This window comes from Amycolatopsis sp. FBCC-B4732, assembly GCF_023008405.1.
GTDB lineage: Bacteria > Actinomycetota > Actinomycetes > Mycobacteriales > Pseudonocardiaceae > Amycolatopsis > Amycolatopsis pretoriensis_A.
The window spans coordinates 2,229,110-2,285,867 of record NZ_CP095376.1; the positions used below are offsets into that span (position 1 = coordinate 2,229,110).

The window sequence follows — 56,758 nt, forward strand, 5'->3', positions numbered from 1 at the left end:
CCGAGCACAGCGCGGCGACGGCTTGCCCCCGGGAGCGGCCCGCGGCCTCGGCGGGCATGGCCGCGAGCGCCCGGTCCGTCCACTCCCGGACCTCCCACACGGCACCGCGGGCCAGCCAGTATTCGAGCATGCTCGTCGCCATCCGCAACGCGATCACGGCTTCCCCGCCGGTACGCAGTGACCACGACAGCGCCGCGCGGATGTCGGCGTGGCCGGCGGACAGCCGCGCGAACCAGTCGTCGCGCCGGGGACCCAGCCACTCGGCGCCCGCTTGCTCCAGGAGCCGGGCGTGGTAGTCGCGGTGCCGCCGGGCCGCGACGTCCGCCACGCCGGTCTCGGCCAGCCGTTCCTGACCGAACTCACGCAGGGCGTTCAGCATCTTGTAGCGGACGCCGGCCGCGCCCTCGACGCGCAGCAGCACCGACTTGTCGACCAGGCCGTCCACCGCGTCCAGGACGTCGGCGGGCCCGTCGACGGCCGGCAGCTCGAACGGACCGGCGAACACCGAACAACGCTCCCAGACCTCCCGCTCGAGGTCGGTGCACAGGGCGTAGCTGCCTTCGACGGTCGCCCGCAGGGTGCGGTGCCGCTCGGGCAGCGACCTCGCCCCGGTGGTCAGCAACGTCAAGCTCGCGCTCACCCGGTCGGCGATCTGGCGCGGCGACAAGGCCCGGATGCGGGCGGCGGCCAGCTCGACGGCGAGCGGCAGCCCGTCCAGCTGCCGGCACACCTCCGTCACCGGGCGACGTTGTCCCCGGTGAGCCGGAACGACGGCAGCACCGCCGCCGCCCGGTCGGCGAAGAGCCGGACGCTGTCGTAGGCCATCGCCAGCTCCGGGGTCCCGGCGGTCTCCGGCGGCACCGCCAGCGGCGCGACCGGCAGGACGTGCTCCCCGGCGACGCCGAGCGAACTGCGGCTGGTCGCCAGGACGCGGACGCCGGGGCAGCGCCGGAGCAGGGACAGGACGAGGCCGGCGCAGTTGTCGACGAGGTGCTCGCAGTTGTCCAGCAGCAGCAGGACGTGCCGGTCCCGCAGGTGCGCGACCACGGCGTCGCGGACCGGCCGGCCGGCGGTGTCGTGCAGGCCGAGGCAGTCGGCCAGCGTGCGGGTGAGCAGGCTCGCTTCGCTCAGTTCGGCGAGGCTGACCACGACCACGCCGTCCGGGAAGGCGTGGGTCATCGAGCTGGCGACACGGCCGGCGAGCCGGGTCTTGCCCACTCCGCCGGGGCCGGTGAGGGTGACCAGGCGGGCCGTTTCGAGCAGGCCGCGCACGTCGTTCTCGTCGCCGGTGCGGCCGACGTAGCTCGTCAGCTGCCCCAGCTCCACCGCGCCGTGGTCGTCCACCGCACACATCGTGATCGAATCCGGTGCGGGTGTCCACTTGGGTTGACGAATACGTAGTTCTCCCGACGCGTCGGGCGGGGTCCGCCGAGCAGACTCGGCGCGCCCGGCGATGCCCGCTCCGCTCCGGAGGTCGACGATGACCACGTCCCACCCGATTCCCGGCCCCGCCGCGGCGGCGATCGCCCGGGCGATCGTGGCCGGCGTCCGGCACGCGGTGCCCGAGCACGCGCCGCTGTTCGACGCGGACGCCACGGCGTTCGCCGGCACCCTGGTGGCGAATCCCCGCGCGGGCACCTCGTCCGGGGCGGGCGCCTTCCGCCGGGCCGGCGTCGCCGAGCACGCGGCGGGCGGCGAACTCGACCGGCTCGTCCGCGCCTACCAGGCCGGCGGCCTGAGCGCCCTGCCGGTCGTGGCCGCGTTGAGCCACCGCGCCGGTGCCGGCGTCGTCGGGTCGGGTGTGGAGGCGGTGCTGCGCTGCGTCGACGTCCTGATCGGACTCTCGACCGAGGCCTACCGCGCGGCGCAGCGCGCGGCGGTCACCGACGTGCGCGCGGACCTGCTGCACGCGCTCCTCGCCGGTCAGGGGTGGGCCGACCTGGCCGGGCGCGCGAACTGGCCGGTGCCGGAGCGCGTCGTTGCCGTCGTCGTGGCGCCCGGTGCGTGCGTCGGCCCGTTCGGCGCCGAGGTGCTGGCCGACCTGAGCGCCGCGAGCCCGTACCTGGTGCTGCCCGCGGACACCGACCCCGGCCGGGTCGTGGGCGGCACGCCCGCGGCGACCGGCCCGGCCGTGCCACCGGCCCAGGCGGCGACGTCGCTGCACTGGGCCCGGCGGACGTGGAACCTGCGCCGCCGCGGCCTGGCGGCCCGCGACCCGGTCGTCCACTGGACGGACCACGTGGTGACCCATTGCCTGCTCGCCGACGAATCGCTCACCGGCGCCCTCGCCGCGCGCAGCCTCGCGCCACTGTCCGGCCTGCCACCGAAAACGCGCGACAAGCTCGTCGTGACGCTCCACGCCATGCTCGACGCCCGGGGCGGCGCACCGGAGATCGCCGCACGGCTGGGGGTGCACCCGCAGACGGCCCGCAACCGCACGCGCCGGCTGCAGGCCCTGTTCGGCAGTCGCCTGGAGGACCCCGAGGAGCGGTTGAGCCTGCGCATTGCGGTGCGCGCGGACCGCGTCGGCATATAGCACTGCCTTTGCGGAAAGCACAAGGACATCCCCGGACGTGAATCGTGTCCGGGCACGAAATCGCCTCTTGATCTTCGTGCCCGGAGACCGGAACGAGTATTTCCCCGCGAAGCGAAACCGGCCCGTGATCTTCCCCGGCGTACGGAGTACTGTTCGGGCACCAATCGGACTCGGGGAAGTGGAGCGATGTCGGAACGATCGCCTGCACAGCATCGGGAAGAACGTGAGTCGGTCGGCCGGGCCGTGATGGGAGTGCTGGTCACCGCCGTTGTCGCCGGGGCGATCTGGACCACCGTGTCCTTGCTGGTTTCGGGCGGGCAGGCGATCTTCGTCGCCGTGGCGGGTGCGGTCACCGGGATCGCCACCTGCGTCGCCGTGTTCTTCGCCCTGCGCCGGGGTGACCAGGTCGCGCGGGCGGCAGCGCAGGCCGAGGCCGCGCGCGACGAAGCCGGGCAGGTGCGCGAATCCGCGCAGTCGGGCAGCCGTGAACTGGCCTGGCTGCTCGATCGGACGGTGCCCGAGGCGGTCCGGCGGCTGCGCAGCGGCTCGGCCGCGGACAGCGTGCTCGCCGAAATCCCGCGTCCCGCCGACGAATTGCACGAGCGCACCCTCCGGTTGCTGATCGACGAGATCGCCACCGGTGAACGCCGCCGCGCCGCCGCGACCGCCGCCTGCGCGAACGCCGCGGGCCGGCTGCAGGCGCTGGCGACCAGCACCCTCGCGGACCTGCGCGAAATGGAGAACCGGTCCTCCGACGCGATGCTCGGGGATCTGCTGAAGGTGGACCACACCACCGCGCAGGCCGGCCGGCTCGCCGACAGCATCGCCGTGCTCACCGGCGCGCGCTCGGGCCGCCGCTGGACGAAACCGATCCGGATGGAGAGCATCCTGCGCGGTGCGCTCGGCCGCATCGGCGCATATCAGCGGGTTCGCGTGCATTCCGCGAGCGGGGTCGCCGTCGTCGGTTACGCCGCGGAAGACGTCATGCACGCGCTCGCCGAACTGATGGACAATGCCACGAAGTTCTCGGCGCCGTCCGAAGAAGTGCACGTTTATGTCGAAGATCTGCACAACGGGGCAGTCATCACCATCGAAGACGGTGGCCTCGGGATGAAGGCGCAGGCCCTCGTCCGCGCCGAGCGCGCGGTGTCCCTCGACGAGCCGCTCGACCTGACCGCGATGTCGGGGACGCGGCTCGGGCTCGCCGTCGTCGGCTGCCTGGCGCGCAAGCACCAGCTGCACGTCTTCTTCCGCCCGTCCTCGCGCGGCGGGATCGGGGTCGTCATGCGGATCCCGACCCAGCTGATCACGCAGCCGCGCCCGGATGTCCTGCCGGAGAAGGAAGAGCAGCCCGCCGCCGTCGCGTGGCCGGGGCCCGACACGAGCCACGAAATCACCGGCGACCTCATCGAGCCGTCGGAACTGCCGAAGCGCTCGCGCGGGCAGACGCTGACCGCCGCGTCGCGCCGGCCGCCGTCGCCCACGCCGAGCACGGCCCGGGCCGAGCGGGACACCGGTTCCCGGTTCGGTGCCTTCCAGCAGCGGCGCAGCGGCGGTCCCACGCCGTCGCACCGCGCCGCCACCCCGGCGGAGACCGGCGAAGACGCGTGACCTCCCACACCCGACCCCGCCAGATTGGAGCGAGGGGACCCGCCTGCCCGGTCCCCGGATTCGATGACTGATTCGGACAAGAGCCTCGAATGGCTCCTCGAGAACCTCGTCGGCAACACCGCCGGCGCGTGTCACGCCCTCGTGCTGTCGCGTGACGGCCTGAAGCTCTGCCACACGCAGGGACTCACCGTCGACCGCGCCGACCAGCTGGCCGCGATCGCGGCCGGGGTCCAGGCGCTGGCGCACGGCGCGTCGGTCGAGTTCGGCGACGGCACCGGCGGCGTGCGCAACTCGATGACCGAGTTCCACGGCGGGATCCTCTTCATCGTCGAGGCCGGGGTCGGCTCGCACCTGGCCGTGATCGCCACCGAGGACGCCGACGTCGGCCTGATCGGGCACAACATGGACGAGCTGGTGGAGCAGATCGGCTCGGTGTTCACCGCTCCGCCGCGGTTCGCGGCGGCCGACCAACCGGCTTCGTGACGCGTTCGGCGCTCGACGGAGAAGACCCGGACCGGCTCTACACGGTCACGGGGGGACGCAGCAGCGCGGACGACATCGACCTCGACCTCGTCACGTTGATCGTCAGCGAATCGGAGCCGTCCGCGGGGATGCAGTCCGAGCACGTGCGGATCCTGCGGATCGCCGAGAAGCCGACGTCCGTCGTCGAGCTGTCGTCCTACCTCGCGCTGCCGGTGAGTGTGCTCAAGATTCTGCTCGCGGACCTGCTGGCCACGGGCAAGGTGTCCGCCCGACATCCGTCGTCGGCCCAGGCCGCGGGACGGACCTCCGACTCGGAATTCCTCAAGAAGGTGCTCGTTGGACTCCGCAATCTCTGAAGTAGAAGAACGGCAGCCACTGGCCGACAGCGCGAGTGACGGCCTGAAGATCGTCGTCGTCGGCGGCTTCGGCGTCGGGAAGACGACGATGGTCCGGTCGGTCAGCGAGATCCGGCCGCTGAGCACCGAAGAGACGATGACGCAGGCCGGCATCGGCGTCGACCACACCCGCGGGGTGCAGGGCAAGACGACGACCACGGTCGCGTTCGACTTCGGCCGGATCAGCCTCGACGAGCAGATGGTGCTCTACCTGTTCGGGGCGCCCGGCCAGGAACGGTTCTGGTTCCTCTGGGACAGCCTCTTCGCCGGCACCCTCGGCGCGGTCGTCCTGGTCGACGCCCGCCGGCTGGCCGACTCGTGGTACGCGATCGACCGGCTCGAGCACCACGGGACGCCGTTCATCGTGGCCCGCAACAACTTCGGCCCGCCGAAGCACAGCCTCGACGACGTCCGCGCGGCGCTCGACCTGGCCGAGGAGGTCCCGCTCGTCGACTGCGACGCCCGCGACCGGGACTCGTCCAAGCAGGTGCTGATCTCGCTCGTCGACCACCTCTACACCCTGTCCAAAGTCCGGGAGGGCGCATCGTGACCGGTTTCCAGACCAGCACCCCGCCGGAGACGGTCCCCGCCGCGGACCGGGTCCGGTTGTACGGACCGGAGTTCCAGAAGGATCCCGCGGCGTTGTACGCCCGGATCCGGCGGGAGTACGGCGGCGTCGTCCCGGTCCTGCTCGACGGCGACATCCCCGCCTGGCTGCTCACCGGCTACCGCGAGATCCACCAGGTGTGCCAGGACTCGCAGCTGTTCGCCCGCGACAGCCGCCGGTGGAACCAGTGGGACAACGTCCCCGACGACTGGCCGCTGCTGCCCTACGTCATGCACAACCCGTCGGTGATGTTCACCGAAGCCGCGGAGCACCGCCGGCGGGCGGGCGCGATCGGCGACGCGTTGTCCGCGGTCGACCAGTTCGACCTCGGCTCGCACTGCGAACGGATCGCGGACAGCCTGATCGACGAATTCGCGGGTAGCGGCGAAGCCGACCTGATCGCCCAGTTCGCGCAGCGCGCGCCGCTGCTGGCGATCGCGAAGATGTACGGCATGCCCGACTCGGAGGCCCCGGCCCTGGTGCGGGACGTCGCCCTGTCCCTCGACGTCGGCCCCGAGGCGCTGCCCGCGTACGTCCGGGTGCAGGAGGCGATGGCGCGGCTGGTCGGCGTGAAGCACGAGCGGCCGGGCGCCGACGTCCCCACGACCATGATGCGGCACCCGGCGGACCTGACCGACGACGAGGTCGTGCAGGACCTGCTGGTGGTGACCGCCGCGGCCCAGCAGCCGACGGCGAACTGGATCGGCAACACGATCCGGCTCATGCTGACCGACAGCCGCTTCGCGATGACGCTGTCGGGCGGCCGGGGCAGCGTCGGGCAGGCCCTCAACGAGGTGCTGTGGCACGACACGCCCACGCAGAACTTCATCGGTCGGTTCGCGTCCCGCGACACCGTGCTCAGCGGCGTCCGCGTGCGCCAGGGCGACCTGCTCGTGCTGGGCCTGGCGGCCGGCAACGCGGACCCGCACGCGCGCCCGGACGCGGCGTACGGCGCCCTCGGCAACCACGCCCACATGTCGTTCGGCCACGGCGAGCACGGATGTCCCTACCCGGCACCGGAAGTGGCCGAGGTGATCGCCCGGACCACGGTCGAGGTCCTGCTGGACCGCCTGCCCGACCTGGAACTCGCTGTTCCGGCGGGCGAGCTGGTGTGGCGGCCGTCGGTGTGGATGCGCGGGCTGGAGAGCTTGCCGGTGACCTTCACCCCGGTCCACGTCGGTGGACCGGGGGCGTGGTGACCTGTCTCGGTGGCTAGGCGGGGGTGAACGTCACCGGCAGTTCACCGGCCGGCCCCAAGCGCCCCAATGTGGCGTTCGGTGCGTTGGACGCAACCAACGCCACTTTGGGGGCGCTTCCCCAGGCCGTGGCCGACGAAGCTCGGGCGCGTGTTCCTACGCCGGGGTGAACGTCACCGGCAGGGAAGCCGGGCCGCGGGTGAACACCCCTCGCTCGGCCGGCGCCGCGCCGTCGGCCAGGCGCAGGTCCGGCATCGCGTCGAGCAGCTGGTTGACGCCCACCTCGATCTCCGTCTTCGCCAGCAGCGCTCCCACGCAGAAGTGGCGGCCCAGTGCGAAGGACAAGTGGCTGGCCGCCGCGGAAAAGGCCGTGTCGGTCGGGAGGTCCGTGCGGAAGATGTCGAACGCGCCGGGGTTGGCGAAGCGGCGCGGGTCGCGGTTCGCGGCGCCGATCAGGCAGGTCACCGTGCTGCCCGCCGGGATCGTCTCGCCGGCGATCTCGACGTCTTCCGCGGGCTGGCGCATGATCATGTGCACCGGCGGCGTGTAGCGTAGGGTTTCGGCGAAGGCCTTCGCGATCAGCTCGCGGTCGGCGCGCACCGCGGCCAGTTGCTCGGGGTGCTCCAGCAGGTTGCGGAACAGCGAGGCGATCGCCTTGTCGGTGGTCTCGCCGCCCGCGGCCAGCAGCAGGCTGCAGAACGCCTTGATGTCCTCGTCGCTCATGGTGGTGCCGTCCACCTCGGTGGCGCACAACGTCGAGAGCAGGTCGTCGCCGAGGTTCGCCCGGCGGTCGCGGATGATCGGCAGCATGTACGCGGCCAGCTCGTCGTGGGTTTCGAGCCCGGCGGCGGTCACCGCCTCGTCCTGGCTGAGGTTGCCGAGGAACGCGATGATCGCGGTGTACCACCGCTGGAACCGCTCGTGGTCGCTCGGGTCGAGGCCCAGCATGTCCACGATGACGTTGATCGGGAAGTGCCGGGCGTAGTCCCCGACGAGGTCGGCCGAACCGCGGCCGCGGAAGGTGTCGATGAGCTGCGCGGAATTGCGTTCGATCACCGGGCGGAACTTCTGCTCCAGTTCGTTGCCGCGGAACGCCGGCGCCACCAGCGCGCGGCGGATCGAGTGTTCGCGGCCGCTCATCTGCAGGATGGTCCGACCGTGCACCGGTTCCAGTTGCCACCCGTAGTTTTCGGTGGTGAACGTGCCTTCCTTGAAGGCGCGTGACACGTCGTCGAAGCGCGAAACGATGTAGCTCTGCATTCCCTCGTGCCAGATCACCGGTGAGTGCTCGAGCATCAGGTCGTAGGCGGTGTACGGATCGGCGGCGAACTCCGGAGAGAGGATGTCCGGTGCGTGCCCTGCTGAAGTCACGTGACTCCTTCGCTCAGTGGTCAAGCCGCCAGGTTAACGGGAATAGTTGCTACTGCGAAAGACTTGGTCACTGTGCGTAAAATCGGCCGGTGCCCCACGGAGCAACTCGGGAAGCCGCGTAGTTCTGCAGGAACAGCGCTTCGGTCAGTGCCATCGCCGAGATTTCCGATGGTGCGACGCTTTCGTTGGGCGCGTGGATCAGAGCCTGCGGCTCCTCCACCCCGATGAGCAGCAGCTCGGCGCCGGGACAGGTTTCGGCGAACACGGTGCACAGCGGAATCGAGCCGCCCTGGCCGAGCAGGCTCATCGGGCGGCCGTAGGCGGCCTGCATCGCGTCGGCCATCGCCCGGTGGGCCGGGCCGTCGATGGCGGGGCGGAACGGGGGGCCCACCGCCTCGATCTCCACCGACAGGCGCACGCTCCGCGGTGCGGCCGCGCGCAGGTGCTCGGTCAGCGCGTGCGCGGCTTCGTCCGGCTCGACGCCCGGCGGGATGCGCAGGTTCAGCCTCGCCCGTGCGCGGGGGGTGATGGCCGCGGCGGAGCCGACGACCGGCGGGCAGTCGATGCCGAGGATCGTCACCGCCGGCCGCGCCCAGAGCAGGTCCGCGATCTCGCCGTCGCCGGGCAGGACGGCGTCGGGGGCCAGTCCGATGTCCGCGCGGAACCGCGCCGCCGGGTAGGGCGCGCCGGGCCAGGTGCCGTCGTGGGCGAGCCCGTCCACCGTGGTGTTGCCCTCGCTGTCGCGGAGGGACGCGAGCACGGTCACCAGCGCGGCCAGCGCGTCCGGGGCGGGGCCGCCGAACATGCCGGAGTGCAGCGCGGACGGCAGCGCTTCGACCGAGACGACCGCGTTCACCATGCCGCGCAGGCTCACCGTGACCGCCGGTTGCCCCACCGCCGCGTTCCCGGTGTCGCACACCAGGATCGCGTCGGCCCGCAGGAGCTCGGCGTGCTCGGGAACGAACGCCTCCAGCCCGCCGGTGCCCTGCTCCTCGGAGCCTTCGACCACCAGCTTGAGGTGGACGGGCAGGTCGTCGCCGAGCGCGCGCAACGCCGTGAGGTGCATGAGGATGTTGCCCTTGCAGTCGGCGGCACCGCGCCCGTACCAGCGTCCGTCCACTTCGGTCAGCCGGAAGGGCGGCGTCCGCCAGGCGTCGTCGTCCAGCGGCGGCTGGACGTCGTAGTGGGCGTAGAGCAGCACGGTCGGCGCGTTTTCCGCGGCGCAGCGGCGGGAACCGAGCACGGCCTGGCTGCCGTCCGGCGTGTCCACCAGCCGGGCGTCGGCGAACCCGGTCTCGGCGAACGCGTCGGCGACCCAGGTCGCGGCGCGCCGGCACTCCTCGGGCGGGAACTGGCGCGGGTCCGCGACCGACCGCATCGCGACGAGGTGCGCGAGTTCCTCCCGCGCCCGCGGCATGAGCGCGTTCACCCGGTCGCGCAGATCCATCGCGTTCACCGGTTCACCGCCCCGGCGAAGGCCAGTCCGCGGACGTAGTCCTGAAACGCCCCGAGCTTGCCGGGGCAGTAGATCTCGACGACGAACGTCTCCCCGCGCACGACGGTGGCGGGGGAGCGGACGGGCCGGGCGCCGGGCCCGCCCGCTCCGTTGGAGATCCCGCTGTCACTGGTCGCCCGCGTCAGCGCGGACGCCGGGTCGACGCAGATGGCGCCGCCGTCGGTGCCGAGCAGCCGGACGACCTGGTCGTGCGCCGGTACCCGGGCGCCCGCCTGGCCGAGCCGGGCGATCAGCTGATCGGCCTTGGCGCCGGCTTCGGCGTCCGACCGGGCGGAGTGGTACAGCAGCGATCCGGCCACCAGCAGCGCACCCGTCACGACTCCCGCGACGAGGTAGCCGAGCACCCGGTGCCGCCGGGACGACCGTTCGTCCACTGTGGTCACGACTGACTCCCTTCGGGCTGGGCCGGCTGCCGCCAAGACGGCTTTCGCAGCCGGTAGAACAGGTACGGCACCAGCAGGCCCAGCCCGAGCGCGCCGCCCGCGACGATGCCGAGGTACACCCACGGGCTGCCGGAGCCGAACTGCGAAGGCGGGACGAAGCCGACCAGCAGCGCGGCCAGTGACGCGCAGAAGCCGATTCCGCACAGGCCGAGCAGCATCGGGGCGCGGTAGCCGCGGGGGTGGTCGGGGAACTTGCGCCGCAACCGCACCGCCGCGATGAACATCAGCAGGTACATGATCAGGTACACCTGGGTGGTGATCACCGAGAAGATCCAGTACGCGCTGGACACGTCCGGGATGAACGCGTAGAGCAGGGCGATGAGGGTCGTGATCGCGCCCTGGGTGACCAGGATGTTGCGCTGCACGCCCTGTTTGTTCAGCCGCTGCAGGAACGGCGGCAGGTAGCCCTCCTGCCGGGAGATCAGCAGCAACCCCTTCGACGGGCCCGCCAGCCACGTCAGCATCCCGCCGAGCGACGCCATGACGAGCAGGACGCCGATCACCGGGGTGAGCCACTGGATGCCGAAGTTGGCGAACACCGCGTCGAAGGCCTGCATCACCCCGGCGGTGAGGGAAAGCTGGTCGGCCGGGATGACCCAGCTGATCGCCAGCGCGGGCAGGACGAAGATCAGCAGGACGAGTCCCATCGAGAGGAACATCGAGCGCGGGAACTCCTTGGCGGGCTTGCGCAGCGACGACACGTGCACCGCGTTCATCTCCATGCCCGAGTAGGACAGGAAGTTGTTCACGATCAGCACGAGGCTCGCCAGCCCGGCCCACGCGGGCAGCAGGTTGCCCGCCGACATCGGCGCCGCGGACGGGTGCCCCTGCCCGAGGAAGACGAGGCCGAGCACCACCAGCAGCGCCCCGGGGACGAGCGTCCCGATGATCAGCCCGCCGCCGGCGAGCCCGGCCACGCCTTTCGTTCCCCGCGCGGAGATCCACACCCCCGACCAGTACGCGACGACGATCACCGCGGCGGTCCACAGGCCGCTGGAGGCCAGCTCCGGGTCGAAGACGTACGCGAGCGTGCTCGCGACGTACCCGAGCAGGCTCGGGTAGTAGAAGATCGTCATCGCGAACTGGCACCAGACCGCGAGGAAGCCCATCGGCTTCGAGATCCCGAGCGCCACCCAGTTGTAGACCCCGCCCGGCCAGCCCGAGGCGAGCTCGGCCGAGACGAGCGACGTCGGCAGCAGGAACACGATCGCCGGGACCACGTAGAGGAAAACGGCCGCGAGACCGTAGACCGCCATCGTCGGGGACGGGCGCAGGCTCGCGACGGAACTGGTCGTCATGAGCGCCAGCGCGATCCAGGAGATCCACGCGGCGGACCGCGGCCGGGCGCGGCCGGCGTTCGGGGCGGGCGGCGGCGGTGACGCGGTCCCGACCGGTACGTCCGGGCTGTTCACGACGCCGGTCCGGCCGGGTCGGGCAGGGCTCGGCTGGGTTTCGCGGTGGTCATGGCTGTCGGCCTCCCCAGGCTCGTCCGCGGTGTGTGGTGGTCAATCGTGTGGGGTGCCCGGCCCGGCCGGGTCACCCGTTGCGGGCGAGACCGGGGCGGCTCGGCGGGCGGTGGGTCCGCGCCGCGCACCGCCCTGTCTCACCCGGAGCGGAGGAGCCCGGCGGCGCCCGGACGTGCTTCCGTGACGCCGTCGAGCGGAAGATCACGGAGGGCACCATGACCGGAGAAGCCCGGCCCAGGATCGCGACGGGCCGCCTGTGGGCGGGCGGCGGCGCGACGGCGCTGGTCGCCGCACTGACCGCCGTCGTCGTTTTCGTCGTCGCGCACGGGATCTTCGGCGTGCCCGTGCTGGCGCCGGTCGAGCGGGGTGTCTGGGACTCGATCGGCGCGGCGGTCTACGCGGGGGGCGCCGCCGCGGCCGCGCTCGCCGCGACGGCGTTGCTGCACCTGCTGCTGATCTGCACGCCCCGCGCGATGTCCTTCTTCACCGGGATCACGCTGCTCCTCACCGCGATCGCCGTGGTGGTGCCCGTGAGCCTCGATGCGGACTCCGGCACCCGGCTGGTGACGGCCGCCGGGAACCTCTTCGTCGGTCTCGTGATCACCGGCACGCTGTCCGGCGTCGCCCGGGCGGCGGTCCGCGCGCCGGGCTGAGCCGGTGGCCGGTCAGCCGAGGGCGGCGTCGAGCGTGACCGCGGCGTCGATGAGCGCGAGGTGGGTGAAGGCCTGCGGGAAGTTGCCGAGCTGCTCGCCGGTCGGGGCGATTTCCTCGGCGTAGAGACCGACGTGGTTGGCGTAGGTCAGCATCTTCTCGAACGCCGAGCGGGCGTCCTCGAGCCGCCCCGCGCGGGCCAGCGCGTCGACGTAGGCGAAGCTGCACAACGAAAACGTGCCTTCGTCGCCCGCGAGCCCGTCCGGCGAAGCGGCGGGGTCGTAGCGGTAGACCAGGCTGTCGGTGACCAGGTCGGTCTCGATCGCGTCGAGCGTCGAAAGCCACAGCGGGTCCCGGGAAGGCAGGAAGCCGCTGCGGGGCATCCGCAGCAGGGCAGCGTCCAGTTCGTCGCCGGTGTAGTGCTGGACGAACGCGTGCCGCGTCCGGTGCCAGCCCCGGTTCAGGATCTGGTCGTAGATGCTGTCGCGCTGCCAGGTCCAGTCCTCGACCGGCGCCGGGCGCCCGCGGGTCCGGGCCAGCCGGATGCCGCGGTCGAACGCGACCCAGCTCATCATCCGCCCGTAGGTGAAGCACTGCCGGCCGCCCCGGGTCTCCCAGATGCCCTCCTCGGGCTGGTCCCAGTGCTCACCGAGCCAGTCGAGCACCGCGCGGACGGCGACCCAGCCGCGGTGGGGGAGCCCGAACCCGGCGCTTTCGACGGCGAAGACGCTGTCGAGCGCTTCGCCGTAGATGTCGAGCTGCACCTGCCCGGCCGCGTCGTTGCCGATCCGCACCGGACTCGACCCGCGGTAGCCGGACCAGTGCGCGAGGCTTTCCTCCCGCAGGTCCGTCGTCCCGTCCACGCGGTACAGCACGGAAAGGGGGCCGGAGGCGGCGCCGTCGCCTTCGCGGATCCGGTCGCCCAGCCAGCTCCCGAACCGGGCGGCCTCCTCGGTGAAGCCGATCCCGAGCAACGCCGAAACCGAGAAGGACGCGTCCCGGACCCAGGTGTAGCGGTAGTCCCAGTTCCGGCTGCCGCCGATCTGTTCGGGCAGGCCGAGGGTGGGCGCGGCGACCAGCCCGCCGGTCGGCGCGTAGGTGAGCAGCTTCAACGTGATCGCCGAGCGGGCCACCATTTCCCGCCACCGGCCGCGGTAGGTGGACTTCGCCAGCCACCCGCGCCACCAGTCCACAGTGGAGTCGAACAGTTCCGTGAACTCGGCGAGGCGGATGTCGCGCGGCGGCTTGGCGGCGTCCGTTTCGAGGACGAGGCCGCGGACCTGGCCGGCGGACAGGGAAAGCCGCACGTGCACGTCGCCGGCCTCGACGCGCGCCTCGGCGAGGTGCTCGTCGCCGGGCTCGCGGACCACGTGCAGCACCAGGGACATCTCCCGCGCGACGAAAACGGCCCCGTGGCCGGCGAGGATCGCCTGGTGCGGACGGCGCCCGTAGTCGAACCGGGGCGCGACCAGCACGTCGAAGGCGATCCGGCCGCGGACGCACCGGACCAGCCGGGCGATCCGGTGCGTGGTGGTGGCGGCCGTGTCCAGCGGCGGCATGAAGTCGACCACCTCGCCGATCCCGTCCGCCCCGCAGAACCGGGTGATCAGCACGGCGGTGTCCGGGTAGTAGACCTGGGTGCTGGTCCAGCCGCCGGCCGGGCGGATGCGGAACCGGCCGCCGCGCTCGTCGTCGAGCAGGGCGCCGAAGACCGACGGCGAGTCGAAGCGGGGGTGGCAGAACCAGTCGATGGAGCCATCGGTGGTGACCAGCGCGGCGGTCTGCAGGTCGCCGATCAGGCCGTGTTCGGCGATCGCGGTTTCGGTCATGGTCTCCTCCAGGGAAAGCGCCCGGTGCGGTCGTGATCACCGTCGCCGGAGCGGTCGTGAGCTGCCTCATCCGCGCGGGGTGAGGTGGCCGGGGCGCCATCGCGGCACCGTGTGCGGCACGCCGACCGGAAGGCCCGCCGATGACCGTGCTGCCCTGGCGCTCGCCCAGTTCGCCGCGACCACCATGACCGTTGCGGTCAGCGTGATCGCCGCGGACATCGGCACGACCGTGATCGGCGACGACCTGGGCCGCAAGCGGTGCTTCCCTGCAGATGCTCCTCGTCGGGGTGATCGTGGTGCTGGCGTGGCAGCTCACCGAGCCGCCGAAACCGCGTGACCGCAAGCCGTTCGACGTCGCCGGCGCGGTCGGCCTGTTCTTCGTAGTGTTCGGTGTGCTGCAGACGGGCACCTACGGCTGGTTCGTCTCCCGCGCGGCCTTCGCGGTCGGCGGGGTGGTGCGGCCGGCCGGCGGGGTGTCACCGCTGTGGCTGTTCGCGACGATCGGCATCCTGGCGTCGTCAGCGGTCGCGGGACGGCCGGCGCGGCGGCACTCCCGGCGCCGGCTCGGCCGCGCGGGCTTCGTCGTCACCCTCGCCGGCCTGGCCCTCGTGCTGCTCCTGGTGCGGGCCGGCTCCGGAGTGGGGGTCATGCTGACCGCGCCGGTGGACCTGGTGCAGCCGCGCCGGCCGGATGCGGCCCAGTGCGGCATCTCGGGGGTCTCGCGCAGTGTGTCCCACCTGGGCTCCTCGGTGGGTACCGCGCCGGCCCTCGCCGCCGTGGGGGTCGCGGCCGTGGCCGGGCTGATCGCCGCCGTGCTGCTGCCGGCGTCGGACTGAACTGTCCCTTGTGGACGAACGGCGGCGCTGCACCGCGGTCACGATCACGCGCAGTACGACGCTCAGCACCACCAGGTCGGCCACCATCTGCACCGTCACCAAGGCCCGCGCGGTGGCCGAAACCGGGGCGATGTCACCGAAACCGACCGTGGCGAACACCGTGACCGTGAAGTAGAGCGCGTCGGTGCGCGTCAGGCCCACGTCGAAGGAACCGGGGCGGTCGTGGCCGAGCACGTAGTACAGGTCGGCGAACAGCAGCAGGAACAGCGGGACGATCAGGGCCAGTGCCTGTGCTCCCTGCCACGCGGGGAACGGTGATCGCAGGATCATCCGCACCTCGCCGACGACCAGCAGGGCCACCACGGCGAGGCCGCCGGTGAACACGGCCATCGTCCACGGCCGCACCGCCTGGTCCACCGGGAGCAGGTAGTACAGGCAGACCAGCGCCGTGACGGTGAGCAGCGGCCGGAGCACCGCGAGGTGGACGAACCGCCATCGCCGCGGCGCGGTCAACGCGCGAGCGCTTTCCGCTTGAGTTCGTGGTATTCCGCGTCGTCGATGATCCCCTGCTCCAGCAACCGCCGGGCCTCGGAGATCTGCGCCGCGCTCGTGCGCTCCACAGAGGACACGGACCGGACGTACTGCTCGAACCTCTGCTGCGCGGCCAGTTCGCGGTCCTGGCGCCGCCGGTTCAGGTGCCGGCCCTGGGTGGCGAGGTAGAGCAGCACGCCGAGGACCGGCAGCACGATGACCAGCACCGTCCAGCCCGCCTTGGCCCAGCCGGACACCTCCGACCTGCGGTAGAGGTCGCCGAGTGCGACGAACAGCAGCCAGAACCAGGCGACCCAGCCGAAGAACACCAGCATCGTCCACATCAGATCGAGGAAGGGGTATTCCGCGCTCGCCAGTGTCATGGGGTCTCCTCACGGGATTCGGGGTGGCACGCGGCGGCGTGCCCGGCTCACTCGACCGGATCCCGGGCCCGCTCGCCTCACCCACGCCGGGTGAGGCGAGCGGGCGTCAGACCGTGAAGTCGGTGACGTCGGTGTCGAGCAGGCCGCGCTGGAGGGCGATCGCCACGGCGTCCCGCCTGCTGCGGACGTGGAGCTTCGCGTAGATCCCGCGCACGTGGGTCTTGACGGTGTTCGGGGAGACGGTGAGGTCTTCGGCGATTTCGTCGATCGACCGCTGCGTCGGCAAGAGGCGCAGCACGCTGCGTTCGCGTTCGGTCAGCGGTGCCGGGATCGCCGGGGTGCTCAGCCGGCGGCGCAGCGCGAGGACTTCGCCCGCGAACCGTTCGCTCGTCCCGAAACCGCCGAGCCTGCTGGTCAGGAACTCGAGCACGTCCGGCGGGGCGAAGACCAGGGGGAAGCGGACGCCGGCGGGTTCGGCGGCGCGCAACGCGGAGCCGAGCAACCGCGCGGCCCGCTCCGGCGCACCGGCCGCCAGCGCGGCCTGGATGCCGATCAGCGAGGCCTCGATCGCCACCCACGGCAGCAGCAGCGGTGTTTCGCCGTCCGCCAGTGAGCGCAGCACCGAACTCGCCGCGCTGTGCCTGCCGAGCCGCAGCTGGGTCCGGGCTCGCAGCAGGAGCAGCTCGCCGGAGCCGGTGAGCAGCGGCTGGGCCCAGCGAACGGTCTCCCTGGCCTGGCCGGCCGCGCCGAGCCGCAGGGCCGCGCGGTGTTCCAGCACCGCGCACAGCGCCGCGTGTTCGGGCGGGCAGGCCCGGCCGGCGCCGAGGTGCGCGCGGGCCCGGCGCATCCGCCGCAGCCCGGCGTGCCAGCCGCCGAGTTCGAATTCGGCGGCGCCGTGCAGGGTTTCGGCGAACAGGCGCAGGTTGCGGGCCGCCCGGGCGGGTGCGGCACCGAGCAGCCTGCCGATCCGCTTGGCCTGGTCGACGCAGTCCGCCGGTTCGCCGCGGAGCAAGGCACCGTAGGCCAGCATCGCGCCGACCTGGGCCGCCGGGAGCGACCGCTGCGGGTCGTGGATCGGCTGCCTGCTCTCCGCCCGGCGGGCGAGCGTCTCCATCACCTGGTAGTCGCCGTCGAAGCCGGCCAGGCCGCCCAGCACCGTGAGGCACTGCGTGATGGTGAAGTCCTGCCCTTGCTCCTCGGCGGCACCGAGGACCCGCACCACCGCTTCGCGGGCCGCCCCGTTGCCGTGGCGGGCGACGAGGGTGCCCGCCCGGTGGAGGGTGGCGAGACCGGCCAGCGGGGTCCCGGCGGCGAGGCTCTCGTCGATCTGCTCCGCCGCGCGGACGGCCTGCGCCGGGCTGCGGTCGAGCTGGGCGAGCCGCGAGTACGCCAGCTGCCGCAGGACGGTCAGCTCCGCTGACGGCCGGTCCGGCCACGCCGCCTCCGCCCGCGCCAGCTGCAGACCGGCGGTGGACGTCTCGCCGGTCTCCAGGCACAGCGCGGCCGAAACCAGGGCGGGCAACGGATCCGCCGGGACCCGCCGGTCGTCGAGCACGGCGAGCGCCAGCCTCAGCACCCGGTGGTCACCGCCGAGGAACAACGAAACGGCGTGCCGGTGCAGCAGGTCGCCGACGCGGGTGGTGTTCCCCGAGCGGATGCTGTGCAGCAGGGCGAGGGCGGGCCGGTCGCTGTCGGCGAACCAGCGGGCCGCCGCCGCGTGCAGGGTGCGGGTCCGGTCCGGGGCCCGCCGCAGCAGCTCGGCCCGCAGGTAGGTGCGCAGCAGGGACGGCAGCTGGTGCACCGGCGGGGTCCCGGCGGACCGGACCACCTGCAGGGCCGGTTCGCCGAGTTCGCGGAGCACCACCTCCGCGTCCGGCCGGCCGGTGAGCGCGGCCGCGAGCCCGGCCGGGACCTCGTCGCAGACGCTCATCGCCCGCACCAGGTCCTGCTGGGCGTCGGTCAGCGGGGCGAGCACCTCGTCGGTCAGGTAGTCCAGCACGGCCTGGTCGCGGCCGGCGAAGAAGTCGCGCAGGCTGCCGTGCTTGGCCGCGGAAGCCGTGGCCAGGCGCAGCCCGGCCGGCCAGCCCTCGGTCCGGGCGACGAGCAGGCTGATCTGGTCCGCCGGTATCCGGGGCCCGGTCGTCTCGACGAAGGCCGTGGCCTCCGCGGCGGAGAACCGCAGGCGATCGGCGCCGATGTCGACCAGCCGGTCCGCCAGCCGCGCCCGGACCAGCGGCAGCGGTGGTTCCCGCCGGCTCGACACCGCCAGGCGCAGGCCCGCCGGCTGGTGGCGGAGCAGGGTCTGCAGCCCGTGCCAGGTGCGCGGCGAGGTGATTTCTTGAGCGCTGTCGAGGACGAGCAGGACCGGCTGGGCCAGCGCGTCCAGCGCGTCGGCCACCTGGGCCAGGAACGCCAGGTCGGTGCCGGGTTCGGGCGGGACCGCCAGGTGCCGCAGCGGGCTGGCGGCCGGAACCGGGAGGCAGCCGCCGAGCGCCTCGAGGACCGCCGACCAGAACCGGCGGTCATCGTTGTCGTCGGCGTCGGCGGTCAGCCAGGCGACCGCACCTCGCCCGCGCTGGCGGGCCCAGCCGGCGAGGAGTGTCGTCTTGCCGAATCCGGCCGGCGCCCCGACGAACACCATCGCGGCGTCCCTCGCGTCGTCGAGCAGGGCGAACAATCGGGGTCGGGAAACGCGATCGCCGCGGGGAACGGGAATGCTCACTTTGGTCGCCGGTACCCGTCTTCGGGCCGAAACTTCCTGGCGGGGGTTCATGCGTCCTCCTTCTTCGTGGTCGGACGGCTCACCCTTTCCGGGCGAGGAAAACGTTCGCCGCGCGCAGAATGGTGTGGCGCGTGAACGATCCTGGATATTCCTGGAAAAACCGGCCGGTCAGCAAGCGGGCGAAGCGAGGATTCGCCGTCACGCGGTTCTTGTGGATCGGGCCGGGCGAACTCGTGGTGCTCGACCTGGTGCGGACCGGCCGGGTCGGGATCGAGGCCGTGTTGCTCTGTTCGGCGGTCGCGCTCGCGGCGTGCGTGCCGGTGACCTCGGCGCGGCTCGGCATCCGCGCCGGTCTCGACCTCGTCGCGCGGCTGGTCTTCCTGCCCTCGCACTCGTGGTCCGTCGCGGTGATCGCGCTCGACGCCGTGCTCATCGCCGGTGCGTGGTTTTCCGCGGGCCGGGCCGGGCGGGCGGGGGACGGCCGGTGAACGGGCCCGATTACGTCTTCCGCTGCGGCGGCCGCATTCCCGAACAGGTGACGGAGACCGTCGCGGAATTCCGGGACGTGCTCGTCGTGCCGGTTCCCCCGGACACCATCGTGTTCGGCACCGTGGCCGATCCAGGCTGCCTGCCGCGAATCCTGCGCAAGCTCGAAGCGCTCGGCATGCGAGTGGACTCCGTGCACCGGGTGCGGGAACTCCCGCGTCAGGAGCGCCGCCGGATTCCGTGAAGCCCGGGCCCGTCCCGCCACCCGGGTCACCGGCCGCCGGAGCGGCACCGCGCCACCGCCGTCCGGAGCGCCGTCACGGTTCCCCCGGCCGCGGTCCGCACGGCCGCCCGGTCGGGGGGCCGCAGCGCCGCGGCGGCCCGCAGCCGGGTGAGCGCGTGGTCCACATCGGTCAGTCCCGCGGGCGGGCGGGGTTCGGCGAGCCGGGCCGAGACGATCGCGGCGAGCGCCGTGGCCGCCACGCGGACCTGGTCCGCTCCCGCCGAACCGCGGTCGAACGACCGGGCCGTGTCGCTCACGGCGGTCTCGGTGGCGGACAGGTCCGCGCACGGGGCCAGGGCGGCACGCGAGACCGGCGGCACGGCCGACGCCGAGCCGGTCGGCGGAGTGCCCGCCGCACAGCCCGAAAGCAGTGCGGCGAGGGCCCCCTCGGCGACCCGGCGCCGGACGGGCACCCCCGCCCGGGCGGAACCGGCTCCGGCTCTTCCGGTCCGCCCCGGCGGAGCCCCGGCACCGCGGGCGCGCCCCGGCCACGGGAGCCGGCCCGTCACCGGCCGGACACCGCCGTGACGTGGCCGTTGCGGATGGCCGAGCACAGGGCGCTGTGGTCGCGTTCGTTCTGGTCGGCGCAGGCCACCGCGAACTCCCGGACGGCTTCGGCGAAGGCGGGGCCGGAACCGAGGTAGGCGGCGATGACGAGCGGATCGCCGGTGCGGGCGTGCGCCCTGGCCAGCGTCCACCCGCACAGCCGGGCGTAGGCCCGCAGCGTCTCCGGGGTCATCTTCGTGACGTCGGCGACGCCCCGGCCGTCGCGCACCCGGCGGACGTAGAAGTCCCGGGTGCGGCCCTCGAACCCGGTGGCGCGGACCCAGCCGAGGTAGCGGTCGCCGACCGCCTGCAGCAACCGCTGCCCGGTGACGACGCGCCGGCCGGACTCGCCGCGGACGGTGGTGCCGGTGCAGGACTGCAGCACCGACGGCACGGCTTCCTTCAGCTGCAGGAAGAGCGCGTCCCCGTCGTCCGGCCCGACCAGCAGCGCGAGCCAGCACCGGGTGCCGGCGCCGCTCACCCCGACCACGCTGCGGGCGACGTCGGCCAGCCGGTAGCGGTCCAGCGGCGCGCGCCGTTCGCTGCCGAGCAACTGCCGGTAGCGCGAGAACATCTCGCCGAGGCGCTGTTCGAGCGTCGCCGGGTCGCCGTCGCCGGTCAGCCTGCTGACCGGGACGAGCAGCGGCGGCCGGGTGGCCAGCCGCAGGCGCCCGTCGCGGATTTCGGTGTACCGGTGCAGCACGCCGGCGTCGTCACGGACCGGGGACCGGCCGGCGGAACGGTCGAGGCGGTGCCGCCCGGCCGGGGCCGGGGGATGGGCCGCGACCGCGCGCAGGGTCTCGGCGTCGGCGCCCGCGTGGTGGATTTCGAGCGACGTCCGGTGGGCGAAGTCCTGCATCGCCCGGCGGTACGCCTCGACGGCCGCGAGCACCGTCCGGCGGCGCTGGGCCGTCGGGTGCGCGTTCTCCCGGCCGGCGACCTCGAAGCTGGCGGCCAGCCGCTTGACGTCCCATTCCCACGGCGCGGGCAGGGTTTCGTCGAAGTCGGCGAAGTCGAACACCAAGCGGCGCCCGGCGGACGCGAACAGGCCGAAGTTGGCCAGGTGGGCGTCGCCGGACGCCTGGACCACCACCCCCGTCCGCGGGGTCGCGGCGAGATCGGCGGCCGCCGGCAGCGCGGCACCGCGGAAGTAGGCGAGCGGGGAGGCGGCCATCCGGCCGTACCGGATCGGCAGCAGCTCCGGCACCCGGTCGGCGTCCTGCCGGGCCAGGAGCGCCAGCGGGTCGGTCCGCCGGTCGGCGCCGGGGAATTCGGCGTGCTCGGACCTCGGTACGGCGATGCGGGCGGTGCGTGCCCTGGCGATCCGCGCGTCCCGGGTCCCGGTGTCCTGTTCGGTCTGCGTCATGAGCGGATCGTCGGTCCTCGGCGGCGTCCCGGGCGTCGCCCGTCGCGGGTGAACCCCGGGTCATCCACGACGGGTGACGACTAGGCGTGGTCCAGACCGCAAGGTGGGCCGCGGAGGTGCGGGGCGGTGTCCCCGGGACACCCGGTTCCGCCACCCGGCCCAGCCGGCGCTCCTGCTCGGGGTGCGCCCCCGGCCGGCCGGTACCTCCCGCGGGTGGCCGCGGCGACGCTCGGGGGCGCCGCCGCGGTCATGCTCGTGCGGCGGCTCGCCCCGGCGCGTCACCGCCGTTGCGGCTCCTCGGCTTCGCCGAAGGCGTCACGCAGCCGCGCTTCCTCTTCGGCCGAGAGGTTCGTGCTCAGCAGCGTGGCCCCGGTCTCCTTGAACGGCTCGACCACCCGATCCAGCACGGTGTCGCCCGACATCACGAACAACGCCGACGTCCCGGGCGTGACCTGGCTCCGGACCGTGGTGATGAACTCCTCGTCGATCCCGACGTGCGCCAGCGACCCGGTCAGCGCCCCGATCGCCGCGCCGACGGCCATCCCCAGCAACGGCACCAGGAAGATCAGGCCGAACAGCAGGCCCCAGAACCCGCCGCCCAGCGCGCCGGTGCCGGTCAGGGAACCGAGGTCGGTCGTCTTCGGCTTCTTCCGGTTTTCCGGCCAGCTCACGCAAGCCGCGTCGGCGATCGAGATCAGTTGCTGTTTCTGCAGTTGCCGGAGCAACTCCAACGCGTTTTCGGCGCCTTCGGCGGTGGGGAACCTCCATACGGTCAACGCGGCCATGACGTCCTCCTCGGTGCGGCATCTGCGGTCGGCGCCGACTGTGCGCCCGGTGGCCGCACGTGCCATCGCCCGTGCCGTGTGAGCCGGGAATCGCGGGCCGGTCCGGCCGACCTGATCTCACCTGGCGCGGGCGAGGCCGTTCGGACGGTGCACCGACCATGATCGCCCGGGTCCGAGCCCCACCACCCGATGGAGAGAGGGACCATGACCGAACACACGCACCCCCGGTCCGGAACAGCCGGAGCCGGGACGCCGCCGGGTGAGCGGGCCGTCGCCCGGTCGCGCCGGGTCGGCTGGATCTGGTTCGCCGGCGCGATCACCGTCCTGGCCGGGCTGTTCAACGTCGTGGAAGGACTGGTCGCGCTGTTCGACCGGGACTACTACGTGCTCGGCCCGTCCGGGCTGCTGGTCTTCAGCCTCGCCGGCTGGGGCTGGATCCACCTGATCGTCGGCATCCTCGCCGTGCTGACGGGTATCGCGCTGTTCACCGGCGCGCAGTGGGCCCGCGTCGTCGCGGTGGCGCTCGCCGGCTTCAACGCACTGGCGCAGCTGGCCTTCCTGTCCGCGTACCCGGTCTGGGGCGTGGTCGTGATCGCCCTCGACGTCCTCGTCATCTGGGCGATCGTCGTGCACGGCGACGAAGCCACCTACGAGATCTGGTGACTCCGCCGGACCTCGCCGGTGCGGTGGCGCCGGTGATCACTACAGTCGAGTCCCCGTCCGGCAACCGGCGCGGGGCGGGTACCGATCCCCGCCGAGAGCCGAGAGGTTGACGTGCCCGCTCGAACGACGTCCCGGTGCCTGCGGATCCCCGGCGTCAAGGCCGCGGTGCCGCGGGTGCCGCGGATCTTCGTCCCCCGGCCCCGGCTCGAGGCGCTTTTGGACCGTGCCACCGTCCGGCCCGTGACCGTCGTCCGGGCGCCCGCCGGGTCCGGGAAGACGACGGCGCTGGCCGCCTGGGCCGGGGGCGGCCGGGACGTCGCCTGGGTGTCCCTGGACGGTGACGACAACGACGAACCCCGGCTGTGGACGGCGATCCTCGCCGCGTTGAGCCGCGGTGCCGCGGTGCCGGCGGACTCCTCGCTGCACCGGCTCGAACCCCCTCGGCCCGGACGGCGCCCGGAGTTCCTGGCCGAGCTGGGCGACGCGCTCGCCGGGCTGCGCCGGCCGATGCGGCTGGTCCTGGACGACCTGCAGGAGATCTCCCGCCCCGAGCCGATGGACGCGCTGGCGGCGCTGGCCCGCCACCGGCCGCCCGGGTTGCGGCTGGTGCTGGCCACCCGGGTCGAGCCGCGGCTGCGGCTGGCCCGCCTGCACGTCGACGGGGTGCTTTCCCGGGTGGGGGCGGCCGAACTCCGGTTCGCGGTCCAGGAAACCGCGGACCTGCTGCGGGCGACGGGCGCCGTGGTGAGCGACGACCGCGTGCGGGAGCTCACCGAGCGCACGGCGGGCTGGGCCGCCGCGCTCGGCTGGGCCGCGGTGTCGGTGCGCGGGTTGGCGGACACCGACGGTCTCTTCGCCTCCGTCGCCGGGGACGAACGCGCGGTGGCGCGGTTCTTCGCCGACGAGGTGCTTTCGCGGCTGCCCCCGGCGACTTCCGACGTGCTGTCGTGCATCAGCCTCTGCGACACGGTGAGCGCGACGCTCGCGGTCCGGCTGTCGGCCCGCGCGGACGCCGGGGCGATGCTGGACGAGCTCGAGCGCTCGATGGCCCTCGTCGTGCGCACGCCGGCCGGGGAGTACCGGCTTCCGCCGCTGCTGCGGGAATTCCTGCGGGCCGAACTGGCCCGGCGCGGTCCGGAGCGGGTGCGGCGGCTGCACGCCGTCGCCGCGCGGTGGTACGCGGACGAAGGGCGGTTCGGGGACGCGCTCCGGCACGCCGTCGCGGGCCGTGACCGGCAGCGCGTCCTGATCCTGGTCCGGGACCACGGCGTGCGCCAGGTGCTCACCGGCGACGGGGATCCCGTCCGGACCGCCCTCACCCACCTCGGCCCGGAGACGGTCGCCGCGAGCCCGCCGTTGCGCCTGACTTCGGCGTTGGACCACATCCAGCGCGGGGACCTCGCCGCCGCCGGTGCCGACCTCGGCGAGGTCCCGCCCGGCGGCGAACCGGGCCTGCTGGCCGTCCGGCACCTCGCCCGCGTGACCGGGAACCGGCCGCCGGCGACCGAAGTGCCCGCCACGGCGGGAACCCCGGAGCTCGACGCGTGGGCGAAGCTCGAACTCGCCTGGCGTTCGCTGCACCGGGGTGCCCGCCGGTACGCCGTCAGCCGGGCCGAAGAGGCGCTGCGCCTGGCCCACGCCGGGCACCTCGACCACCTCGTGCTCCACAGCAGACTGGCGCTCGGGGTGGCCACCGCCCTGCGCGGGGACCACGCGGAGATGCGGCGCGCGTGCATCGGCGCGCTCGCGATCGCGCGGCGCCGCGGCCGGCACCGGACTCCGGGCGTCGCCGAATGCCACCTGATGCTGGGCTACGACGACCTCATGCGCAGCGAGCCGGTCGCCGCGGCCCGGGAACTGGCCCAGGCGGCGCGGGCGGAGGTGCCGGGGTGCGCACCGCTGCTGGGGCCGCTCCGGAAGTTCTTCGAGGGCGTGGTCCGGTTCGACGAGGCCGACCGGGCGGCGGGCTCCCAAGCCATGCGCGCGGCCCGCCACCTCCTCGCCGACCTCGAACTGCCCCGCGAGATCGCCGCGATGTGCGCGGTCGCGGAGCACCACGCGGCGCTCGCCCTCGGCGAGGGCCTGCACGCGGCGGATGTGCTGGCCTGGGCCCAGGAACGGTTGCGCGGCAGGGCCGAGCCCGCGCTGCTGCAGGTGCGGGCCCACCTGGCCGCCGACGAGACCGAGCCGGCCGAGGCGGTACTGGGACAGGCCTGGTCGGCGACCGCGTTGCTGCCGGCCACCCCCGTCGACCTGTGCCTGGTCGAGACCGCGCTCGCCCTGCGCGCGCACCGGCGGACCAAAGCACTGCACGCCCTCGACCGCGCGCTCGCCCTCGCCCGGCCGAACGGGCTGGTGCGCCCGTTCGCCCTCGCCGAGCCGGCCGTCGGGCACCTGCTGATCGACCACTCGGGCGGGTTCGGCTCCCTGGACCGCTTCGCCCAGTCGGTCCGCGGCCGGCTCGTCCCGCACACCCCGTCCAGCGGGCTGACCGACCGCGAGCAGGTGGTGCTGAACCGCCTGCCGTCGCAGTGTTCGCTGGACGAGATCGCGTCGGACCTCACCGTCTCGGTGAACACCGTGAAGACCCACGTGCGGGCCATCTACGGCAAGCTCGGGGTGAACAACCGGCGCTCGGCCGTGGTGGTCGCGCGCCACCACGGCCTCACGTGACCCGGCCGCTCAGCGCTGGTCCCGGCGCGGTGCCGAGAGCAGCGCGTCGGCCCAGCGGGCCCGCGGGTCGACGTCCACGAGCAAGGCCTTGGCCAGCAGGGTGGCCGGCACGGCGAGGACCGCGCCGAGCGGACCCAGCAGCCAGGTCCAGAACACCAGCGCCAGCACGGTGACCAAAGTGGACAGACCGACCGAGCCGGCCACGAACCGCGGCTGGATCAGCGACTGCACCACGAAGTTCAGCCCGGTGTAGAGGACGAGCACCACGAGCAGGTCGCCCCAGCCGCCGTCGAGGAGCGCGATGAACGCCGGCGGCGCCACGCCGATCACGAACCCGACGTTGGGGATGTAGTTGGTGACGAAGGCGAGCAGGCCCCACAGCACGGCTCCGGGGATGCCGAGCAGGGCGAGGGCGACGGTGTCGAGCGCGGCCACCAGCCCGCCGAACACGGTCGTCACGACGAGGTAGATCCGGGTGCCGGAGGCGAAGCTCCGCAACGCCGCGGAAATCCACGGCCGGTCGTGCGCGATCCGGCCGAGCCGCTGCCCCGCCCACGCCGATTCGCTGCTCAAGAACAGCAGCAGGGCGAACAGGAACGCCAGGTTCGTCACCAGGCCGCCGACGCCGGCGAGCAGGGATCCGGCCAGGCCGACCAGCTTCCCGGCGTCCACGCCGGACAGCATGTCCCGCAGCTGCTGTTCGCCGACCCCGAGCCGGCCGAGCACTTCCCAGCCGTCGCGCAGGAGGTCGTTCAGGCGCCCGGTGTACTGGGGGAGCAGCGCCGAAAGCTGGGCCGCGGACACCACGAGCACGAGGAAGAACGCGAGCAGGACCGCGTAGACGGTCACCACCAGCACGGAGACGGTCAGCCAGCGCGGCAGGCCCTTGCGGCGCAACCAGGTCCGGACCGGATCGAGGGTGATCACGACGACGGCGGCGAGGAACACCGGCCCGGCGAGCCAGGCGACGGCGCGGAGCCCGGCCAGCACCACCACCCCGGCCGCGGCCCCGAGCAGCACGACGAGCGCACGGGGGAGCGGGCTGCCGCCGAAGCCGGGCGTGTCCTCCGGCGGCCACGGGATCGGCGGGACGTGCCCGCGCGCGGTGAACCGGCCGGCGAGCCCGCGCAACGGGTGCCACCGGACCCGGGCGGCGGTGGCGGCGGTGCTTGCGCCCCGCCGCCGGATCCGGAACCGGTTCGCGGGGAATTCGGTGAGCGAAATTCGCACCATGCGGCACTCTCCGGGGCAGGGGGGGCGGTCGGCCGTGCCACGGTGGCAGCGTCCGGCCGCCGGGTGACCACCCGGCGCGGGTGAAAGCCCGGAGTCGCGGTGCCCCATCTCGGCTGGGTGAGCGCCGAGGTCCGGGGCGTCGCCTGGACTTCGGCCGCCTCAAGCCGTCACGAACGGAGGAACCACCCGCCCGGCGCTTGCCTGCGCCCCGTGATCCCCGCGTACGCTAGGACCCGCCCCAGACCCCGGCGAAGCGGCTGTCCGGAGTCGGCGTCCGGACCGACTTCGAGTGAGCGGGGTGACGTCGTGGGCGAGGCCGGTGGTACCGAACCCGGCACGGACCGGAGCTGGCCGGCGCGCCACGGCGGCGGCTACCCGAGGGGCTGGCAGGTCCGCTACCGCGGCCGCCGCCCCGGGCGGGGATCGCCGCCGCCTCCGGAACTCATCGGCATCATCGCCGGTCCCAGCCTGCGGGACGAGCACACCAGCACGACCTGGGTGCCGGTCCGCCCCTACCGCGCGGCCCCGGACACCCCGCTGAAACTGGTGCGGGCCGCCGACATCCTCGACGCCCGCCCGCCGGGCGGCGGCCCCGCACCGGCCGCGGCGGACGAAGACCGCGAGCGCGTCGAGCCGCCCGGGACGGATCCCGGCGCCGGCCCGGCGGGGTAGGCGGTGGTGCTCACCGACGGCCTGCTGGTGGCGAGCCTCGGCTTGCCGCGAGCACGGGCGCGCGACCGGCGCCCGGCCGACGTGACTTCCGAGGGGGAGCCACGTCGGCCGAGCGCCGGTCCGGCGCGCGCGAACCACCCCGGCGACGAACCCACGCCCCGCGCAAGCACAGCGGCCGGCACTGAGGCGCTCTGAGTGGCCGGTTCTTCCGGTCGGCCCCGAACCCGGGCGCGGTCGGCGGACCTCCGTGGTGGGTGAACCGGGGAAAGGGTGTTCCGGCCCGTCCGCAGGTGCTATACCGGCAGCTGCCCGGTGTCGCGACGACGCGATGCCAAGAGCGAGCGGAGTGTCTGGTGGCGAACCGTGCTTTGCGCTCATCCATCGTGGTGGCGGTCCTGACCGCGCCGGTCCTCCTGCTGGGGACCGCGGCCGCGGTGGCCGCTCCCGGCGCCCCGCCCGGGCGGCAGCTGACGATCGAGACGGTGTCGAACCCGCGGCCCGCGCTCGTCAGCGGGGGACAGGTCCTGGTCAAGGTCGTGCCGCCGGAGCGGCCGCACGCCGGGCGGGTCGACGTCAGCGCCAACGGCCACGACGTCACCCCGGAGTTCCGCGCGCAGCCGGACGGCAGCCTGCTCGGCCTGGTCAGCGGCCTGCGCGACGGCACCAACGACCTGACCGCGAGGACGCGCGGCCCCGGCCCGGACCAGCGGGCGAGTCTGCGCGTCACCAACCACCCGATCACCGGGCCGGTCTTCTCCGGCGCGCAGCAGCACCCGTTCTACTGCGAGACCCAGGCGTTCGGCCTGCCCCCGGCGGCGCAGCCGCTCTGCAGCGCGCCGACCCAGGTCAGCTACCAGTACAAGACCACCGCCGGGGCGTTCGCGCCGCTGGCGGACCCGTCGACCCGGCCCGCGGACCTCGCGACGGCGACGGTCGGCGGGCGCGCGGTGCCGTACGTGGTCCGCGTCGAACGCGGCACGATCGACCGCGCCGTCTACGAGATCGCGGCGCTCTACGCCGGTGCGCCGTCGCCCGTCGCGCCGGACGCCGGCTGGAACGGGAAGCTGGTCTACACCTTCGGCGGCGGCTGCAACGCCGGCTACCACCAGGGCAGCTCGACCGGCGGGGTCGTCAACGACCTGTTCCTGGCGCAGGGGTACGCGGTCGCGTCGTCGAGCCTGAACGTGCTCGACAACAACTGCAGCCCGATCATCTCGGCCGAGGCGGCCATGATGGTCAAGGAGCACTTCGTCGAGACCTACGGCCCGGTCGCCCACACCATCGGCTGGGGCGGCTCGGGCGGGGCGATCCAGCAGTACGACATCGCGGAGAACTACCCCGGCATCGTCGACGGGATCATCCCCGGTGTCTCGTTCCCGGACCCGCTGACCACCGGCGGCCCGGTGTCGGACTGCCGCTTGCTGGAGCAGTACTTCGCCGGGCCGGGCGCGTCGTTCACCGCGGCGCAGAAGCAGGCCGTCGCGGGCTTCGCCAGCTACGACACCTGCGTGTCCTGGACCCAGACCTTCGCCAGCCGCGCCACCGCGACCGGCAGCTGCAACGCGGCCATCCCGGTCGCGGCGCGGTGGGATCCGGTGACGAACCCGGGCGGGGTGAAGTGCAACTCCAACGAGCAGCTGGTCAACCAGATCGGGCGCGACCCGAAGACCGGGTTCGTGCGCAGCCCGCTGGACACCACCGGCGTGCAGTACGGCTTGGGCGCGCTGCAGGCCGGCACGATCACCGCGGCGCAGTTCGCCGACCTCAACGCGACCATCGGCGGCCTCGACCACACCGGAAAGCCCGTGCCCCAGCGGATCGCGGCCGACCCGAAGGCGCTCGACGCGGTGTACGCCGACGACATCGTGAACTCCGGGTCGCAGGGTCTGCGGGAGACGCCGATCATCGACCAGCGGACCGACCTCGACCTGGCCGGGTTCGGCAACGACATCCACACCACCGAGTGGTCTTACGTGATGCGGCAACGGCTTCTGCGCGCCAACGGCACCGCGGGCAACCAGGTCATCATCGAAAACCACGCCACCGCCGCCGAAGCGGCAGCGGCGAGCATCTACGAGCTGAACGCGATGGACCGCTGGCTGACCGCGATCGACTCCGACGGTTCGCACCGGAGCCGCCAGCAGAAGGTGCTGGCGAACCGGCCGGGCGACCTCGGCGACGGGTGCTACCTCTCCGCGGCTTCGCGGATCACCGAGAAGCTGACGTACCCGGCGAGCGGCCAGTGCGGCCTGCAGTACCCGGTGGCGGCCAACACCCGGCTGGTCGCGGGGGAGAGCCTGGCCCTCGACGTGCTGAAGTGCCGGCTCAAGCCGCTGGACTTCCGCGACTACCCGGTCACCTTCACCGCGGCGGACCGCGCGCGGCTGCGTGCGACGTTCCCCGGCGGCGTGTGCGACTACCGTCGCCCGGGCGTCGGGCAGCGTCCCCCGCTCGGGACCTGGCTGAGCTACGGCGACGAACGGACCGGCACCACCCCGCCGACGAAGCCGCGGTGACGGCCGGTCACGAGCGGTCGTGGAGGGTGATCCGGTAGCCGTCGGGGTCGGCGAAGGTGAAGGTCCGGCCGAAGGGGCCGTCGACCGGCGCGGCGGCGATGGTGTGCCCGTCGGCGGCGAGCGCGTCGTGGATGGCCTGGACGTCGGTGGCGTGCAGCCAGATCGCGGCTCCGATGCCGGGCTGCTCGACGGCCGCGAGATCGGTCCCGGGAACGATGTCGCGGAGCGCGAAGGCGATCGGCTTCGTCTCGAAGACGACGGCGTGTGGCGGTCCGGCGGGTGAGCGGACGAGGCCGAGGTACTTCTCGTAGAACGCCTGGGACGCGTCGAGGTCGCGCGCTTGGAGGGAGATGAAGTCGGGTCCGGTGGCGGGCATGGGTGCTCCTTGTCGTCGTGTCAGGTTCCTGACATGAACCACCGTATGTCAGGAACCTGACACGAGTCAAGCCGGGTCGGTCCCGGTGCCCGTCAGTTGAGCTTGCGGGTGTCGGCGGGCAGGCCGCCGCCCGCGTAGACGTCCTCCGCCAGCTTCGCCAGCGCGGTCAGCGCCACGTTCTGGCTCCACGGGCCGTACGACACGCGGGACACGCCGAGTTCCTGCGCCCGGGCCAGCGGGATCGAGCCCGGGATGCCGATGAGGTTGACCTTGCGCTCGCCGAGCTCGGCGACCAGGCGGGTCACCTGGTCCTCGTCCAGTTTGCCGGGGACGAAGAAGTTGGACGCGCCCGCGTCGAGGTAGGCGCGGCCGCGGGTGATCGCTTCGGTCAGGGCCGTCTCCGGGTCGGTCTTGAGGAACGCGTCGGTGCGGGCGTTGAGCACGAAGTCGACGCCCGCGGCGGACGCGGCCGCGACGGCGGCTTCGACGGCCTTCACCGCTTCGGGCAGCGGCTTCATCTGGTCTTCGAGGTTGGCGCCGACCGCGCCCACCTCAATCGCCCTGGCCACCGTGCCGCCCGGGTCGCCGTAGCCCGCTTCGAGGTCGGCGGTGACCGGCAGGTCGCCCGCGGTCCGGACGATCAGGGCGACCTCGGCGATCATTTCGTCGCGCGGGATCTTTTCGCCGTCCGGGTAGCCGCGCGAGGCCGCGATGCCGTGGCTGGGGGTCGCGAGCGCCTTCGTACCGGGGGTCTCGGCGACGACCTTGGCGGTGATCGCGTCCCAGACGTTGACGACGAGCAGCAGTTCGGGTGCGGCGTGCAGCTCTTGCAGGAGGGTGGCCTTGTCGGCGGTCGAGGTCATGCTGCCCAATCTAGGCGCGGGCACCGCAGCCGCGCCGGGGGTTCAGCCGACCGGGAACGTCGTGCCGATGCCCATCCCGGTGATCCACTCGGGCACCGGCTCGTAGCCGGTCCACGCCAGCGGGGCGCCGGCCGCGGCCTGGCCGATCAGCCAGCAGCGGATCTCGTGGCCGCCGCTGCCCGCGAGGTCCTCCAGCTTCTCGTGGCCGAGCGCGGCCACCGACTCCGCGTCGTCCGCGGACAGCCGCTCGAGGAACCAGTTGTCCCACTCCGCGTTGACCCGGGCGCCGGGGTCGCCGCCCATGGCGCGGACGCGGGGTTCGCGGGCCGCCGCGAAGGCGTGGACGTCCGCGCGGCCGTGGATCAGGGACTCGCGGCGCTCGCCCGCCACCTCGCGCGGGTCGTTGGACGGCAGCCAGTGCGACAGCCCGCCGCTCGCCGCCACCAGGACGCGGCCGGGGAACTCCGCCGAACGCAGCGCCGCGCCCAGTGCCCGGCCCAGCGCGACGCACCGCCGCAGCGACGGCAGCGGGGGCGCCGCGGTGTTGACGACCAGCGGGACCAGCGGCAGCGCGGTGCCGCCGGTCAGCATCTCGTAGGTCTGCACGATGCCGTGGTCGACGGTGAGCGAGTAGGACAGCGAAACGTCGAAGCTCGCCTCGGTCAGTCCGTTGTGGACCGACCACGCGAGCGGGCCGGCCACCGGCAGCGGGCCTTCGGTGCTGCCGAAGTCCCCGAAGCCGGCCGCGTGCTCGACGCCGAGGACGAACGGCGGCATCACGTCGTAGAAGTTGCCGTGGAAGTGGTCGGGCCCGATCACGACGATCGCGTCCGGCGTGCTCCGCCCCGGCGACGGGACGAACCTCGGCGCGATCGGGCTGGGCATCCACGCCCGGCTCACCGGCGCCGACACCCACGGCGCGTACTCGCTGTTCGAATACGTCGTGCCGCCGGGCCTCGGCGGCCCGCCGACCCACGTCCACAGCCGCGAGGACGAGCTGTTCACCTGCGTCCAGGGCCGCGTCGAGGTCGAGCTCGACGGCGTCCGGCACGTCCTCGGCCAGGGCGACTCGCTGCTGATGCCGCGCGGGGTGCCGCACGTGTTCCGCAACCCGTTCGACGAGGAGACCCGCATCATCGCGGTGGTGTCGCCGCCGGGGCTGGAGAACTACTACAAGGAGCTGTCCGAGCTGCCGCCCGGGCGCGACATGAAGCTGGTGGCGGAAGTGATGACCCGCTACGGCCTCAGCCTGCGGAAGTGAACCACGAGCGGATGGTCCGTGAGATGTGCGCGGCGGGCGACGCGGGCGACGCGGCGGCGTTCGCGTCGTGGTTCGCCGACGACGCGAGGTACGTGTTCGGCAACGCCGAGCCGCTGACCGGCCGGCCCGCGATCACCGCGGCGACGGCCGGGGCGGCCGGCGCCGTGGCCGTGGGTCCGCCACGTCGTCGACCAGGTGGCGGTGGTGGGCGAGGACCAGCTGTTCTGCCGCTTCATGATCGAAACCGAGTCCCCGGCCGGGAAACCGCTGGCCCTGCCGTGCGTGACGGTGATGTGGCTGGCGGGGGAGCGGATCGTCGACTACCGCGTGCACCTGGACCTCACGCCGGCGTTGTGACCGCGGGCTCGCGCGCCCCGCTGCGTTCGGCGCCGACCCCGGCCGCGACCACGAACAGGACCCCGGCCACCGCGCCGGCGTCCGGGACCTGGTGCAGCACGAGGAACCCGATCGTCAGCGCGATGGCCGGCTCCAGGCTCATCAGCGTGCCGAACGACGAGGCGTTCAGCCGCCGCAGGGCGAGCATCTCCAGGCTGAAGGGGATCACCGGCAGCAGCACGGCGAGCCCGAGGCCGGCCAGCAGCAGGTCCCAGGTCAGCTGCCCGAACACGCCCGGCCCGGAGACCAGCGTCGCCACGATGCCCGCCACCGGCATCGACACGGCGAGCCCGCGCACGCCCGCCACCTCGTCGCCGACCCGTTGTGTCAGCAGGATGTAGGCCGCCCAGCACACCGCGGACGCGAGCGCGTAGCCGACGCCGAGCAGGTCCGCGCCACCCCGCCACGGTTCGGTCAGCAGGAGCACGCCGACCGCGGCGAGGACCGGCCACAGCTTCTTGCCGCCGCGCCCGCGCGTGACGGCGACCGTGAGCGGCCCGAGGAACTCCAGCGCGCTCGCCGTGCCCAGCGGCAGCAGGGCGACCGCCTTCATGAAGAGCATGGTCATCCCGGCCGTGACCACGCCGAGGCCGCAGCAGGCGAGGAACGTGGCGCGCCGGAACGCCGACGGCCGCGGCCGGACCAGCACCAGCAGCAGGACCCCGGCCCACGCGAGGCGGAGCCAGGCCGCGCCTTCGGGGCCGACGCGGTCGAAGAGGCCGACGGACACGGCGAGGCCGAGCTGGACGCAGAGCATGGCGGCGACCGCGAAGGCCGCGCCGGTACGGGTGGAGGACAGCACGTGCCGAGCAAAGCCGATCCGCACCGTTCGTGTCCACGTGGTGATCGTGGACGTACCGTTCGAGGATCGTGGACAATCGGGAGATGGACACCCGCAGGCTGCAGTTCCTCCTCGAGCTGTCCCGCCACGGCTCGATGCGCGCCGTGGCGGATGTGCTCGGCACCACGACGTCCACGGTCTCGCAGCAGATCGCGACGCTGGCGAAGGAAACCGGCGCGCCACTGCTCGAACCGGACGGCCGCCGCGTCCGGCTGACCCCCGGGGGACGGCGGCTGGCCGAGCACGCGGTGACGATCCTCGCCGCGGTGGAGGCCGCCCGCGCCGCCCTCGACCCGGGCGCCGAACCGGCCGGCACCGTGCGCGTCGCCGGGTTCGCGACGGCGGTCCGGCGCTCCGTCCTGCCGGCGGCGACCGCGCTCGCCGCGCACCACCCGCGGGTCGAGCTGCGGATCAGCGAGTACGAGCCGGCCGAGGCCTTGACGGCGTTGCTGGCCGACGACATCGACCTCGCCCTCACCTACGACTACGACCTCGCCCCGGCGAGCACGGACCCCGCGATCACGGTGAGTCCACTGTGGACAGCGCGGTGGTCGCTCGCGGTCCCGGCGCCCGACGCGGCCGGTGTCCGGAGCGGGGACACGGTGGCGGTGTTCGAGGCGTTCCGCGACCACGACTGGATCGTCAACTCCCGCAACACCGCCGACGAGGACGTCGTCCGCAGGCTGGCGTCGATGGCCCGGTTCACCCCGCGCGTGACGCACCGCGCGGACAGCCTGGAACTGGTGGAGGACCTGATCACCACGGGCCCGGCCCCGGCGGTCGGCCTGCTGCCGGCCGGGCGCGCGGTGAAGGCCGGCGTCGCACTCCTCCCGCTGACCGGCCCGGAGGTGCGGCAGCGCGCGTTCGCGTGCACCCGCCGCGGCCGGGAGGTGTGGCCACCGCTGGCGCTGGTGCTGGGGCTGCTGGCCCGCTGAGGCCTCGGCCGGCGGCGGCGGAGGAACAACTCCGCCGCCGCCGGCCGCCGATTACACGTATTCCCTGTTTCTAGTCATCGCACGAGTCCACCGCGTCGTTGATCGAAAACGGCAAGCTGAATCCACTGGTGAACAGACCGCCGATGGCGACACCGGCACCGACGCCGCCCGTCGTGGCGGCCAGGCCCGCGACGGCCAGGCCGAATCCGATCCCGCTGACCGCGGCGAGGCCCACCGAGCCCGCGCACGAATAGCGTCCGGTGGGGTCCAGGCGGTTGGGCGGATTGCCGCCGACGTACGCGTACCGGCTGGCCGCGTCGGGCTCCAGGACCGGGCTGACCGGGTCGATCGAAGTCCAGTTGGCGGTGGTGGTGTCGTGCCAGCGGATGCCGTGTTTGAGCCAGCCCGTGTGGTCGTCGAGCAGGCCCTGGGTGTAGCGGATCGGGTTGGCCGCGGCGGTGGTTCCGGTAGCGGTGAGCTGCTTGCCGGAAGGGTCGTAGCCGTAGCTGGCTGACACGGTTCCGGTGCTGGTGACGAGGTTCACCGGACTGCCCTGGTTGTCCAAGGCGTAGTAGTGGACCTCGCCGGCGGTCTGGAATGCGATGGGTGTGCCACTGGGATCGCTGTCGAGGTAACTGGTCTGGCCGTTCTTGGTGAACGACTGCAGTACGGGGACACCGTGGACGTCGTTGCGTCCGTAGACGTAGCTGGCGGTGTTCGTCCCGGTGGTGGCGGAGACGAGTTCGTTCTGGTCGCCGCCGGCCCAGGTGTAGGCGGTCGAGGACGAGCCCTGGGTGCGGTTCGTGGTTTGCCCGGCGGCGTTGTAGGCGAAGGTGCCTTGCGTGGGGTCGCCGGTCCGGTTCCCGGCGGCGTCGTGCTGGTAGCCGCTGTTCGAGATCTCGTTCGCCGCGTTGTAGGTCAGGGTCTGCGTGGTGGTGCCGTCGACCTTCGCGGTGAGCCTGTTGCCGGCCTTGTCGTAGGTGTAGGCGTAGTCGTGACCGCCGTAGTTCGACACCGCGGTGAGCCGGTTGGCGGTGTCGTAGCTGTAGAGCGACACCGCGCCGCTGAGGTTGTCGGTCGACCACTTGATCAACCCGGTGTCGGAGGTGGCCGACGCGGACGGGCACGCCTGCCCGGCGACACGAGGCGAGTAGCAGAACCCGGTGTCGAACACCTTGGTCGCGTCGTTGGACGCGCGTGAGGTCCAGGTCCGCGAGATGCGGCCACTCTTGTCGAAGGTGGTTTTCGTGTGGGCGGCGAACGTCGTGTGGGCGGGGTTGGTGGCGAACCAGGTGTCGGTGCGCTTGCCGTCGTCGTCGTAAGCGAACCCGGTCTTCTGCCCGTTCGGGGTGGTCATTTCGGTGACCTGGTTCGCCGCGTCGTAGAGATAGGTGGTGGCGCCGCGGGCGTCGGTCTTCGACGTCAGGTTTCCGGCTTTGTCGTAGCCGTAGGACAGGGTGCCGCCGCCGGAGGTCGCCGTCCGCGAAGTGACCCGGTTCTGGGCGTCGTAGGTGAAGGTCGTCGTGCCCGAAGAATCGGTACGGGTGAGCACGTTCCCGGCGCCGTCGTAGGTGAACGCCACATCGGGAGTGCCGTCGGAGTACTGGATGGTCTTGACCCGGTCGCCGCGGTCGTAGGCGTAGGTGGTGCGCAGCCCGCGCCCGTCGCGGACGGCGTGCAGCCGGCCGAACCCGTCGTAGGAGACCGTGATCGGCGCCAGGCCCGAACCGGCCGGCGGGGTGATGTCGGTGATCTGGTGATCGGAGTTCGCGGTGTAGTCGGTGGTGTTGCCGCGCGGGTCGGTGGCGGTGTCGACGGTGCCGTCGGCGTTGTAATCGACCTTCGACGTCGCGGTCGCGGCCGTGTTGGCCGAGGTGAGGGGGTTGCCGGCGCCGTCGTAGGTGAACAGCTTGGCGTTGCCCTGGCCGTCGGTTCCGCCGGAGGGCAGGTACTTCGCCGCGCCGGTGTTGGCGTAGGTCGCGGTCGACTTCGCCCCGGTCGGCGCGGTGACGCCGGTGAGCGACTCGCCGGCGTTCACGGCCGGGTCGTGCCCGAAGGTGGTGACACCTCCGGTGCCGCTGGTCGAGGTCGCGGCGTCGTCGAACGGGGTGTAGGTCTTGGTGCGCCCGCGGCCGAGAGGGTCGGCCACGGACGTCACCAGCTCCCGGGCGTTGAGGAAGTAGTCGGTCTGCGGACCGGCGGACGGGACGGTCTCGGTGTTGTTCGGATCCGCGACCAGCGTCTCCCCGGCCGAGTAGTAGGTGAACCGGGTCGCCGCGCCGCCCGCCGGGTTCTCCTGGGTCACCTTCTTGACCCGGTGCGAGGCGTCGTACTGGACCGCGGTCTGCTTGCCCGCGCCGTTGGTGATCGTGGTCAGGTCACCGGTGGTCGCGTCGTAGCCGAACTGGGTGGTCTTCGAGGTCGGATCGGTGATCTTGGTCAGGCGGCCCGAGGTGTAGGTGTAGGCGACGCTGCGCGGGGTGCCGTCGTCACCGGTCTGGCCGATCGTGGCCAGGGTGCCGGACCAGGTGAGGGTCGCCGTCCGGGCACCCGTGCCGCCGCGGGTCGAGGAGACCTGGGACAGCTTCCCGGAGGTGTAGGTGAACGTGGTGGCCTGGGTGTTGCGATCCTTCACCGACACCAGCTGTCCGGTCGCGTTGAACGTCGACACCGAGTTGGTGTCGTGGTCGGTGATCGTCCAGCCAGACGCGGTTTTGACCATGGCGACCTTGAACCCGGCAGGTGCGGTGTACGCCGACCCGCCGGCGGGTTGGAACAGGCCTTCGCGGCCCTCAGGCGCCAAGTAGAGCACGGAGCTGTCGGAATTCAGGACCACCTTGGTGTCCTGACCCACCCGCATCGCCCAGCCGGCACCCGCCGATCCGGACGGCAGTGCGGTCCCGGCTCCGAGGCGCAGGCTGTTGTAGGTCAGACCGAGCTGCAGGTCTTCCCGGATCCCCGGCAACGCCAGATCCGAGGTGGTGACCAGCAGGTTGCCGGTGCCGACGTCGACCGAGGCGGACACCGTGTCGGAGATCGGGAACGGGATGCGGGTCGCCGACGGGCGAGGCCCGGTCAGGGTCGGTGTCAGCACCGCGGCCTGTCCGGCTTCGGCGGTCGTCGCCGCGATGGGAGTTCCGGATACCAGCAGCAACGCGGTCGTGGCCGCGACGGTCGAATGACGCCATGACGTTCTTCGCGTGGACAAGATCACTCCAGGGTGGGGATCGGCTTCCGGCGACAGGCAGGTCGGTGTCGCCGGAAGCCCACGCTCAGGCGGAGGTGGCGGTTGAGGCGCTCGCGAGCGTTCACCCGGATGCGCCACAACAGCGCCGCCTCAGGGGCGTGCGGTCACGGCCTCCGCCGCGGGCAGCCGGGGCCGGGTCGGGTCCGGGAGGCCGTAGCGGGTGTTCAGGACCTGCATCGCCGCGCCCGCCGCGACGACGTCCGTCCCCAATGTCGTCAACGAGACCTCCACCGTCAGCCACTCGGCGCCCGGCAGCTGCGTGCGCACCGCGTGTTCGACCGCCGCCCGGTAGAGCTCGCCGTGGGGGAGGAGGTCCGCGCCGCCGAGGACGATGTGGCCCAGGTCCAGGGTCTGCAGGAGGTTGACCACGCCCGTCGCGAGGACCGCGGCCGCCGTGGCCGGGTCGCTCGCCTGTTCGTGGACGGCCTCCAGGCAGCCGTGGCGGCCGCAGGCGCAGCGGGGGCCGTCGAGCTGGACGACCGCGTGGCCGAACTCGCTGGCGTTCGTGTGCGCACCGCGGTGGGCGGCGCCGCCGAGCCAAAGGCCGGCGCCGACGCCGGCGTCGACCACGACCAGGGCCGCGTCGCGGAATTCCGTGCCGCGGCGCCAGGCTTCCGCGGTGACTCCGGCCGTGACGTCCTTGTCCACCACCACGGGCAGGCCCAGCCGCTTCTCGGCGAGTTCCGCCAGCGGGACGTCGCGCCAGTGCCGCAGCCGGTGGGCGCCGCGGACGGTACCGGTCGACTGGTCGAGCGGGCCGATCATGCCGATGCCGACGCCGGCGAGTTCCGGGGTGGCCAGGCCGTGCTCGGCGATCATCGCCTCGACGCCGGCGGCCAGCTCGCCCAGCAGGTGTTCCGGCGTGAAGTCGGGCGGCAGCGGCGTCGCGGTCGACGCGCGGACGGTGCCGGCCAGGTCGGCTAGGACCAGGCGCAGCTCACGGCGGGTGACGTGCGCGCCGATCGCCCGGCGGCTGCCCGGGACCAGGCGGTAGACCGCGGCCGGTTTGCCGCGCGGCGGGCGCCGCACGCCCGCCGGCTCGAGCAGGCCTTCCTCGACCAGGCGGGCGAGCACCTTCGACACGGCCTGCGGGGTCAGCCCGGTGACCTCGGCGACCGTGCCGCGCTCGAGCGTGGGCACGGTCCGGGCCAGCGCGATCACCAGCGCCTCGTGGTAGTCCCGCAGGAAAGCCAGGTGCACGGCTTCACTGTATCGGCCCCTGGTACTAACGCAACAGCGTTGCTAAAGTCGCTGGGATGGACGACCTCACCCGACGACGTCGCTGGGCGGCCCTGCTCGCACTGGCCCTCGGTTCGGTCGGGATCGGCCTGACCGAGTTCGTGCCGGCCGGGCTGCTGCCCGACATCGCCCGCAGCGTGCTCGGCAACGCCGAACCGGATTCGGTCGCGCGGGCGGGGTGGATGATCACCGCGTACGCGCTGGGCGTCGTCGTGGGCGCGCCGGTGTCCGCCGTGGTCAGCGCCCGGATGCGGCGCAAGCGGCTGGTGCTCGGGCTGCTGGTGCTGTTCGTGCTCGGCACCGTCGCCTCCGCGGTGGCGTCGTCGTTCGGCCTGGTGCTGGCCGCCCGGTTCGCCGCGGGCCTGCCGCACGGCGCCTACTTCGGGGCCGCCGGCCTGCTGGCCGCGACGCTGATGGGGCCGGGCAGCGAGGGACGCGGGTTCGCCGTGGTGCTCAGCGGGCTGACCGTCGCCAACGTGGCCGGTGTCCCGGTGATCACCCGGCTCGGGCAGGCCGCGGGCTGGCGGACGGCGTACCTGGTCATCGCCGGGGTCTTCCTGCTCGCGCTGGCGGCGGTGGCGGCCACGGTGCCGGACGCGCCGGCCACGGGCGGGTCGCCGGCCGACGAACTGCGCGCGCTGCGCCGGCCGCAGGTGTGGCTGGTCGCGGTGACCGCCTCGATCGGGATCGCCGGGTTCTTCGCCGTCGACAGCTACCTCGCGCCGATCACCACCTCGGTCACCGGGCTGTCGCCGGGCGCGGTGCCCTGGGTGCTGGTCGCCGTCGGGCTCGGCATGACCGTCGGCAACTTCCTGGGCGGCTGGCAGGCCGACCGGAACCTCCAGCGGGCCATGGTGGCGGGCTTCGCCGCGGTGATCGCCGCGAACGTCTACTTCGGACTGTTCGTCGGTTCGCCGTTCGGCCTGTACACCGGCGCGTTCCTGATCGGCGGGACGATCCTGTTCCTCGGCCCGGTGCTGCAGGCGCGCCTGATCGCGGTGGCACCGGGCGCCCAGCTGATGGGCGCGGCGCTGAACCAGTCGGCGTTCAACACGGCCAACAGCCTCGGCGCGGCGCTGGGCAGCGTGGTCATCGCCGCCGGGCTCGGCTACCGCGCCACGGCGTGGGCCGGGGTGGTGGTGAGCGCGATCGGGCTCGTGCTGGCCGTGGCCGGCTTCGCCGTCGACCGCCGCCGCGCCGTCAAGGCACCGGCGGACGCGCTCGTGCCGTGATCAGCCCGCCTCCAGGAGCGCGTCCAGCGCGGTCAGGCTGAGCACCTGGCCGTAGTCGCCGGGAAGGGCCACGCCGATCACTTCGCCGAGTTCGTCGAGGACCGGCGCGCCGGCGCAGGCGGCCGGGAGAGCCACGCTCGTGCGGAACAGCCGCTCGCCGTCTTCGTTCGACTCGAACCGGTTGACCACCCCGCTCAGCAGCGCGCGAGTGCCGTCCTCGGCCGGGCCGGGCAACCACAGCTGGTCGCCGATCCGGACGAGCTCCGGGCGGCCGGGCGGTAGCGGCGCCACCCCCAGCGGCTCGGCCAATTCCAGCACCACGACGTCGTGCCCGGCCGCGTGCACCTTCTCGACTTCGCCGCCTGTGACGGCGATCGGTGCCTCGTCCTCCGGCCGGTGCGCGACGACGAACCGGTCGCCGATCGCGAAACCCATTGCGCCGCAGGAGGTTTCGACCAACCCGGCCGGCGGCCCCGACGGTCGCCTCGCGCCCGCACGCCGTCGCAGCGCGCGGTAGCCCTCGGCGTCGCCGGTGCCCGCGAGGCACTCTTCGTGCCGCCGGACGTCGGCGGGGTCGGCCGGCGGTTCGGGCAGCTCGCCCAGTGCGTCGAGCGCCTCCCGGTACGACCCGGCCGCGTGGTGGTCGCGGAAGCGGCGCAGCGGATCGGGTTCGTTCAGCGCCAGCCGGGCGAGCACGGCGCTCCAGCGCGCGACCTTCACGGCCAGCTCCCGGAGCCGCTCGGCTCGGGCGCGCGCGGTGTCGAGCAGGTGCGCGGTCTGGGCGACGGTGGCTTCGAGGTCTTCGTCGGCAGGGGCCGGCTGGGCGGCGCAGGCCTCGGCCGCCGCGGCGGTCTTGACCGCCGCCGTCCGCGCGGAAGCCAGGTCGAGCTCGGTCTGGCCGTCCTCGTTGAACATCTCCACCAGTGCTTGCCGCGTTTCGGGCGGCAGCGGGGTGGCCGGCGGGCGGTGGGTGGCCTGCCGCTGCCGGAACTCCCGCCAAGCCCCCTCGGTGGCGTCGTCGGCGAGCGCGGCGGCGAGGTCCCGCAGCTCCGCCCGCAGGTCGGCGAGCTCTCCGCGCTGCCGCTCGCGCTCGCGCTGCTGCTCGTAGCTGCGGGTCAGGTCGCCGATCTCCCGGGGTGACAGCAGGGTGGTGTCGGTCACCCGGATCCCGTTGGCCAGCCCCGTCTTCAGATCGCGTGCGGTCACCTCGAGCACGCAGTCGGCGTCGATGTCGAAGGTGACCTCGATCTGGGGTTCGCCCTTCGGCGCGGGCGGGATCCCGGTGAGCACGAACTCGCCGATCTTCGACTCGCGGTCGAGGCTGCCGTTGTAGATCTCGATGCGCACTTCGGTCTGGTTGTCGTCATGGGTGGTGTAGATCTCGGAGCGGTGGGTCGGGATCGTGGTGGCCCGGCTGATCAGTTCGGAGAAGACCTTCCGCTCGGCGTCGCCGGTGCCTTCGGCCGCCCGGATGCCGAGGGCGAGCGGCGTGACGTCGAGAAGCAGGAACTTGGTCAGCGCTCCGCTGCGCGTGGCGCCCAGCAGCGCGGCCCCGCTGGCGACCGCGGTCCGCGGATCGGTGACGACGATCCCCTTGGCAGCGAAGACCTGTTCCACGGTCTGGCGGACGAGGGGGGACAGCATCGGCCGGCCGACCAGCACGACGTGGTCCGGCCGCTCGGGCGCGGACTCCAGGAACGCGGTGGTCACCCGGCGCAGCGTGGCCAGCCGGTCGGCCAGCACCTCCGCCAGCTCGGCCCGGGTCAGTTCCACGGGGACGTGGCCGTGCGAGCCGAAGGAGAGCAGGGTGTCGGACGCCCGGTCCTGGGCGGAGAGGGCGACCTTCAGCTTCTCCGCGACGATTCCCAGCCGGCGGCGCAGCGGGTCCGTCGCCGGGACGTCGATGCCCTTCAGCCGCAGCTGGGCGGCGAGCGCCTCCGTGACGGCGGCGTCGAAGTCCTTGCCGCCGAAGCGGGGGTCACCGCCGACGTCCCGGACCTCGTAGACGCCTTCGCCCACTTCCAGCAGGCTCAGGTCGAGCGTGCCGGCGCCGAGGTCGACCACGGCGACCGTCGCCCCGAGCTTCCGTTCGTACGCGGTCGCGATGCACGCGGCGGTCGGTTCGTGCAGCAGCCGGACCACGTCGACCTCGGCGATCTCGCAGGCCGACCGGGTGGCGGCGTTCTGGTTGTTGGTGAAGTACGCGGGAACCGTGACGACCACCCGCGGCCGGTCGATCCGCAGGGCGTGGTGGCGTTCGGTCCAGGACAGCCATTCGTCCCGCACGTGCCCGAGTTCGGCGGCGGCCAGCTCCCCGACGCGTTCGCGGACCCGCTCGGCCAGGAACGTCTCGACCAGGCCCCGGGCGTGCCGGATGATCCGGGCGGCCACCTCTTCCGGCCGGTAGGTGCGGTCCCGGATCTTGAACCGGGTGGCGGTGCCGATCCGCCGCTTGGCGGCGTCGATGTGCCCGGCCAGCCACGGCGCCAGCGTCTCTTCGCCGGTCAGGCCGACCAGTTCGGTGCCCTGCCGGTCGAGGCTCAGCGTCGAGGCGAACTGGAGGTGCCCCTTCCACGGGCAGAAGACCGGCCGCTGCGCCTCGCGGTCGTAGATCGCCGCGGCGGACGTGGTCGTGCCCAGGTCCAGGCCCCAGATCTCGCTGTAGCGGCGTCCGACGTCCGCACGGGCCCGCGTCACCCACGACTGCGCCCGTTCCTGGAACCGGCGCAGGTCTTCCGCGCCCAGCGCCTCCAGACAGGCCGTGACGTCGGCGACGAGGTGCGGCGGGACCAGCTCGTCTTCGGTCAGCCGGCGCAGCGCCGAGGCCGCCTGCGAATGCTCGCCGCGGGCCTCGACCGCGGTGAGGCAGTGCCGGACGAGCTTGTCGTACTCGCCGGTCCGGCGCAGGCACTCGGCCAGCCGCGGGTCCTCCGCCGCTTCCGCGCCGAGCCAGCCGAGCAGGACGTGCGCCGCGCCGGCGAAGTCACCGGCGCGCAGGTACAGCGTGACCGCCTGCTCGGGCTGCCCGACGCGCTGCCGCAGCCGGGCCGCACCGGCGAAGTCGCCGCCGGCCTCGTAGGAGGCGGCACGGGCGTCCAGCGCCTCCGGGGAGTCGTCGCCCTGCAGCACCCGCGCCGCCTCGCCGAACTGCCCGGTCCGGTTGAACAACTGGTTGGCGCGGAAGAACTCGCGCCCTTCCTCGGCCCGCCACGCCGCGAGGGCGAGCTCGCCGGCGGCTTCTTCGAACCGGCTCCAGGCCCGGTAGGCGTCCTGGGGCCCGCCGGCGTCCCCGGCCAGCCGGATCAGCGCGCCGAAGTGGAGCCGGGTGGCCGTGACGAGGTCCGTGCGCAGCCGGTCGACCCGCTGACGGCGGTCCAGCACGGCCGCGGTCGGCACGCCGGCGCGGTCCAGGTGCGTCAGCACGTCCTGGAGCCGGCCGGCCGCGGCGGCGAACTCCTGCCGCTCGGCGAGTTCGCCGACTTCCGGCAGGACGCGGTCGGCGAGCGCGGCCAGCCGGTCCGGCCGGTCGGCCGGGCAGGTGGCCAGCGCGTCGGAGAACTGGCGGAGCTCCTCGTGGCACCGGCTCACCTGGTCGAAGCGGCCGAGGTCGCGGTAGACGGGGAGCGCGTCGGCGAACCGGCCGGCGTCGGCCAGCAGACCGCCGTAGCGCTCGGCCAGCGCGTCGTTCAGCTCGGTGATCGGGCGGGCGCGGGCCAGGTCCAGGCCCGCGCCGACGTCCTCGGCCGTCCGTGACCGCAGGCAGCAGGCGAGGGCCCGGCGCACGTCGTTGTCGGACTTCGCCAGCCGGACCGCGTCGGCGCCGTGCCCCAGCAGGCAGTGGACGTCGAGGACGTCCGGCCGCAGTGCCTCGGTGAGGTCCGCGAAGAAGCGCTGCCACAGCTCGGCGTCGCGCTCGAGGGGGATCCGGGCCGCGTGCTGCGTCACGACCTTCGCCACCACCTCCTGGGTGAGCACCCGCCGCTTTCCCCAGCGGAGGAGGTGGTGGATCGCGAGGTCGGCGTCGTCCAGTTCCGCCAGCAGCCGGACCATCCGGTCGCGGGCCACCCCCTGCAGCTCCGGCAGGTTCAGCCGCGAGGCGACGTCGAACACGACGGTGAGGACGTGCCGGTCCGGACGCGAGGTCAAGGCGGCCAGCCACGGCCGGTCGAGGGCGCCCAGCGGGTAGCGCTCCGGCGGGATGCGGTGATCGTGCGCGCCGAACACCTCGACGGCCCGGACGGGCTCGGCACGCAGCGTCAGCCGCAGGGCCCGGCGGTACGCGCGGGCGGCGCGCTCCCAGTCGGCGGGGGCGGGCGCCCCGGCGGGGAAAAGGGCGTTCACCCGCTCCACGGCCCTGGCCACCCGTTTCCCGGCGCCACCCGACAACCAGTCGAGAAAAGGCTCGTGAACGGGCACGCGGTACGGCGGGGGTTCGAATGCGGGTGGGGGTGCGCCCGGATTCGAAACGATCACGTTGTCGGCGCGCCCCACGAGGATGGCGTTCCGCGCGTCGCCCGTGAAATCGTTCTTGATCTGGCGCTCGCTCACATCACTCCCTGGTGCCCGGCTGCGGGGAAACGCTAGCACTGCGCCCCGATTTCGGTTTCGGGTTCCCGGGAAGTCAATTAAGAGAATTGCGTAGCTTGATGTATCAATCGTGGTTGATGTACTCTGCTCGCGTGCCCGGTGCCGACCTCCCTCCGCCGTTCGTGCGGCTGGCCGCGGATCCGCTGCGCTGGCGGATCCTGCGGGAGCTGGCCGTGAGCGACCGCCGCGTGCGGGAGCTGGTGGGCGCGGTCGGGCAGCCGCAGAACCTGGTCTCCTACCACCTGGGCAAGCTGCGCGCGGCCGAGCTGGTGACGGCGCGGCGGAGCAGTTTCGACGGCCGCGACACCTACTACCACCTCGACCTGCGCCGGTGCGCGGACGCGCTGGCGGAGACCGGTGCCTCGCTGCACCCGGGCCTGACCGTCGTGACCGCCGAGCCGGTGGCCCGGCCGAAGGTGCTGTTCGTGTGCACCGGGAACAGCGGCCGGTCGCCGATGGCCGCGGCGTTGCTGCGGCACCGGGGCGGGGACGCGGTCAGCGCGGGCAGCCACCCGAAGCCGCTGCACCCCGACGCCGTCCGCGCGCTGGCGGAGTACGGCATCGCGCTCGCGCACGAGCCGACGCCCCTGGACGCGGTGCGGCGACGGCGGTTCGACTGGGTGATCAGCCTGTGCGACAAGGTCCGCGAAGCCTGCCCGCCGTTGCCCGGCCGGCCGCGGACGATCCACTGGAGCATCCCCGACCCGGCCCGCGAACCGGACGGCCTCGCGGCGTTCCGGCGCGTGGCGGCCGACCTCGACGACCGGATCGGGTTCCTGGTCCGGCGGTTCACCACGCCACGAGACGAGGAAGCATGACCGAAGAGCTGGTGAGTGTGCGCTACCTGGTCGACGACGTCGAGCGCGCCGTCGCGTTCTACACCGCCCGGCTCGGGTTCACCGAGCGGTTCAGCGTGCCGGCCTTCGCGGAGGTGACCCGCGGCCGGCTGCGGCTGCTGCTGAGCGGCCCGGACAGCTCCGCCGGGCGCGCGATGCCCGACGGCACGCGGCCCGGCCCCGGCGGCTGGAACCGGATCCACTTCGTCGTCGACGACCTCGACGCCGAGGTCGAGCGGCTGCGGGCGGCCGGCGTGCCGTTCCGCAGCGACGTGGTCACCGGTCCGGGCGGGCGGCAGATCGTCTTGGACGACCCGGCGGGCAACCCCGTCGAGCTGTTCCAGCCGGCTTCGGCAACGGCGTGACAGCGAGTTCGCCGCCGGCGCTGGAACGCCGCCTCGGCACGAAGGACGCCGTGGTGATCGGCCTCGGGTCGATGATCGGGGCGGGGATCTTCGCCGCGTTCGGGCCCGCCGCGAAGGCGGCGGGCACGGGCCTGCTGGTGGGCTTGGCGCTGGCCGCGGTGATCGCCTACTGCAACGCGGTCGCTTCGGCCCAGCTCGCCGCGCAGTATCCGGTGTCCGGCGGGACGTACGTCTACGGGCGCGAACGCCTCGGGCCGTGGTGGGGGTTCACCGCCGGCTGGGGGTTCGTGGTCGGCAAGACCGCGTCGTGCGCGGCGATGGCCCTGACCTTCGCCACCTACGCGGTGCCCGGCCCGGTCTGGGTGCAACGGCTGGTCGCCGTCGCGGGGGTGCTCGGCCTGACCGCGCTGAACTACCGCGGGATCACCAAGACCGTGGCGCTCACGCGGATCCTGGTCGGCACCAGCCTGCTCGCGCTGGCGGTGGTGGTGGCCGGGATCGCGGCCGGCGGCAGCGCCACGACGGCGAACCTCGGCGGCTTCTCGGCGCTGGCTTCGGGCGGGTTCTACGGGATCCTCCAGTCCGCCGGCCTGCTGTTCTTCGCGTTCGCCGGGTACGCGCGGATCGCGACGCTGGGGGAGGAGATCCGCGACCCGCGGCGGACCATCCCCCGCGCGATCCCGATCGCGCTGGCCCTGGCGGTGGTGGTCTACCTCGTCGTGGCGGTCGCGGCCCTGCTCGCCGCCGGGCCGGACGGCCTGGCGAACGCGGCCGCCCCGCTCGTCGCCGCCCTCGACGGCGCCGGAGCCGGCGCGCTGACCCCCGCGGTCCGCGTCGGCGGCGCACTGGCCGCCCTCGGCGCACTGCTCGCCCTGATCGCCGGCATCGGCCGCACCGGCCTGGCGATGGCCCGCGAGCGCGACCTGCCCACGTGGCTGGCGGCGGTCCACCCGAAGTACCGGGTACCGCACCACGCCGAACTCGCGCTGGCCGCGGTCGTGTCGGTGCTCGTGCTGACGGTGGACCTGCGCGGGGTGATCGGCTTCAGCTCGTTCGGCGTCCTGGTCTACTACGCGGTCGCCAACGCGTCGGCGTTCACGCAGGAGCCGTCGGACCGGCGGTGGCCGCGGTGGCTGAACGTCGTGGGCCTGCTCGGCTGCGTGCTGCTCGTGGCCACGTTGCCGTGGGTGTCGGTCTGTGCGGGGGTGGCGGTGTTCGTGGTGGGGGTGGCCGGCCGTGCGGTGGTCCGGCGGCGCCTGGCGGATTCTGGCTGAGCAGGCGATCGGGTGCGTGCTGCTCGTCGCGACGTTGCCGTGGGTGCCCGTCTGCGCGGGGGTGGCCGGCCGTGCGGTGGTCCGGCGGCGCCTGGCCCACCCCCGCTGACCAGGCGATCGATTCCCTTTCCCGCTCGCCGGAGTCTTCCTCTCGACGGTGCGGCCCGCCGGAGTGGCCGTCCGAGAAGGAGAGCTACAGCCGTGAGTCTTCCCGCCACCATGCGTGCCCTGCTGCAGACCTCGCTGGACGGACCGCAGGACCTGCACCTGGTCGCCGACGCCCCGGTGCCGGCACCCGGCCGGGGCGAGGTCCTGATCCGGGTCGCCGCCGCCGGGGTCAACTTCGCCGACCTCTCGAAGGCCCGCGGCACCTTCCGGGACGGTCCGCGGCCGCCCTACGCGGCGGGCTTCGAGGCGGCGGGCGAGGTCGTGGCGCTGGGGGAGGCGGTGACCGGCCCGCCGCCCGGAACGTGCGTCGCCGGGGTCGGAGCCGGGGCCTTCGCCGAGTACATGGTCCTGCCCGCGGCGGCGGCGCTGCCGGTGCCGGCCGGCTGGAGCGCCGGACAGGCGCTGGGCCTGGTCGTGAACTGGCCGACCGCGATCGCCGCGCTCAAGCCGCTCGGGCGGGTCGCGGCCGGCGAGACCGTCCTCGTCCACGCCGCGGCCGGCGCCACCGGCCAAGCCGCGGTGATCGTGGCCAAGCACCTCGGCGCGACCGTCGTCGCCACCGCGTCGCCGGGCAAGCACGAGACCGTGCTGGCGCTGGGGGCCGACCACGTCCTGGACTCCCGGGCGGGCGATCTCGCCGCCGAGATGCGGCGCCTGACCGGCGGCGCCGATCTGGTGCTGGAATCGGCGGGCGGAGCCACGTTCGCCGCGAGCCTGGCCGCGGCGAAGCCGGTCACCGGCCGGGTGGTCGTCTACGGTCTGGCGGGCGGCGAAGCCGCGCTCACCAACTGGGACCTGGTGTACCGGTACCCGGTCCACGTCATCGGCCTCAACATCGGCACGCTGAGTCAGGCCGCGCCCCGGATCTTCGCGGAGGTCATCGGCGAGGTGATGACGCTCGTCGAATCCGGCGTCCTCACCCCCGGGCGGCCCACCACCTACGGACTGGCCGACGGCCCGGACGCGCTCGCGGACCTCGAGGCCAGGGCGACCGTCGGCAAACTCGCCCTGGTGCCGTGAGCCGGGTGAGAACGTCGACCGGGCGGGACGAGGACCGGTTCACCGCCGAAACCGCGGGTTTCCGCCGGGAGCTGCTGGCGCACTGCTACCGCATGACCGGCTCGGCGCACGACGCCGAGGACCTGGTGCAGGAGACCTACCTGCGGGCGTGGCGGTCCCGCGGCGGCTTCGAGGGCCGGGCGTCGATCCGGTCGTGGCTCTACGCGATCGCGACCAACGTCTGCCTGACCGCGCTGGAGCCACGCCGGAACCGGGTGCTGCCCTCGGGCTTGAGCGACCCCTACGACGGACCCGCCCGCCCGCCGGCGCAGGTCCCGCCGGGCGAAGTCTCGTGGCTGGAACCGCTGGCCGAGCACCTGGTGGCCGACCCGGCGGTGGTGGCGGCCGGGCGCGAATCCCTGCGGCTCGCGCTCGTCGTCAGCCTGCAGCACCTGCCCGCACGCCAGCGCGCGATCCTGATCCTGCGTGAAGTGCTCGCGTTCACCGCGCCCGAAACGGCCCGGATCCTCGGCACCACCACGGCGGCGGTGAAGAGCGGCCTGCAGCGCGCGCGAGCCCGGCTGGACGAACTGGCGGCACCGCCCGAGGACCTGCTCGAACCGACCGACCGGCGGGCGCGCGCACTGCTGGAGGGCTACGTCGCCGCGTTCGAACGCAGCGACGTCGGCCTGCTGGAACAAGTGCTGCGCGTGGACGCCACGCTGGAGGCGACCCCGTTCCGCGACTGGTACGCCGGGCGGGTCCGGTGTCTTCAGGTGCTCGGTACCCACGTGCTGGGCGCACCGGGCGACTGGCGGATGAGCGCCACGACCGCCAACGGCCAGCCGGCCGCCGCGGTCTACCGCCGCGACCCTGCGGGGGTGCACCGGGCGCACGGCATCGTGGTGCTGGCGCCGACGAGCGGCGGGATTTCGCGCGTGGTCGAGTTCCACGACCCGGCGCTGGTCGCCGCGTTCGGCTTGGCTCGCGCTTTGCCGGGCTAGCGAGCCCGGCGCGGTTCGACGGGTTCCGGGCTGTACTCCGGCTGGCGGAAGAGGTTCCCGTACCGGTCGTCCTGGGGCGCGGTGCGCGCTTCGGGGCGGGGCTCTTCGGTGACGGGGTGGCTGAACAGCGAACTGTCCACTGTGGAAGCAGTGATCAGGGGATCCTTTCGTGGGTGCCCGCGGCGGCCGTCCCGGACCTGCGGTGCGGTCTCGGGGAATGCCCTCGGGCACCACCCAACGTACACGACGTCCTCGCGGAGTGTGTTAAGACTGGCTTCTAGCAAAGGGGCCACCGTGCACCAGCTCAGTCTCGGCGTCGTCGCGCGTTCACGGAAAGAGAACGAACGGCGGTTGCCGATCCACCCGCACCACCTCGACCGGATCGACCCCGATCTCCGGAAATCCCTCTACCTCGAACACGGCTACGGCGAACCCTTCGGCGTACCCGACGACCGGCTGGCGGCCATCGTCGCGGGGCTGCGCACGCGGGAGCAGCTCATCGCCGAGTGCGACGTCGTCCTGCTGGCCAAGCCGCTGCGCGAGGACGTCGCCGAACTGCGCCCCGGTCAGGTCCTGTGGGGCTGGCCGCACTGCGTGCAGGACGTCGAGCTGACCCAGCTGGCCGTCGACCGGCGGCTGACCGTCATCGCCTTCGAAGCGATGAACCACTGGCGGCGCGACGGCTCGTTCGGCCTGCACGTCTTCCACAAGAACAACGAGCTGGCCGGCTACTGCTCGGTCCTGCACGCACTGCAGCTGGCCGGGTCGACCGGCGACTACGGCCGCCGCCTGCGGGCGGTGGTGATCGGCTTCGGCGCGACCGCGCGCGGCTCGGTGACTGCGCTGAACGCCCACGGAATCCACGACGTCGACGTCCTCACCGCCCGCGGCCTCAGCGCGGTCGGCTCGCCGATCCACTCCGCGACGATGGTCCACATCGACCACGACGCGAACAGCAGCCCGGGCGATCTGCGCCGCAGCCACGCGCTGACCGACCACGGCCGGGTCCCGCTGGCCGGGTTCCTCGCCGAGCACGACGTCGTCGTCAACTGCGTCCTGCAGGACACTGCCGCGCCGCTGACGTTCCTGATCGAGGACGACCTCGCCGCGTTCGCGCCCGGGAGCCTCATCGTCGACGTCTCCTGCGACGAGGGCATGGGCTTCAGCTGGGCCAAGCCCACGACGTTCACCCACCCGACCTTCCCGATCGGCGACGGCGTCACGTACTACGGCGTCGACCACAGTCCGTCCTACCTGTGGAACTCGGCGACGTGGGAGATCAGCGAAGCCCTGCTGCCGCACCTGCGAGCCGTCCTTTCCGGACAGTCCACATGGGACGAGAATGAGACCGTACGGCGCGCCGTGGAGATCCAGGACGGCACGATCCGCAACCCCGCGATCCTGTCCTTCCAGAACCGTGCGCCGGACTACCCGCACCAGCGCCGCTGATCCCCGCGCACTTCATGTCGTGTCGTGGCGGATCCCGCGGAGCAGCGTGGGGTTGCCGGCGGTGGTCACGACGCTGACGGTGGTGCGGAGGTGCCGCTCGCCGGTGCGCCCTTCGACGAGGGTGTGGCCGGCGGGCGATGGCTGGTCGTGGAGCGGGCTCGGCGCCGCACGATGGTCCAGTCCGGATCGCTCGCGTGGCCGAGCGCCTACGGCCGTGACGATGGTGCCGGTGCCGCGCGAGTGATCGGCGCCCGGCCGGCGGCGACGCGGTGGGCCACACGATGGACCCGGTTGAAGAGGAAGCAGGCGTTCGGCCGGCCCGTCGGCCCCGAAGATCGTGATGCGGACGACGGCGGTCCTCCCTGGCGGAGGAGAAGGGGACGACCACGAAATACCGGCGCACCCGTTGGCGTGACAGTGCAGCGGGGCATTCATCGTCGCTCGGACGGGGGACCGAAGTGGACCAGCATGGGCCGGGGGTGTGGGAATGCTGGAAGGGCTGCTCTCGGCCGACGCGGGAGCGCTGTACGACGCCATGGTGCGGTCCGGGCCGGTGGCGCCGGACGATCCGGTGCTGGCGCCGATGCGGTGAACCCGAGCGCCTTCGAGGAGAACGCTCACCAGCACGAGGAACGCCGGCGCAGCGGCGCGAACTCTGGTTCTGAACATGGGAAAACCCCTCGTAGAAAGGAAGATTGGCGTCGGCCGCGGCCCCGGGAAAGGCGGCTCGACGCGGCAGAGCTTATGAGGGGTTCCGGTGGCAGCGCATGAGCGAATGCGGCCATTGTCCGCATGCGGACACCGGCGTCGCTCAGTCCGCGGGGTGCGCCGACGGGGGGTGCCGCGGCGGCGGTGGGGGCAGCGGCAGGTTCGGGTCGACCTCGATGCCCGCCGCGCGGAGCGAGTCGTCGAGGATGTGCCAGATCCAGCGGGTGAGCAGGTCCGCGAGCTGCGTCTTCGTGATGCCTTCCGGGGCTTCGAGCCACTGCGCGGTGCAGGAATCGACGAGACCGACGACGCCGAAGGACAGGACGCCGGCGATGCGCGTGTCGAGCTGGAACAGCGTCAGGTAGTAGTCGAACACCTGGCTGAGCTGGCGCGCGATCACGGTCTTGACGTCGGCGATGGCGTCTTCGCCCTCGCGGCGCCCGGTCTGGGCGTGCAGGATCAGGTAGCGGTACAGGTTTCCGTGGTCGGCCAGCCAGCCGGTGTGGGCGTCGACCGCGGCGGCGATCATTTCCCTGGCGCTGCCCTGGGGTTCCCACACCGGTTGCAGCGAAGCGGTGATCTCCTCGGCGGCCCGGTCGGCGACGGCCCGCGTCAGGTCGGCCGCGTCGTCGAACTGGCGGTACAGCTGCGGGCGGGCCACGCCGGCGGCCTCGGCGATGTGGGCCGCCGACACGTACGGGCCGTGTTCCTCGATCGCCCGCAGCGCGGCCTCGACGAACTCGCGGCGCCGGCGTTCGCGCTGCCCGGTCCAGCGCGCCGCGCGACCGTCGCCCGCTCGGGAAGACCTCACTTCGGGGAGCGTACCGGGCCGCAGTTAGGGGCTACGCCGTTGTAACTGTTACTTTGTGCGCCATCGAATTACCGAGAGTGCCGAATGGCTGAATCGGAGTGTGCGATGGGCGAGGCCGGCCACGAGGACCTGCCGCCGGATCGGCAGCTGCTTGCCGACTTCCGCGCCGGGAAGCCCGGCGCGGGTGACCGGCTCTTCCGGCGCCACGCGGGGGCGTTGCGCCGGGTCGCGGCGGGCTGGGGCAGACCGCCCGCGGACCGGGACGAACTGGTGGCCCAGGCGTTCACGGGCGTCCTGGCCGTGATCCGCGCCGGCGGCGGGCCGAAGGACCACCTCCACCCGTACGCGGTCGCGACGATGCGCGACCTCGCCGCTCGCTGGAGCCGGGAACGGGCCGAGCCGGCAGGCGCGGCCGGAGCCCGGCCCGCCGACCTGGTCCGGTCCGCTTTCCACACGCTGCCGGTGCGCTGGCGGGTCGTGCTGTGGAGCATCGTGGCCGAAGGCCGCACCCCGGCCGACCTGGCGCCGGTCATGGGCCTCTCGCCGAACGGCGTCGCCGAGCTGGCCGGCCGCGCCCGCGCGGGGCTGCGGCAGGCCTACCGCGAAGCCCGGCAACTCCCCGTACCCCGGACGCCCGCTTGCCAGGAAGCCCTGCGCCAGCTGGAGATCTGGCTGCGCGGTGGACGGCACGACGGCTGCGCCACGACGGTCGCGGCGCACGTCGCCGCGTGCGCGTCCTGCCGGCGAGCCGGCTGCGAAGAGCTCTTAGAGGTGTCTTTCCCCGCGCGACAGGAACTCCGATGAGCCAAGCGGAAACCACCGACGCGAGCGCGGTGCCGTTGCCGGCCACGCCGATCTTCGACTCGATCGTCGCCGAGGTCGGCCTGCGGTGGGTGGACACCGCGCCGGCGACGGCCGACGTCGCCCCGGCCGAAGGGGACAGCGACCCGGGCGAGCAAGGCCGCCACTCGACCGGCTGGTTCAGCGTCGAGGAATGACCACTCCGCCGGTCCGAAGCTGACCTCACCCCGCGCGGGTTACCTCATCCGGTGGATCTTTCACGCTCCTTGCGTCACGGGCGGCGACCGGCGCCGTCGAATTCCCGAGACCAGCGGGGAGGCGTGCGCAGTGGCCGATCGAGACCACGTCGACGAGATCGACGGAGCCGTCAGGAATCTCCGCGCCCGCTGGCGGATCGCGAGCATCACCAGCGGCTGGCGGTTCCCGAGCGACTGGGCGGTCCCCGAGGTGGACGCGGTGTGCGGGGCGGCGCTGTTCCGCGGGGACCTGGCCGGCGCGCTGCGGAACCTGGGCCGCTCGCGCGCGTGGACCGGCGCGGGGCTGGACGAGACGTTGTACGACGTCGCCGCGTTGCACGCCGTGCTGGACCGCGGCTCGGACGCCGACGGGCTGGTCTCCGCCGATCCGCACGCGGCGCCGTTCGCCATGCTCCGCGCCGTCGCGGTGGGCTGGGCCGATCTCACCGGCGAAGTGCCCGACCGCGGGGCGACCGAGTCGTTCAGCGGCTTGGCGACGGAAGGCTACCTGCGGGTGCGGCTGGGCGAGGTCTACCGGCGCGTCACGCGGATCGGCCCCGGCGCGGGGGAGTGGCCCGTGCTGCTCGCGGTCAGCGTCGATCTGTCCACGGTGGACGGCTGGTCCCGCCCGATGGCGATGGTCCTGGTCGCCGACGTCCTCCGCCGCGTCTTCGACAGCGGGGAAACCACCGCTTCGCTCGGCTGCTCGACCGCCGTCGTCCTCGCCGACCGGGAAACCGCGGTGGCGCACCGGATCACGAGCGCGCGCCGCCAGATCGCCGATCGGCTGCGCGGTGATCCACAGCTTGTCACCGCGGCGCACCCGGAGGTCCGGGTGCACCGCCTGCCCGACACGCTGCCCGCGGCACACGACCTGCTGCACCGGATCGCCGGCCGCTGAGACCGCGTTCCCCCGGGCGGGGGATGCGGTCGACACCGGCCCGGTGGCGCGTCGTTTCGCTTGCACGGCAGGGATTTCCGGGCGCGAGGTGCCTGCTCGGCGCTCCGGTGCGCAGTGCTAGAGTCGCCGGGCCCGGGAGGTGGCACTCCCGTCGGTCAGGGGGGAACCTGTCTTTCGCTGTTGACCTAAGGATTGCCGGAATGGAAGAACGGGCTGCGCTCCAGGCGGCCTCCCGTCGTCGCATCGCGAACGTCAGCCGCAGCTTGGCGGACGCGCGGCTGGCGGCCGACGACGACGTGGTCCGGGTGCACGCGGCGCGGTTGGAGCACGCCTTCGACCTCGCGCTGCGGTCCACCTTGGACGAAGGGCTGCCGAAGCTGGGGCGGGACGCGATTCCCCGGCCCCGCAAGCTGTAGCCGTGCCGGAATGTCCACTTTGTACGGCTGCGCTCACCCCAGCCGGGCGGCGCGGGTCAGCAGGTGGCGCCGCTCGGGCTCGCTGGTGGTGCGCCGGGCCGCTTCCTGGTAACCGGCGCGCGCCGCGCCGGGGTCGCCGGCCAGCTCCAGCAGGTGGGCCCGGACGGACACGAGGTGGTGGGAGGCGCCGAGGCGCTCGTCGGCCGAAAGGGCGTCGAGCAGGGCCAGCCCGGCCGCCGGTCCGTGCACCTCGGCCACCGCCACCGCCCGGTTGAGCGTCACCGTCGGGTTGGGTGCCACGTGCTCCAGAACCGTGTACAGGGCCAGGATCTGCCGCCAATCCGTGTCGCCGGAGGTCGCGGCCTCGTCGTGGACGGCGGCGATGGCGGCTTGCAGCTGGTACGGGCCGACCGGGCCCTCCGCCAGGGCGCCGGTCACCAGCGCCACGCCCTCGGCGATGGCGACGGCGTCCCAGCGCGTCCGGTCCTGTTCGCTCAGCGGCACCAGCGATCCGTCCGCGGCCGTGCGGGCTTCGCGGCGGGCGTCGGTCAGCAGCAACAGCGCCAGCAGCCCGGCCACCTCGCCGTCGCCGGGGACCAGCCGGTGCAGCTCGCGGGCCAGCCGGATGGCTTCGGCCGTCAGCTCGGCCCGCACCAGCCGCGTTCCCGACGTCGCCGTGTAGCCCTCGTTGAAGACGAGGTAGACGACGTGGAGCACGACACCGAGCCGCGCCGCCTGCTCGGCCGGCGGCGGCAGCGCGAAAACCGCCCCGGCGGCCTTGATGCGCTGCTTCGCCCGGCTGATGCGCTGCGCCATGGTCGCCTCGGGCACGAGGAACGCGCGGGCGATCTCGGCGGTCGACAGGCCGCCGACGGCCCGCAGGGTCAGCGCGATCTGCGACGGCGGCGTCAGCGCCGGGTGGCAGCACAGGAACAGCAGCGTGAGGGTGTCGTCGGGGTACGCCTCGCCGCCGTCGGGCGGGGCCGGCGTGCGGATCGCGTCGGCCTCCTCCCGGCGGCGGCGGGCGGCGTCGCTGCGCACCTGGTCGGCGAGGCGCCGCGACGCCACCGTCACCAGCCAGGCCCGGGGGTTCTCCGGCCACCCCTCGACCGGCCACTGGGTGCTGGCCGCCACCAGCGCCTCCTGGACGGCGTCCTCGCACGCGTCGAAGAGGCCGTAGCGGCGCACCAGCACCCCGAGCACCTCCGGGACCAGCCGCCGGACGGCCTGCCAGCCGGTCACGGTTCGACGTTCGCCTCGTGCATGAGCGGCCGGACCTCGACACCCCAGTAGCGCGCCGACGGGCTGCGCGCCGCGATCTCGAGCGCCCGGTCCAGGTTGTCGCAGTCGATGATCGAGAAGCTGCCCAGGAACTCTTTGGCCTCGGCGTAGGGGCCGTCGGTCACCACCGGTGTCCCGCCGGTGACCCGGACCATCTTGGTGTTCACCTCGTCGGCGACGCCGTACGCGCCGATCAGCTCACCCGACTCGAACAGCTCCTGGTTGAGGGCGTCGGTCTCGCGGATGAGCTCCGCGAGCGTCTCCGCGCCCACCGAGGTGAAGGCTTCCTCGTTGCCGTAGATCAGCAGCATGAACTTCATCGCTCGCTCCTCTCAGCCCCGGCCCGGCCCGACGAGTTCGCCGCCGGCACCGCGGTCGTCCAGCACCAGTTTCGACCGCCCGGCGACGGTATAGCGGATGTGCGTCACGCCGGGCGCGTCGACGACCCGGGCCGGGACCAGCTCGATGCCGTCGTCCGCCCCGAGCCCGAGCCCGGCGTCGAACAGGCGCTGGCCGTCGCCCAGCAGCACGGGGGCGATGTGCAGCTCGAGCTGGTCGAGCAGCCCGGCGGCGAGCACCTGCCGCAGGAGCTCCCCGCCACCGGCGACCGCCACGTCCTTGGCGCCGGCGGCGGCCTTGGCCAGCTCGACGGCCCGCTCGAGCCCGTCGGTGACGAAGGTGAAGGACGTCCCGCCCCGGCGTTCGAGCACCTCCCGCGGCCGGTGGGTGACGA

General features: G+C 73.3%; 53 protein-coding genes (2 of these 53 cut by a window edge). 27 read left to right on the plus strand and 26 right to left on the minus strand.

The window, feature by feature from the left end:
- Positions 1-739, minus strand: the 5' end (the start) of a protein-coding gene (locus MUY14_RS09525) for a LuxR C-terminal-related transcriptional regulator (protein ID WP_247022546.1). The gene continues 923 nt to the left of window position 1, outside the view; 739 of the gene's 1,662 nt are visible here — the first part of the coding sequence; the start codon lies at positions 737-739; its stop codon lies beyond the left edge, outside the window.
- A complete protein-coding gene (locus MUY14_RS09530) occupies positions 736-1,344 on the minus strand; it encodes an AAA family ATPase (RefSeq protein ID WP_247022548.1) in 609 nt (202 codons plus the stop codon). The genes MUY14_RS09525 and MUY14_RS09530 overlap by 4 nt, the downstream gene beginning before the upstream one ends.
- Before the next feature lie 136 nt (positions 1,345-1,480).
- Here MUY14_RS09530 and MUY14_RS09535 point away from each other — a divergent pair, with 136 nt between their 5' ends.
- The 6 genes from MUY14_RS09535 to MUY14_RS09560 all read left to right on the plus strand — a co-directional run bounded on the left by MUY14_RS09535 (position 1,481) and on the right by MUY14_RS09560 (position 6,831).
- Positions 1,481-2,536: a helix-turn-helix domain-containing protein gene (locus tag MUY14_RS09535; protein WP_247022549.1), complete on the plus strand. Its 1,056-nt coding sequence runs from the start codon at positions 1,481-1,483 to the stop codon at positions 2,534-2,536.
- Positions 2,537-2,782: 246 nt separating this feature from the next.
- Positions 2,783-4,147, plus strand: coding sequence for a sensor histidine kinase KdpD (locus MUY14_RS09540; protein ID WP_247022551.1), 1,365 nt, complete (start codon positions 2,783-2,785; stop codon positions 4,145-4,147).
- Between the two features lie 63 nt (positions 4,148-4,210).
- Positions 4,211-4,630, plus strand: coding sequence for a roadblock/LC7 domain-containing protein (locus MUY14_RS09545; RefSeq protein ID WP_247022552.1), 420 nt, complete (start codon positions 4,211-4,213; stop codon positions 4,628-4,630).
- The gene (locus MUY14_RS09550; protein WP_247022554.1) at positions 4,627-4,986 is read left to right on the plus strand and encodes a DUF742 domain-containing protein; all 360 of its coding nucleotides are present in this window, start codon (positions 4,627-4,629) and stop codon (positions 4,984-4,986) included. The genes MUY14_RS09545 and MUY14_RS09550 overlap by 4 nt, the downstream gene beginning before the upstream one ends.
- Positions 4,967-5,575, plus strand: coding sequence for an ATP/GTP-binding protein (locus MUY14_RS09555; RefSeq protein WP_247022555.1), 609 nt, complete (start codon positions 4,967-4,969; stop codon positions 5,573-5,575). Before MUY14_RS09550 ends, MUY14_RS09555 begins: the two co-directional genes overlap by 20 nt.
- On the plus strand, positions 5,572-6,831 hold the full coding sequence (locus tag MUY14_RS09560) for a cytochrome P450 (protein WP_247022557.1): 1,260 nt from the start codon (positions 5,572-5,574) through the stop codon (positions 6,829-6,831). Before MUY14_RS09555 ends, MUY14_RS09560 begins: the two co-directional genes overlap by 4 nt.
- Positions 6,832-6,984: 153 nt before the next feature.
- On the opposite strand, the gene MUY14_RS09565 is transcribed toward MUY14_RS09560, so the two are convergent.
- The 4 genes from MUY14_RS09565 to MUY14_RS09580 all read right to left on the minus strand — a co-directional run bounded on the left by MUY14_RS09565 (position 6,985) and on the right by MUY14_RS09580 (position 11,570).
- Positions 6,985-8,199 (minus strand): cytochrome P450, encoded by a 1,215-nt coding sequence (locus MUY14_RS09565; protein WP_247022559.1) that lies wholly within the window; start codon positions 8,197-8,199, stop codon positions 6,985-6,987.
- A gap of 67 nt (positions 8,200-8,266) precedes the next feature.
- The gene (locus tag MUY14_RS09570) at positions 8,267-9,646 is read right to left on the minus strand and encodes a dipeptidase (protein WP_247025091.1); all 1,380 of its coding nucleotides are present in this window, start codon (positions 9,644-9,646) and stop codon (positions 8,267-8,269) included.
- A gap of 5 nt (positions 9,647-9,651) precedes the next feature.
- Positions 9,652-10,098 carry a hypothetical protein gene (locus MUY14_RS09575; RefSeq protein ID WP_247022560.1) on the minus strand — a complete coding sequence of 149 codons (447 nt, stop codon included), beginning with the start codon at positions 10,096-10,098 and terminating at the stop codon, positions 9,652-9,654.
- Entirely contained in the window at positions 10,095-11,570 is a 1,476-nt protein-coding gene (locus tag MUY14_RS09580) for an APC family permease (RefSeq protein WP_281506273.1), read from the minus strand. Before MUY14_RS09580 ends, MUY14_RS09575 begins: the two co-directional genes overlap by 4 nt.
- 269 nt (positions 11,571-11,839) lie before the next feature.
- Between MUY14_RS09580 and MUY14_RS09585 the strand changes: the two genes are divergently transcribed.
- Positions 11,840-12,277 (plus strand): DUF6069 family protein, encoded by a 438-nt coding sequence (locus tag MUY14_RS09585; RefSeq protein WP_247022561.1) that lies wholly within the window; start codon positions 11,840-11,842, stop codon positions 12,275-12,277.
- Between the two features lie 12 nt (positions 12,278-12,289).
- Here MUY14_RS09585 and MUY14_RS09590 read toward each other — a convergent pair whose 3' ends face one another.
- The 4 genes from MUY14_RS09590 to MUY14_RS09605 all read right to left on the minus strand — a co-directional run bounded on the left by MUY14_RS09590 (position 12,290) and on the right by MUY14_RS09605 (position 18,627).
- On the minus strand, positions 12,290-14,104 hold the full coding sequence (locus tag MUY14_RS09590) for a glycoside hydrolase family 15 protein (protein ID WP_247022562.1): 1,815 nt from the start codon (positions 14,102-14,104) through the stop codon (positions 12,290-12,292).
- Between the two features lie 518 nt (positions 14,105-14,622).
- Complete coding sequence (locus MUY14_RS09595; protein ID WP_247022563.1) at positions 14,623-15,453, minus strand: potassium channel family protein; 831 nt, start codon at positions 15,451-15,453, stop codon at positions 14,623-14,625.
- Positions 15,450-15,854, minus strand: a complete 405-nt coding sequence (locus MUY14_RS09600) for an SHOCT domain-containing protein (protein WP_247022564.1) — start codon at positions 15,852-15,854, stop codon at positions 15,450-15,452. Before MUY14_RS09600 ends, MUY14_RS09595 begins: the two co-directional genes overlap by 4 nt.
- Before the next feature lie 106 nt (positions 15,855-15,960).
- Positions 15,961-18,627: a LuxR C-terminal-related transcriptional regulator gene (locus tag MUY14_RS09605; protein WP_247022565.1), complete on the minus strand. Its 2,667-nt coding sequence runs from the start codon at positions 18,625-18,627 to the stop codon at positions 15,961-15,963.
- Positions 18,628-18,707: 80 nt separating this feature from the next.
- Between MUY14_RS09605 and MUY14_RS09610 the strand changes: the two genes are divergently transcribed.
- Together MUY14_RS09610 and MUY14_RS09615 are read left to right on the plus strand one after the other, a co-directional pair.
- Complete coding sequence (locus tag MUY14_RS09610; RefSeq protein ID WP_247022566.1) at positions 18,708-19,064, plus strand: hypothetical protein; 357 nt, start codon at positions 18,708-18,710, stop codon at positions 19,062-19,064.
- Positions 19,061-19,306: a hypothetical protein gene (locus MUY14_RS09615; protein ID WP_247022568.1), complete on the plus strand. Its 246-nt coding sequence runs from the start codon at positions 19,061-19,063 to the stop codon at positions 19,304-19,306. Before MUY14_RS09610 ends, MUY14_RS09615 begins: the two co-directional genes overlap by 4 nt.
- Before the next feature lie 26 nt (positions 19,307-19,332).
- On the opposite strand, the gene MUY14_RS09620 is transcribed toward MUY14_RS09615, so the two are convergent.
- From MUY14_RS09620 to MUY14_RS09630, 3 genes are all read right to left on the minus strand, one after another.
- Positions 19,333-19,758, minus strand: coding sequence for a hypothetical protein (locus tag MUY14_RS09620; RefSeq protein WP_247022570.1), 426 nt, complete (start codon positions 19,756-19,758; stop codon positions 19,333-19,335).
- Between the two features lie 92 nt (positions 19,759-19,850).
- On the minus strand, positions 19,851-21,257 hold the full coding sequence (locus tag MUY14_RS09625; RefSeq protein ID WP_247022571.1) for a DUF2252 domain-containing protein: 1,407 nt from the start codon (positions 21,255-21,257) through the stop codon (positions 19,851-19,853).
- Positions 21,258-21,535: 278 nt separating this feature from the next.
- Positions 21,536-22,042, minus strand: coding sequence for a DUF1269 domain-containing protein (locus MUY14_RS09630; protein ID WP_247022573.1), 507 nt, complete (start codon positions 22,040-22,042; stop codon positions 21,536-21,538).
- 204 nt (positions 22,043-22,246) lie between these two features.
- Between MUY14_RS09630 and MUY14_RS09635 the strand changes: the two genes are divergently transcribed.
- Positions 22,247-22,705 (plus strand): hypothetical protein, encoded by a 459-nt coding sequence (locus MUY14_RS09635; protein ID WP_247022575.1) that lies wholly within the window; start codon positions 22,247-22,249, stop codon positions 22,703-22,705.
- Between the two features lie 111 nt (positions 22,706-22,816).
- A complete protein-coding gene (locus MUY14_RS09640) occupies positions 22,817-25,378 on the plus strand; it encodes a LuxR C-terminal-related transcriptional regulator (protein WP_247022576.1) in 2,562 nt (853 codons plus the stop codon).
- Between the two features lie 9 nt (positions 25,379-25,387).
- On the opposite strand, the gene MUY14_RS09645 is transcribed toward MUY14_RS09640, so the two are convergent.
- Positions 25,388-26,611 carry an AI-2E family transporter gene (locus MUY14_RS09645; RefSeq protein ID WP_247022578.1) on the minus strand — a complete coding sequence of 408 codons (1,224 nt, stop codon included), beginning with the start codon at positions 26,609-26,611 and terminating at the stop codon, positions 25,388-25,390.
- Positions 26,612-26,917: 306 nt separating this feature from the next.
- Between MUY14_RS09645 and MUY14_RS09650 the strand changes: the two genes are divergently transcribed.
- Positions 26,918-27,283, plus strand: coding sequence for a hypothetical protein (locus tag MUY14_RS09650; RefSeq protein ID WP_247022579.1), 366 nt, complete (start codon positions 26,918-26,920; stop codon positions 27,281-27,283).
- 353 nt (positions 27,284-27,636) lie between these two features.
- On the plus strand, positions 27,637-29,799 hold the full coding sequence (locus MUY14_RS09655; protein WP_247022580.1) for a DUF6351 family protein: 2,163 nt from the start codon (positions 27,637-27,639) through the stop codon (positions 29,797-29,799).
- A 7-nt stretch (positions 29,800-29,806) separates the two neighbouring features.
- Here MUY14_RS09655 and MUY14_RS09660 read toward each other — a convergent pair whose 3' ends face one another.
- From MUY14_RS09660 to MUY14_RS09670, 3 genes are all read right to left on the minus strand, one after another.
- The gene (locus MUY14_RS09660) at positions 29,807-30,175 is read right to left on the minus strand and encodes a VOC family protein (RefSeq protein WP_247022581.1); all 369 of its coding nucleotides are present in this window, start codon (positions 30,173-30,175) and stop codon (positions 29,807-29,809) included.
- 92 nt (positions 30,176-30,267) lie between these two features.
- Entirely contained in the window at positions 30,268-31,038 is a 771-nt protein-coding gene (locus MUY14_RS09665) for an isocitrate lyase/phosphoenolpyruvate mutase family protein (protein WP_247022582.1), read from the minus strand.
- A 42-nt stretch (positions 31,039-31,080) separates the two neighbouring features.
- The gene (locus tag MUY14_RS09670) at positions 31,081-31,857 is read right to left on the minus strand and encodes a 2,3-dihydroxyphenylpropionate 1,2-dioxygenase (RefSeq protein ID WP_247022583.1); all 777 of its coding nucleotides are present in this window, start codon (positions 31,855-31,857) and stop codon (positions 31,081-31,083) included.
- Here MUY14_RS09670 and MUY14_RS09675 point away from each other — a divergent pair.
- Entirely contained in the window at positions 31,829-32,299 is a 471-nt protein-coding gene (locus MUY14_RS09675; protein ID WP_247022584.1) for a cupin domain-containing protein, read from the plus strand. The genes MUY14_RS09670 and MUY14_RS09675 overlap by 29 nt on opposite strands.
- A gap of 204 nt (positions 32,300-32,503) precedes the next feature.
- Complete coding sequence (locus tag MUY14_RS09680) at positions 32,504-32,656, plus strand: hypothetical protein (RefSeq protein WP_247022585.1); 153 nt, start codon at positions 32,504-32,506, stop codon at positions 32,654-32,656.
- Here MUY14_RS09680 and MUY14_RS09685 read toward each other — a convergent pair.
- The gene (locus MUY14_RS09685; protein WP_247022587.1) at positions 32,640-33,497 is read right to left on the minus strand and encodes a DMT family transporter; all 858 of its coding nucleotides are present in this window, start codon (positions 33,495-33,497) and stop codon (positions 32,640-32,642) included. The genes MUY14_RS09680 and MUY14_RS09685 overlap by 17 nt on opposite strands.
- Before the next feature lie 83 nt (positions 33,498-33,580).
- On the opposite strand from MUY14_RS09685, the gene MUY14_RS09690 reads away from it, so the two are divergent.
- Positions 33,581-34,471 carry a LysR family transcriptional regulator gene (locus MUY14_RS09690; RefSeq protein WP_247022588.1) on the plus strand — a complete coding sequence of 297 codons (891 nt, stop codon included), beginning with the start codon at positions 33,581-33,583 and terminating at the stop codon, positions 34,469-34,471.
- Positions 34,472-34,541: 70 nt separating this feature from the next.
- Here MUY14_RS09690 and MUY14_RS46825 read toward each other — a convergent pair whose 3' ends face one another.
- Both MUY14_RS46825 and MUY14_RS09710 read right to left on the minus strand, forming a co-directional pair.
- A complete protein-coding gene (locus MUY14_RS46825; RefSeq protein ID WP_281506274.1) occupies positions 34,542-37,679 on the minus strand; it encodes an RHS repeat-associated core domain-containing protein in 3,138 nt (1,045 codons plus the stop codon).
- Positions 37,680-37,808: 129 nt separating this feature from the next.
- Complete coding sequence (locus MUY14_RS09710; protein ID WP_247022590.1) at positions 37,809-38,918, minus strand: ROK family transcriptional regulator; 1,110 nt, start codon at positions 38,916-38,918, stop codon at positions 37,809-37,811.
- A 56-nt stretch (positions 38,919-38,974) separates the two neighbouring features.
- On the opposite strand from MUY14_RS09710, the gene MUY14_RS09715 reads away from it, so the two are divergent.
- Complete coding sequence (locus MUY14_RS09715; protein ID WP_247022592.1) at positions 38,975-40,189, plus strand: MFS transporter; 1,215 nt, start codon at positions 38,975-38,977, stop codon at positions 40,187-40,189.
- Here MUY14_RS09715 and MUY14_RS09720 read toward each other — a convergent pair whose 3' ends face one another.
- A complete protein-coding gene (locus MUY14_RS09720) occupies positions 40,190-44,530 on the minus strand; it encodes an Hsp70 family protein (RefSeq protein WP_247022593.1) in 4,341 nt (1,446 codons plus the stop codon). It abuts the gene before it with no gap.
- Between the two features lie 338 nt (positions 44,531-44,868).
- Here MUY14_RS09720 and MUY14_RS09725 point away from each other — a divergent pair, with 338 nt between their 5' ends.
- The 5 genes from MUY14_RS09725 to MUY14_RS09745 all read left to right on the plus strand — a co-directional run bounded on the left by MUY14_RS09725 (position 44,869) and on the right by MUY14_RS09745 (position 49,422).
- A complete protein-coding gene (locus MUY14_RS09725; protein WP_396126769.1) occupies positions 44,869-45,594 on the plus strand; it encodes an ArsR family transcriptional regulator in 726 nt (241 codons plus the stop codon).
- Positions 45,591-45,977: a VOC family protein gene (locus tag MUY14_RS09730; RefSeq protein ID WP_247022595.1), complete on the plus strand. Its 387-nt coding sequence runs from the start codon at positions 45,591-45,593 to the stop codon at positions 45,975-45,977. The genes MUY14_RS09725 and MUY14_RS09730 overlap by 4 nt, the downstream gene beginning before the upstream one ends.
- Before the next feature lie 71 nt (positions 45,978-46,048).
- A complete protein-coding gene (locus tag MUY14_RS09735) occupies positions 46,049-47,251 on the plus strand; it encodes an APC family permease (RefSeq protein ID WP_247025095.1) in 1,203 nt (400 codons plus the stop codon).
- Between the two features lie 201 nt (positions 47,252-47,452).
- A complete protein-coding gene (locus tag MUY14_RS09740) occupies positions 47,453-48,439 on the plus strand; it encodes a zinc-binding dehydrogenase (RefSeq protein WP_247022596.1) in 987 nt (328 codons plus the stop codon).
- Entirely contained in the window at positions 48,436-49,422 is a 987-nt protein-coding gene (locus MUY14_RS09745; RefSeq protein WP_247022598.1) for an RNA polymerase subunit sigma-70, read from the plus strand. Before MUY14_RS09740 ends, MUY14_RS09745 begins: the two co-directional genes overlap by 4 nt.
- On the opposite strand, the gene MUY14_RS09750 is transcribed toward MUY14_RS09745, so the two are convergent.
- The gene (locus MUY14_RS09750) at positions 49,419-49,562 is read right to left on the minus strand and encodes a hypothetical protein (RefSeq protein ID WP_247022599.1); all 144 of its coding nucleotides are present in this window, start codon (positions 49,560-49,562) and stop codon (positions 49,419-49,421) included. The genes MUY14_RS09745 and MUY14_RS09750 overlap by 4 nt on opposite strands.
- A gap of 154 nt (positions 49,563-49,716) precedes the next feature.
- Here MUY14_RS09750 and MUY14_RS09755 point away from each other — a divergent pair, with 154 nt between their 5' ends.
- Positions 49,717-50,871, plus strand: coding sequence for a N(5)-(carboxyethyl)ornithine synthase (locus MUY14_RS09755; RefSeq protein ID WP_247022601.1), 1,155 nt, complete (start codon positions 49,717-49,719; stop codon positions 50,869-50,871).
- 811 nt (positions 50,872-51,682) lie between these two features.
- Here MUY14_RS09755 and MUY14_RS09760 read toward each other — a convergent pair.
- Positions 51,683-52,390 carry a TetR/AcrR family transcriptional regulator gene (locus tag MUY14_RS09760; protein ID WP_247022602.1) on the minus strand — a complete coding sequence of 236 codons (708 nt, stop codon included), beginning with the start codon at positions 52,388-52,390 and terminating at the stop codon, positions 51,683-51,685.
- A gap of 105 nt (positions 52,391-52,495) precedes the next feature.
- Here MUY14_RS09760 and MUY14_RS09765 point away from each other — a divergent pair, with 105 nt between their 5' ends.
- From MUY14_RS09765 to MUY14_RS09780, 4 genes are all read left to right on the plus strand, one after another.
- Positions 52,496-53,194, plus strand: coding sequence for an RNA polymerase sigma factor (locus tag MUY14_RS09765; protein WP_247022603.1), 699 nt, complete (start codon positions 52,496-52,498; stop codon positions 53,192-53,194).
- Complete coding sequence (locus MUY14_RS09770) at positions 53,191-53,388, plus strand: hypothetical protein (protein ID WP_247022605.1); 198 nt, start codon at positions 53,191-53,193, stop codon at positions 53,386-53,388. Before MUY14_RS09765 ends, MUY14_RS09770 begins: the two co-directional genes overlap by 4 nt.
- Before the next feature lie 130 nt (positions 53,389-53,518).
- Positions 53,519-54,328: a GGDEF domain-containing protein gene (locus MUY14_RS09775; RefSeq protein ID WP_247022606.1), complete on the plus strand. Its 810-nt coding sequence runs from the start codon at positions 53,519-53,521 to the stop codon at positions 54,326-54,328.
- Positions 54,329-54,528: 200 nt separating this feature from the next.
- Complete coding sequence (locus MUY14_RS09780; protein WP_247022608.1) at positions 54,529-54,744, plus strand: hypothetical protein; 216 nt, start codon at positions 54,529-54,531, stop codon at positions 54,742-54,744.
- Between the two features lie 33 nt (positions 54,745-54,777).
- On the opposite strand, the gene MUY14_RS09785 is transcribed toward MUY14_RS09780, so the two are convergent.
- The 3 genes in view from MUY14_RS09785 to MUY14_RS09795 are tightly spaced (at most 12 nt apart) and all read right to left on the minus strand, a layout consistent with a single transcriptional unit that may run on beyond the window.
- Entirely contained in the window at positions 54,778-55,986 is a 1,209-nt protein-coding gene (locus tag MUY14_RS09785) for an RNA polymerase sigma factor (RefSeq protein WP_247022610.1), read from the minus strand.
- Positions 55,983-56,345: a YciI family protein gene (locus tag MUY14_RS09790; RefSeq protein ID WP_247022612.1), complete on the minus strand. Its 363-nt coding sequence runs from the start codon at positions 56,343-56,345 to the stop codon at positions 55,983-55,985. The genes MUY14_RS09785 and MUY14_RS09790 overlap by 4 nt, the downstream gene beginning before the upstream one ends.
- Positions 56,346-56,357: 12 nt before the next feature.
- A protein-coding gene (locus tag MUY14_RS09795) for a dihydrofolate reductase family protein (RefSeq protein WP_247022613.1) crosses the window boundary here: on the minus strand, positions 56,358-56,758 show its 3' portion. 319 nt of this gene lie beyond the right edge of the window; 401 of the gene's 720 nt are visible here — the last part of the coding sequence; its start codon lies off the right edge, out of view; the stop codon is at positions 56,358-56,360.

Bases quoted from the DNA above. Each gene is read 5' to 3' on its own strand.
- MUY14_RS09600 (WP_247022564.1), bottom strand. From the start codon at position 15,854: ATGACACTGGCGAGCGCGGAATACCCCTTCCTCGATCTGATGTGGACG.
- MUY14_RS09790 (WP_247022612.1), bottom strand. From the start codon at position 56,345: ATGAAGTTCATGCTGCTGATCTACGGCAACGAGGAAGCCTTCACCTCG.
- MUY14_RS09585 (WP_247022561.1), top strand. From the start codon at position 11,840: ATGACCGGAGAAGCCCGGCCCAGGATCGCGACGGGCCGCCTGTGGGCG.
- MUY14_RS09780 (WP_247022608.1), top strand. From the start codon at position 54,529: ATGGAAGAACGGGCTGCGCTCCAGGCGGCCTCCCGTCGTCGCATCGCG.
- MUY14_RS09590 (WP_247022562.1), bottom strand. From the start codon at position 14,104: ATGACCGAAACCGCGATCGCCGAACACGGCCTGATCGGCGACCTGCAG.
- MUY14_RS09570 (WP_247025091.1), bottom strand. From the start codon at position 9,646: ATGGATCTGCGCGACCGGGTGAACGCGCTCATGCCGCGGGCGCGGGAG.
- MUY14_RS09765 (WP_247022603.1), top strand. From the start codon at position 52,496: ATGGGCGAGGCCGGCCACGAGGACCTGCCGCCGGATCGGCAGCTGCTT.
- MUY14_RS09635 (WP_247022575.1), top strand. From the start codon at position 22,247: ATGACCGAACACACGCACCCCCGGTCCGGAACAGCCGGAGCCGGGACG.
- MUY14_RS09630 (WP_247022573.1), bottom strand. From the start codon at position 22,042: ATGGCCGCGTTGACCGTATGGAGGTTCCCCACCGCCGAAGGCGCCGAA.
- MUY14_RS09625 (WP_247022571.1), bottom strand. From the start codon at position 21,257: ATGACGCAGACCGAACAGGACACCGGGACCCGGGACGCGCGGATCGCC.
- MUY14_RS09545 (WP_247022552.1), top strand. From the start codon at position 4,211: ATGACTGATTCGGACAAGAGCCTCGAATGGCTCCTCGAGAACCTCGTC.
- MUY14_RS09605 (WP_247022565.1), bottom strand. From the start codon at position 18,627: ATGAACCCCCGCCAGGAAGTTTCGGCCCGAAGACGGGTACCGGCGACC.
- MUY14_RS09540 (WP_247022551.1), top strand. From the start codon at position 2,783: ATGGGAGTGCTGGTCACCGCCGTTGTCGCCGGGGCGATCTGGACCACC.
- MUY14_RS09645 (WP_247022578.1), bottom strand. From the start codon at position 26,611: ATGGTGCGAATTTCGCTCACCGAATTCCCCGCGAACCGGTTCCGGATC.
- MUY14_RS09730 (WP_247022595.1), top strand. From the start codon at position 45,591: ATGACCGAAGAGCTGGTGAGTGTGCGCTACCTGGTCGACGACGTCGAG.
- MUY14_RS09735 (WP_247025095.1), top strand. From the start codon at position 46,049: ATGATCGGGGCGGGGATCTTCGCCGCGTTCGGGCCCGCCGCGAAGGCG.
- MUY14_RS09690 (WP_247022588.1), top strand. From the start codon at position 33,581: ATGGACACCCGCAGGCTGCAGTTCCTCCTCGAGCTGTCCCGCCACGGC.
- MUY14_RS09665 (WP_247022582.1), bottom strand. From the start codon at position 31,038: ATGACCTCGACCGCCGACAAGGCCACCCTCCTGCAAGAGCTGCACGCC.
- MUY14_RS09715 (WP_247022592.1), top strand. From the start codon at position 38,975: ATGGACGACCTCACCCGACGACGTCGCTGGGCGGCCCTGCTCGCACTG.
- MUY14_RS09770 (WP_247022605.1), top strand. From the start codon at position 53,191: ATGAGCCAAGCGGAAACCACCGACGCGAGCGCGGTGCCGTTGCCGGCC.
- MUY14_RS09660 (WP_247022581.1), bottom strand. From the start codon at position 30,175: ATGCCCGCCACCGGACCCGACTTCATCTCCCTCCAAGCGCGCGACCTC.
- MUY14_RS09535 (WP_247022549.1), top strand. From the start codon at position 1,481: ATGACCACGTCCCACCCGATTCCCGGCCCCGCCGCGGCGGCGATCGCC.